The organism is Bacillus sp. NMCC46 (assembly GCF_002998465.1).
In the GTDB taxonomy this organism is placed as follows: Bacteria; Bacillota; Bacilli; order Bacillales; family Bacillaceae; genus Bacillus.
Genome location: NZ_PVQZ01000005.1, coordinates 230,687 through 288,357, shown reverse-complemented (window position 1 = coordinate 288,357; position 57,671 = coordinate 230,687). Strand labels below are relative to the sequence as shown.

Genomic DNA, 57,671 nt, shown 5'->3' with positions numbered 1-57,671 from the left:
GGGGCGCAATTTTACAGAGGATGTGACCGAGGGTGATTTGTGGTACTTCCCTTCTGGCTTGCCGCACTCTATCCAAGCACTTGAACCGGGAGCTGAATTCTTGCTTGTGTTTGATGATGGGTCCTTCTCTGAAAATAGTACGTTCCAATTGACTGATTGGCTTGCCCATACGCCAGAGGAAGTTGTACTCCAAAACTTTGGAATGACAAAGGAGCAATTTGAGAAACTGCCAGAGAAAGAGAAGTATATTTTCCAAAAAGGAATTCCTGGTTCCCTTGAGTGTGACAAGGTGAAAACAGAGCAAGGAGAAGTCCCGAATTCCTTTAAATATGAGCTGTTAAAACAAGAGCCGATTACGTCAAGCGGTGGACAAGTGTGGATTGCGGATTCTACCAATTTCAAAGCTTCTAAAACGATTGCCTCTGCTCTTGTGAAAGTTGATCCAGGTGCCATTCGTGAGCTGCACTGGCATCCAAATACAGATGAATGGCAATATTTCATTTCTGGAAAAGCTCGAATGACGGTATTTGCTTCTGATGGACATGCGAGAACCTTCAACTATCAGGCGGGAGACGTTGGCTATGTGCCATTTGCGATGGGGCATTATGTAGAAAATACAGGCGACGAACCGCTTTATTTCTTAGAAATCTTCAAGAGCGACCATTATGCAGATATCTCACTCAATCAGTGGCTTGCAGTCACACCGAAACAGCTTGTTCTTGATCATTTAGATCAAGGTGAAGAATTCTTGAAATTGCTTGATACTGAAAAACACCCTGTCATCGCTGCACCTAAAAAAGAGGATTAATTCCACCTTCCTGCAAAAAGGCTGTCCTTTTTGCAGGTATCTTCATGTAAAGGAGTGTTGTTTATCCATGCAGCAATCTGTTCACGCTTTATGGCAAGGAGTGAAGTGGCTGATGGCGATATCGGTTGTCTGTTACATATTTTTGTTGTTTTGTGTGCTGTTCTTTCATTTGACGGGTGCTTTTTATCAATCAATTTTATCGCTGCTACTGTTTATGGGCATCTATGTTGTACTCGGGATATCTTTTGAACATCTGGAGCACGTGCTCATGCAGTTTGTTCGAAAGTGCCGGTCTAAAAAACGATCCATCGTTTTCTATGCCATTTTATTTCACCTTTTGTTTATTTGGGGTGCTGTTTATTTATCAGACGAATTGGTTGACGGCATTTGGCTGTCTACTTCTGAGGAAATTCTTTTTGCCCTTAGTCTTTGGTTGTTTCATTTTTTGTTTGATTATGCGACGTTTCCGTTTGAGAAAGAAGCTTCGTGACTCTCTATCGTCTTTCTGGAGAGAGCGCTTCTTTGATCTGCTTCATATGATGGATGTCGTGATCAATCAGTCCTTGAAAATAACTTGATAACGTCAGCTCGGATTGACCGATAAAAAAACATGTATTCCAGCGAGATGCTTCGATTTTCTTTATTTCTTGAAGCAATTCTGTTCTGACAGTAATAAATCGTCCAATCGTCTCGCTTCTCTCTTCGTGCCTCGCCCTTTTGGCTGACTGTCGATTCATTTCATGCACATCAGGTGCCTGCGGTAACGCTTGATTGTTCCAAAATTCCTTTAGACGATCGTGTAAAATAAATTCATCCCATGGAACGAAATGTGCGATGATCTCAGCAATGCTCCACTTTCCATCAGCGATGGCGCTGCGCCATTCTTCGTCTGTTATTTCCGCTAGTGACTGTACCCATTCAAGGGTGTGTTCATAATGATCAGTAATGGATTCTTTGTTTAACGTCAAATGGTTTTCCCCCATTCTCATGCTTTTATGTTGATTGTATCAATTTTGAGAAAGATAAAAAAACACCACTTATGATGAAAAGTGGTGTTTCTTGTGTTTTCTCCGTGCATAGAGGATCGCACCAATCAAACTGATCAATGAAATCAATGCGAGAATTCTGATATAAGGCGGATAGTAGGTTAGCACAATCTCGTTTTTTCCTTTTTCTATTGGAAAACCAATAAAAGTGTAGTTGGCTTTTTCAATATCGGTTTTGTGTCCGTTCACCGTGAGCTCCCAGCCTTTTTCATATGGAACAGGCAGAATCATATAATTATCGCCGCGCTTGTTATCATATGAAATCGTAAAGCGGTTATTTTTAAGCTTTACTTTTTGGCTGCCATCATCCTGTTTTTCTTTTTCATATGCTTTTTCTAGGACGCGGTAAGGTTCTTGATACAGCTTCATTTGATTGAGCTCATATGTCCCTTTTGGTACTCGAATGGAGAGGATCTTTTCCGCAGGGACTCGAATCGTCACTTCATTTACGCCTGTTTTGTAGATGGATGTATTGCTTTTTCGTGAGGTGACGTAGTCGTCAACGGATAACTGAAACCCTGCGTTACGGTCGGTCCGCTTCACATAAAAGCTCACATACACATCCCCTGAACGGGCCATATCATCTGGCAGTGTGATATTCAGGCCGCCCTTTTCTCCATATACATCAAGCACACCATTTTCGTATACAGCTTGTTCAGTATGAACATTGGTATCTTTGACTCGATCTGCTGCGCGCTCGATTTCAGCGTTTCCTTTTTTGTCTAAAATGACGCCTTGCAGCATCGCATGCTCTTTATCAAGTGCTGAGGCATTCTTTAAGGATCTTTCTGAATAAACGGTGCTCGTTGTTCTTGCAAATGGCAGCGGCCGTGTATTTTCATATACCTCATAATGCTCGCTTTCTAATATTGGTTTAAAATAAGCTGGCGGTGAGTAAGGCATCATGTTGTTTCTCATATAATACTTTCCGTAGGTCAGGCTGTATAAATTCGCCCTGTCCCCCATTGTTGCATAACGGCTGACACTTTCCCTTCCCATATCGATTTGCAGGTCATTCCAGTAGAAATTGAGCAAATGCTGATTCAATATACTTGAATACACACTCATGCCTTGAAAGCCTTCAAATAACGGGGTATTGTTTCGCACGCCGTTCATCCAATCAATACGGGCGAGCGGATCTTTTGAGCGGCTTTGAATCTGCTGGATCAGCTTCATTTGCTCAGGCCCAGCATATGCTTCACTTTTCATATAAGTATCTGATACTTCTTTAATATTGCTTCTTTCAGATAAGTAGCCCTGCTGATACACACCTGCTGTCAGTAAGCTAAAGACAATGAGCACAGCTGAAAAGAGACGAAGGTGCTGGCGTTTTTCCGCATGAATCCATAGGAAGAACAAGCTGATGACAAGCAGTTCTATGCCTGTAAATACAACGATATCCATGTTTCCCTTTGCTCGTTCTGAAAGGGCGACAGCGAGAAGGAACACGATCCAGGCGCCTAAGACCGCACGTTTTTTCCACTTCCACTCGATTCGCGAGAAATGCTTGATGGTGATGGCAACGACCGCTCCAACTGTAAAGGCAAGAATGTATTCAAATCTGTACTGCGGTGCTGAAAAACCATTAAACACGCTCGCCATCTTTGGGCTAAAGTGAAAAACAATGAGTAGCATACTGATGGATGTGAACATGAAAAACCATCTGTTTCGGTAAAGCGGAACGAGGAACATACAAATCAGAAAAATCACGGGTAATAAATACACCCTGCTTGCAAACAGCAGATGATCATGCAGCTCGAACCAAGGAATGGCCTGTTCATACGGTGGTCTTACATTATTGAGAAAGCCATAAACAGACGGGATAAAAAAGGCGGCACTGATCCCAAAGGATAACAGCGTAGAGATCGCAAGCGTCCAGAACACCTTCCACCCGCGCTCCTCACTTCGCAGCTTGATCATATATCTGAAAACAAGATAGATCGCTAAAAAGATAAAATGAATATAAGCAAAGTAAAAGTTGTTGATGAGCATCAGGCTGCACGCCAAAATAAACCAAGCCGGCTTACCCGTTTTGAATATCCGTTCAACCCCAAGCACAAGCAGCGGAAGCCACATCATGCTGTCGGTAAAAAACTCCCAAAATGTTTGATGCCGAAAATACACAATAGACAGTCCGTAAATTGCGGCACCTGTCAATGCACTTAGTCTATTTTGAACCATTGAAAGAAGCACACGGTAAGCGATGATTAGAATGAGCGTCAGCTTGATCACGCTCAGCCAAATCACAGCATGTGCCCAGAAATGAATGTCCGTTGACTGTATGAAATGAAGCGTATTCATCAGCCAGACGACAGCGACTGTCACCATAAAGACCGCCGACGTTGTGAAATAATACCCTAATTGCGTGTATGTACCGCCGCCTAGACCGAATTGATAGGAATAAAAGAAATTCCCTTTGACATATTCGTCGTAAAGCAGCTTTTTAAATGGGAGCATTTGCGAGATGCCGTCCCCATCTCCTGTCATGTACCGGCCTTGCGTATATTCATATAAGAAAAAGGAGTGGCCTAATAAAGCAAGAATGAGGCACATTCCAATGATTATCCATCTACGTTTCATCATCTAAATCCTTTCCACAAAAGATCCACTGTTCTTTGAAACAAAACAACCCAGCAAGCGATTCGTGCTTGCCGGTTATTTGACTCCACGTTATTTAAATAACTGTGTTAACACTCGGTCTTGTTCCTTTGAGCTTGTCTCTTGCTGCATGACATTTGATTCTTGGATCAAATAATGCGGCCTCTTTTTCGTTTCATAATAGATACGGCCAATATATTCTCCAATCACACCTAGACTCAAAAGCTGGACACCTCCGAGGAAAAGCACAGCCGATATTAAAGTGAAATAACCCGGTACCATCACGCCCGTTCTGACAATTTGAATAAAGGTGGCCACGATGTAAATCAAAGAGAGGAATAAGATCAGTATGCCAGTATAAAAACAAATACGCAGCGGGCGGTTGTTAAAAGAAATGACGCCATCTATGCCATAGTTAAATAACTTCTTCAGTGACCATTTTGTATCACCATGCTGTCTTTCTACATTTTCATAATAGATGACCTTTTCTTCAAACCCAATCCAGCAAAAAAGCCCTTTTGAAAAACGATTTCCCTCTTTCAGCTGAAGCAATGCATCGATTGCTTGGCGTGAAATTAAACGGAAATCCCCGACGCCATCACGCAAGTCCACTTCTACTACCTTGTTCATCACTTTATAGTACATGGATGCTAAGTAAGAGCGAAGCTTGCTGTCTCCTTTACGGTTCCGTTTGGCAATGACTTGATGATAGCCTTCTTCATATCCTCTGACAAAATCCTGAATCAAATACGTCGGGTGCTGCAGGTCGGCGTCCATGATGATCGCAGCTACTCCCTTCGCATATTCAAGTCCTGCCAGAATAGCGGCTTCCTTCCCAAAGTTACGCGAGAAGGAAATGTATTTGACCTTTGCACTTTTGCGAGAGAGCTCTCTCATGTATTGAAGTGTGTTGTCCTTGCTTCCATCATTCACAAAGATGATTTCAAAGTTATAATGAAAATCGCGAAACTCTTCCTCGAGTGCCTCAAAGATTCGTCTGATGTTTTCACCTTCATTGTAAGAAGGAATTATAACAGAGAGCAATTCTCGTTCCATATCGCACCTTCTCTTCACTTTTTTCACATAGTCTGTTATGTTCATTATTCCTTTTTTGTCAGAAAACGAAACCCTTTTTTATTATCCATAAATTACATGTCTCTTTAATCGTTCCATTATATCAAAGTTTTATTTCCAGTGATTTTCAGTAAGATGAATTTAATGTAATTTTAAGTTTAACCATTGTAAAAAGCCTGTAATTTCGATCACAGACTGGGTATTGTATCATAAAATTGTTTGCTTATTTATATATTTTCCTATTTATTGAAAAAGATGAGCGGGCACTTCTTTTAATGAAGCAGCCCTTTGTTCTGCCCTTGCAGATGCTCGTTTGCCTTTGATTGTTTATTTTGAAATAAATGCAGCTGCGCACCGTAGCTCTCAATCCATTCTTGGACAATCCGTTCTGTTGTTTCCTGTCCTTTATACTTGCGGCCAGCCTTTGCATAGGTCGTTTCAAAATCACTCCAAAGCAGCTCTACCCATGTACGTGCTTCTTCATATGTCAGCATATTGTTTTTTTCCATGAGTTGTTCTGTTAGTCGCTCAAAGTATTGTTCCATGTCGGTTCCTCCTTCATCTAGCAGAAAGTGCCTTTTTAAAAAAACCTCTTTTTTCATATACTACCCTTACGTCTTCAAAAGACGCAAATGATTTGTATTGTTTGGAGGGAATCGATATGCGTAATAAAGCAAAAGGCTTTCCAAATCAAGTGAATCACAAATTTGAAGGCGAACCAGGCGCCACAGATGCTTATGCGTCTAAAAGGCCGAATGGTGAGACGAATACACGTCCACAGGAACGTATGAGGGCATCAGGGAAACGCTAATTTTTCCAAAGGGAGTGCTTGAGATATGAGTTCAAATGGGAAATCGTATATGGAAGACTTTGTTCAATTAAGGACAACCGCTTACCCTCAACCATGGGCGAATGCAAAGCATTCTGCCTCTCAGGTCAACGGAGAAACGCAGCAAACGCAGCACGACATCGTACTTCAGAACAACGTCCGTAAACAGCGTTCGAAGTAAAGAAAAGGACTGATCTCTAGGATCAGTCCTTTGTCTTCTTTTCAGCGTGATAGAAAACCTTTGCAGCCCTAGGAAGGACGAGCACCGGCGCGCAGACCTGACACCGAATGCGAGGGTTTGCCTACACGCTGGATCAGTCCTTTTGCGTAAGCATTGAAATCGGCAGGGCATCTTCCTTATTTGGAGCCGATACTCTGTATCCCCATGCAAATACACCATTTAGATATTCTACGTAAAATTGCTCGTCTGTATCTTTGATTTGATATGTCGTTTTGGTTTGAATGAGAGCTGGATCTAATAAGTAGGCTTTCGCCATATCGATTTTCCGTTCTAAGACGGCATATTCATTTACAATGCCAAGCTGTTCAGCCTTTCGTGCTTTTTCAGAAAGAGAGGCAATCTCCTGCTTCAATTCGTATTCCGTCATCTCACTATAGCGTTTTTCCATCTGTCATTCCCCTTTGTCTAAAACGTGATCAATTGTATCAAGATCAAAGCCTTTTCTGAATAAAAATTGCTTCACTTTCATCTTCTTTTCAAATGATCCGTCATATCCTACCTTGCGTTTTGCCTTCTCCAGCATATAGAGGAGGGCTTCTTCTTCCTTTTCCTCTTCTTGTCCATCATAGGCTTCTTGAAGGGCTTTATCAATGATCCCAAACGAAAATCCCTTTCGCTGCAGCTGAAGCTTGATACGCTGCTCGATCTCTTTTGCAGAACGATTTTTTTCTTTTCTCACAAGCTTGAGAACCTGCTTCACAGCTTCCTCCAGCTGTAAGTCATCAGGATATTGCGATAGCGCTTGTTCAATGGTGTCATCGTCTATGCCTTTAAGCTTTAACTCTTTTTTCAGGACGGACGGCCCTTTGCTGTTCGTTTTACGGTGGGTGCTTACATAGGCTTCCGCAAATTCGAGATCATTTACATACTTGTAATGCTTTAATTTGTGTATAATTTCACTAATAGCAGGCGCTGGAATTTCTTTTTTCGTCAAATAATCGGTCACTTCTTTCACCGATCTCATTCGGTAGGATAAATAATCGACGGCCTGCTGAAATCCTTTTTTCACAGCATCACCGAATTGAATTTCAATGATATCTGCTTCGTCCAGCTCTTTCCCTTTTTTCAAATCGTGCTGGACGAGCACATCTAGATCAACGCTAAAGGCGTACTTTTCATCAAGAAAGATGTTCACCCGCTCCGTATTGTTTTTCTGAGCGGAGATTTTTGTAATATAGGGCATCCTGTGATCACTCCTTTTTTAAAACAATCAGGATGTTTCTTATGATTCAAAATCGTGAAAAATATAGGTATATATATGAGAGGAGAGATGTCAATTGAATATCGCCATCACCGGAGGAACCGGTTTTATCGGCCAGCACGTCACTAAAGTGCTCGCTGCTGAAGGACATCATCTATATATTTTAACAAGAAATCCAAAGGAATCCGAACAAAATCATTTACACTATGTGCAGTGGCTGACAGAAGGTGCTGCGCCTGAGCATGAACTGCCTGCCATTGATGTCTGGATTAACCTTGCTGGAAAATCCATTTTCACACGCTGGACAGACAAGACAAAAGAAGGCATCCTCTCTAGCCGTATTCAATCCACACAAGAAGTGAGGCGCATTATAGAAGCGCAGGAATCGAAACCATCTGTGCTCATTCAAGCTAGTGCTGTCGGAATTTATGGCACGTCTCAAACAGGAGATTTTACGGAGGAATCACCTCCTGCGGATACTGATTTCTTAAGTCATACCTCAAAGCTTTGGGAAGCTGAGGGGCAAAAGATTGAAGCACTCGGCATTCGTACCGTCTACACACGGTTTGGTGTCGTGTTAGGAGAAAAAGGTACACTGCCACTGATGACTCTGCCATATAAGCTGTTTGCCGGCGGGACGATCGGCTCTGGTTCGCAATGGGTTTCATGGGTTCATGTCGAAGATGCGGCACACCTCATTGCTTATGCGATACACCATGACGACTTCTCAGGTCCACTCAATGTCACATCACCGAATCCTGTGCAAATGAAGCAGCTCGGACAAACGATTGCGTCTGCCCTTCACCGCCCTCACTGGCTGAAGGTCCCATCCTTTGTCATTCAAACGGCACTTGGTGAAATGTCATTACTTGTTTTAGAAGGCCAGCGTGCGCTGCCGAAAAAGGCGCTGCTTTCTTCTTATGACTTTTTGCATCCTGAACTAAAAGAAGCGATTTTGCATTCAGAGGAATAAATTTTGTCAAAAACACCCATCCTATTAGAAATGAGATGAGGGGGCGATTTTGATGAAGAAAAAAGAACACCAGCCAACTTCAAAGCTGAAGAAAACCCAGGAAGTCCTGTATCAGCAGGAATTCAAAAAAGCAGAAAGAGCAGCAGCAGAAAAAAGAAACAAATAAGATGGATATTCCACTCCAACAAGCACATAACTAAAGTGATCTTGTAAAGGAGGGAAAGGCTTTGAAAAAAGACCAACACCAAAAATCCAACCACGAGCTTGCAGCACAAGAGACGGATGGCGAATATGTTGAATTTTCCAAAGAACTTGCAGATCCGAATGACGTAAAAGCAATGGCACGTATGAAAGCAGCCGACCAGCGCGCCAAAAAACAATAAGTAAAAAAGCAGACACTTTAGCGGTCTGCTTTTCTTTTATTGAATTTCAGTTAAAAGACTTGATGCTTTCTGACGTGATTTTTCCTCAGGCACCTCTTCTGGATAACCAATGTGAAGGATCGCAGCAAAACGCTCGTTTTCCTTTAAGCCCATGTCTTGTTGAAAGCCTTTGTCATATAAAATGCGGCCGCTCTTCCAGACCATACCGATCCCTTGATCCCACGCAAGCAGCTGGAAGTTTTGAATAAGCGCACTCACGGCGGCAAAATCATCATTTCTCACCACAGGGTTCTCGTCTTCTTTTAGCACGACAAGTAAAAGCGCTGGGACCTTAGAAAAGTAATCTCTATATTGATTGATCTTTTCTTCCTTTGCATCTGGGTTGTTGCGCTGAAAGAACGCAATGAAGCGATCAACAAAAGTTGCTTTGGCCTCATCCGTCACCGCATATAGAAAGCGCCATGGCTCCGTGATTTTATGGTTCGGTGCATAGACTGCATCCTCTAATAACGGCTGAAGCTGCTCAATGGTCACCGGCGTCTCTTTGAATTTTCGAATGGATCGTCTATATCTGACAGCGTCTCGAACCGTTAACGCTTCTGTTTGTTGTTTGATTTCTGGCATATCTGTCATCCTTTCAATCAATCTTAATTGAAATTGATTCTCATTCACATTATAAACATCATTTAGGGCAATTTGCAAATGGTGTTTCCCTTCCTGTCTGCTAAAAAGTTGTTTGACTTTTTCAAGTAATGTTACAATCATATTACGTTTTAAACAAATTTTGATAAAAAAACCATGATGATGAAATGGTTTCAGGTATTCCCATTTTGTCTGATTCGGTTATTTTGTCAAAAGGCTTTCAACCCATGATTGGAAGGGAGGCTTCTGGATGGAATGAAAATCAATATCGGGCAAATCATCAAGCTCTACCGTTATAAACAAAATATGACCCAATCTGAATTGGCAGAAGGAATTTGTTCTGTCTCTCATTTAAGTAAAATCGAAAATGGCTCAAAGGAGGCCAATCAAGATACCATCAATTTACTGCTTGAACGGCTGGGCATCAGTCAAGAAACGCTGTCACAAAAGGCGCGTCACCTGCTGTCACTCTTGGATGAGTTTCAAATGAATATGTATTTCTATGCACTCGATCAAGCTGAACAAAATGCAGAAATGATCATTCAGCACGAAGAACAGTTCTTTTCGCTGGATTTAGGCATTCAGTATCATCTGTCCTTATTTCAATTTTATTTATTAACGGACAAACAGCCGCTTGCCTTAAAAACACACCGCGTGCTTAAAAAGTTTGAAAAAACCTTTATTGAAACAGAAAAAGAAATTTTCGAATATTTAGATGGCATTCATCTAATAAAAAATGGTCAGCTTGAAGAAGGCTTAAAAAAACTTGAGAGCTGCTTTTCTTACGCGTCTGTTGAACAAAGTGACCTATATTATCACTATGCAAAAGCACTCGGAAATATGGGACATCTTGGTGATGCGCTTGAAGCGACACATCAAGCGATGGATTTATATAGACAAAAGAACAATTTCAAGCGGATTATTCACTGTACACTCATTCATGGCGTGATCTCACTGGAACTAAAAGCCTTTCAAACGGCGAAGAAATATTTAAAAGAAGTGATTATGCACACGTCCCTTCACCCTGATGCCTATATTAAAATGACGGCTTATTTTTATTATGGGGTGCTCTTAAAACGTGAAGGCGATTTCTCTTCAGCTGTGCCTTATTTACTAGATTCACTCAATTACTTTAATCAAGGACAGATAGAAGACCGTTACTGTGAAACATTGTATGAAATTGCGACATTATATGCTGAATATGACCGCAAAAAGGCACTTCCCTACATACACGAGCTCTTAAAACAGCCTCGTATTCAGCCAAATTGTTTATATATGATCAAGATCTATAAATTGATGATTGAGGAAAACCCTCTTGATTTGAAAACCTATTTGATCGAAGCAGCCCTTCCTTACTTTAAACAAAATGAGCTGCACAGTGAGTACTTGTTTGCTCTTAGAACCTTGCTTTCCTATGCGGCTTCTGAGCTTGACGAACGTGCATATATGTCCTATACGAGAACGCTGCTTGATCACTTAGCATCATATGTTCCCTATTACAAAAAAGCATGACCTTCTGCCGATCGAAGGTCATGCTTTTCCTATTCATTAAATGGTCTTCTGTTGATCTGTACCAGGACGAGTGACTTGTTTGACAGAATGAATGTACCGTTTTCTCGCAAAATAATCATACGCATGCTGTCCAAAGCCTAACCAAATGCTGAGCACGATGAATGGGATCGTTCCCCATAATGCAGGGATATTGCAGGCAATTCGCAGCCACGTATAGATCCCCGAATTTTTTTGGTTTTTGGCTAAGGAAATAGACACGATTCGTTTTTCTGCCTTCTCTTCACTTATTTTGTTCAGCTTGAGCAGCTGCGAATGCCTAAAGGATTCAAAATGAATACGGTTCTTCCAATCGAGAGCTTTCAACAAGTCAATCGCTTTTGCACATGAAGGACTTTGCCCGTCATAAAACACAAGCAGCCTCAGTGATTTGATGGAACGCTGTTCTCTTTTTTTCGATTCAGCGAGCTTCTTTTTTTCTTGATCGAGATAAATGATTTTTTTCATAGATTGATCGCCAGCCCTTTTCCGTCATTTGTTTTTTAGTTCGTTCAAAGGAGATTACAACTAGATTACTATAGTTGCTGGGCCTCTTGTATTGGGAAAAAGCAAACCAACGTGCGTTATATGAGCCTTTAGATAAGGGCAAAATTGAGGTTTTCATGGCACATATGAGGTTTTTCAACTAAAAATGGTTGGGAAAATCGTGATGCTTTGCGGTTTTCTGCGGTTTTTTGTAGAATTCTGCGGTTTTTCTACATCTTTATGCGGTGTTTTGTAGGTGAGACGCAAAAACAAGATAAAAAAAGACTACTTCCCGTTGCGGCGAAGTAGTCTTTTGGTTTATATTTTTTCCAAAACTTCTACTATTTCTTTCTCAATATCTTTCCATAAGTAACGATCTGTCGTATAGTGATGTGCGGCTTCTTTCGCAAATACTTGAAAAGCTTCTTCAAAATCAGGTGCATCCTTGTCTGGTTTTTTCTCATCAACAAAGCGCTGTGCTTCTGTTGAGCGTGGCCCCCATTTTCCTACTTCATTCCCGTCCTGATCAATGATCACGATAATCGGAATCGATCTTGCGGTCCCGTTCGTTAAATACTGATCCATCAGGTCTAGATGCTCGTCCCGAATGAAATAGCGCGCATCAATGAGTGCTTCACTCGCGATACGCATGAAAATTGGTACATTGACCATCGCATCCCCGCACCAATCCGCTGTGATAACAAGCGCTCTGAGCTTTTTCTTTTGCAGCTTTTGAAGCAGCTCTTTTTCTTTTTGATGAATTGCGTACTGATTGTACACCGTGAGCAGATTTTCTCGGTTTTTCTCCATGTTGTGTACATATGTACGTTCAGTTAATCCCTTTGTAAACCATTCATTTAATGTCATATTTACATCCCCCTTACCCTTCAACTTTACCACTTTTGCTATTCTTTTGTCTAAAAAAACCTTCACCTAGTGAAAGGTAAAGGTTTTTGATCTATGGACGCCGGTTGCGATTTGGGTCCATCCCAATCAGCTTGGTGACAAGCACCATTGTGACAGGTAATGATGTATTCTTTTTATACGCTAAATATTTTCCGCGCCACTCGGGTTTATATTTCTGTTTAAACGACCTTAATCCGCTGAAGCTGTACATAAATCTGACGTTGTTGAAAATGACACTCGCCAAACGCTCCGTGAGGAAGGACTGATGAAACGTCCCTACATTTGATAAAGGCGCCATTCCCATGTTAAAGGATTTGTAGCCTTTTTCTTTCGCCCATTGAAAAAGGTGGATAAACAGCGCATCCATCATCCCGTTCGGTGCATCATGCATATGACGCATTAAGTCGATAGAAATCTCCCCTTCTTGATACATCGGCATTAGTGACACAAAAGAAATGATCTCCCCTTGTTCATCCTTCAGAATCGCAACCGGTGCTTTTTGAAGATAATCTTCTTGAAAATAGCCGAGCGAAAATCCTTTTTCTTTTTTCTTTCCGAGCCAGCTGTCAGAAATCTGTTTTAAGGTTGAAATGAACTCATCTGAAAAAGGCGGTTCCAGCATTTCAAACGTATAGCCTTCTCGTTCAAACTTATTGGCCACAGCCCGTAAATTTGATTTTTTCTTACCGGAGAGAGAGAACGTTTCTAAATCGACCATGGCTTCTTCTCCAAGCTTAAAGAAATGAAAGCCTAAGTCATGATAAAGTGCCATTCCTTCCCGTTCTACTTGATAAAAAGCGACGCGATAGCCTGCTTTTTCGGTCTGCTGTAAAAACTCTTCAAGCACAAGTGGATAGGACGCTTTACGTCCAGAGGGATCTCCGAGCACAATGACGCAGCGGCCAATTCGTCCAAATTGAAGCATCGCCTCTCCATCACTTGAGAAAAATAATTTTTTATCGCCTAAAAAGCCAAGATGACTGAGGGCATTTCCGCCCTTTTCCTCTAAAAACGTTTTTAATTTTTCCTCATCTGCTATTTCTCCAATAGGAAATGCTTTTTTATTAAAAATCAATTTACTAATGAAAAAGAAAAGTGGTACACCGATGAGAGCAATCATGCTCGTCATCGTGATATGCCGTTCATTATGCACCAGGTAATCCTTACTCAAGAAATGCCCAATTTTTGTCCAAATAAAGTTGCCGATGACATTATAGTTAAACAGCACGAGTAAATATCCAGCGGCGGCCGCCACAAACTGATACAAGGAATAAGGTGCCTGCTGCTTCACAAATTGATTTCGAAGAGAGAAAAATACAGCCATGATGACTGGCAGAATAAAGATGAGACTCAGGTTAAATCCTTTTAACAAAGTAAACACAAAGCCGCCTGCTAGGGCGATCATCGTCAGCACATACGATCTTTTTGTTCGTTTATACACTTCAATGGACAATATCATCAGAATAATTCCGAACATTAAAGAAAGACCATTAAATCCTGATAACAGAAAGCGTGGAATGCTGGTAATCACGCCTAATCGATCGACAGGAAGCACAACAGACGCCATGATGAGCAAGCCGCTTCCAAAGGTTAAAATCGATAAAGATCCGTACAATAAACGGATTAATAAAGCACGGTGCAACACAATTAAGACGTTCGTTGTTTCTATGGCAGGTGCCATTCTCGGATTGCCTTCAAGACGTCTAAGCGTCGTTCCCGTTAAATCGTAAGCAGCTAGACAAAGGCCAAGGATAAACGGGAAGATCGAGTACACGAAGCGGTACAAAACGAGCGCCGTCAGCACCATCTCTTTATCAAACCCAATGTACTGCATGCTGAGTAAAAAGATGAGATCAAACGAACCAAATCCGCCCGGAACCATACTGATTAAACCGCCGATTGACGCAATCGCAAATACGCCTAATACAATCCGGACATCGACGTTCATCCCCATAGAGACGACAGCCATGTACATGACAAGACCAGCTGCCAGCCATTCTAAAAACGATGCACCGATATAAGCGTAAATCGGATGCTTCAGTCCATTTTCACCGCTCTCAATCGAGCTTTTTCGAATTGATGCCATGATGATATATATCGGTACAATACAGGCAAAGATGATAACAAAGGCCCATAGCCACGGCTCTTGGCTGATAATACTTTCTACAGGAAGCACCCTCACCAAGATCAGATCACTGAAAATAGATAAGCCCAAAAGGACCGAGGAAGTCAAAAGGGCAATGCCTTTCAGCAGTTTTTTCGTATCGGTTATGTACTCCTTGTATAGAAGCGTTCTAAGCCCTGCTCCTGATAGACCGCCGAACCCAAGGACACTGTTAAAGGAGTTCGCAATCCAGGAAATGCGAATCGTTTTCCAGCCGCTGATGGGCATATTAAGGCTTCTTCGTAAAATAAAATCATATAAGGACATCGATAACACTGCGACAAGTCCAAGAAAGACAAGAATAAACAAGTCCATTCGATTCAAGCTGTCAATAATATAAAACGTCTTTTTAATGGAAAGGCCGCTCAGCTCCTGCTTGGCGACAAAAATTAAGACAAGGATGATCACGATCGGAAAAAGCATTTTTAAGATCGTCATACCCGTTTTTTTGTTCCACATGTTTTCCCCAACTTTCTAGGTTGCTTCATTTATTTAGACTGAACATTATTATACAACAAATACCACTTGATTCATGCAGTTTAACATTCAAAAGCTTGACGAACCTTTCAATTAGAAGTAAAAATCAGTAGTATAGAGAAAAGAGCCGCTTAAAGGAAGTGAACAAGCGTGGAATATAATATTCATGACACCACTGTATTAAAAGAAGAGATTCTATCTCCAGAGGAAAAAAAGACATGGGTGCTTTATATGAAAGTACTCACAGCTGCAGGTCTTGGAGATGTTTCAGAATGGATGAAGCTCGATATGAGTATGCCTCAAATGAAGGTGCTCATGCTGCTCAATAACCATGGCTCTCTCAAAGTATCCGAAATCGCTGAAAAAATGGGCGCTTCTCTATCCAATATGACAGGTCTGCTTGACCGGTTAGAACAGTCTCACTTTGTCGAGCGAAAACACTCTGAGCGTGACCGGAGAATCATTGTCGTAGAACTAACGGAGGAAGCGAAAAATATTTTCAGAAGCATTTATCAAAAAGGACACGAAAAAATCAAAAATTCCCTGCAACGGCTCAATGACGAGGAAAAAGAAAAAGTCAACGAAGGGCTGGCTATTTTAGAAAAAGCACTGCGTCCTGAACGCGGCTAAACATGAAAAGGAAAAAAGACGGTCACTTGAGGTCCGTCTTTTTTATTTCTTCTTCTACTAGTTTATCTGAGAGGATAAACGTTTTTTGAATAACTCCCCTGTCATCCCATAAAAGGTAGTTGGTGGAGGGCATGATTTAAGTTGTAAGGTCTGTAAAAGTACTGATGAGATACAGAAGAAGTATTCCAAACATTTAAGAGTAAGTTAGATCGTTATAAGAAGTCATATAAAAACGAATAAAAGAATTGAGTTTTCCAGGCAGAAGAAATGTTATTCATCTTGCTAATTCCCTATTTATTAGTGAGGTGTATTTATGGCAGAAAGAGATCATTATAAAAATTTGTTGATAAAACTCTGTGAAGATCAGGGAATATCAACTCGTAAACCTAAATTTGAACAAGTTGAAAGTTTGATTCTTATTAATCTTAAGAATCAATTAAAAGAAGGAGTTGACTTGGAATGTTTTAAGGTTTTAAACCTGATCCATCAAACAGTCTCACCCTTTGGAATAAAATTTGACCAACAGCTTACTTTGTATCCTGGTGGAAATCGTTTGGACAGAGTGACAGTTTCTTTTGATAAAGATGATTACGAGCTGACCGGTGACACGAAATGATTTTTGAAGGTGGTGTGTGCAATAGTTTTGATTTTTAAGGAAGTTCAAAAAATAAACTTCCGGGCAATACCAGGAATGGGGTCCCGCCAACCAAATGACATAAAACCCACGCTAAGGGGTACCGCCAGAATTTCGGAAAAAAACATGCTAAGAGTATGCAAGATTTTATACAACTTTTAAGATAATCCAGTAACAAACAAGGACCCTAAAACGGCGCCAGATAGGAATGTATAAAAAAATGCATAGATTTATAGAACAAAAAAAGGGGGTCCCTTGTGAGAGTAGGGTTCCTCCTCTATATTTGCTACCGTTAAATGAGACGTTATGTTAATTAGGTTTGTATAAAGTATTCATGTTTTCCTTAGAATAAGATCAAATAATAATTTAAATTAATATATAGCCATATAAATTATTACCATTTGAAGAATCGCAAATAAATATATTGCATAGAAAGCTTGAATTGAAATTTTATTCATATAATAGGCAATAATCATACATACTGGAGAAATAAAAAGTCCGTTATATTTTTTTACAATTAAATCAGACTCATTCCATCCATTAAAATGTATCGGAATTTCGTTATAACTAAACGGATAATTTAAGATAGAAATTAAAAATGTTAATACAATAACTGCTAAAAGAACTTTATTGTTAAATAACCAATACATATCTCTCCTTACCCACCAAAAAATCATTATAATTAATTATAGAATGTTAATATATCATTTGTAAAATATGTATTTTAATTTATAACCCTCAAAGTAATTAATGACAAAAATGCACTTCCAATAACATGTAAATAAGCTGTCCATATGGACGGCTTATTGTATGTTTTTGCTTAACGTGGTTTTTTTCCGAAATGCTGGCGGTACCCTATCACTATTAAGTAAGGTGTCATCTAAATCAAATAGCATTGCTTTATAATCTCTTAATTAACTTCACAGCCTTTCTTATATAAATAATCCCTAGTTCGCACCTTCAAACTTTCAATTTACTAAAAAATGTAATATTTAACTATCGCACCCAATAATTGAAGATAAGCAAACTGAGTTGTCAATTGGCAACCAATTCTTAAAATCAAATTCATTTCTTTGTCAATCATTATGTAAAATCTATTACAACGGGGTTGGAGCATTAATTAGTTGGTCAAAATTTATTTCTAAAAGTTGTCCTGCGTGAACCAAACCACTCCCAAAACCGTACATAAGAACTCGATCTCCATTTTTGACTTTTCCTTCACGGATTCCAAGGTCAAGAGCTAAAGGAATTGTAGCAGCAGAGGTATTTCCATAATTGACTAAGCTATAAAGTGTCTTTTCCAATGAGTATTCTAATTTTTCACAAATTGGTTCTATCAATCTTAAGTTAGCACTATGGGGTATAAACCAATCAACTTGATCTAAACTCGTTTGTGTTTTTTCTAAAATCTTTCGTATGCTGTCTGGAATATTTCTTACAACCCATCGAAAAACTTCTCTACCATTTTGTACAAGACATTGAGTATCGATTAACTCAATATCATTGACCTTTTTTGATAGTCCAGAACGATATACATGTTGCGCTCCTCTTCCATCACTTCCTAGATGGAATCCAATGAAGTCGTTGGATTGTTCATCTCTTTCAACTAATACTGCACCAGCACCATCACCAAATAGAATGCATGTACTTCTATCGGCATAATCCGTAATTTTTGAGATTGTGTCTGCTCCAATAACTAATACCTTTTTGTGGAGTCCAGAAGAAATTAAACCGTTTGCTGTATGCAATGCATAAACAAATCCTGCACACGCTGCACTTAAATCTATAGCACCTGCTTGGTTTATATTTAATTGATCCTGTATTATGCTGGAAACAGATGGGAATGGGAAATCTGGTGTACTAGTTGCTACAATAATCATATCTACATCTTCAACTTTTTTATTATATCTGTGCATTAAATCTTTTACAGCAGATACACATAAATCACTGGTAAATTCATCAGAACGAGTTATTCTACGTTCATGAATTCCTGTTCTTTGGATAATCCAATCATTACTTGTTTCGACCATTTGCTCAAGCTCAAAATTTGTTAATTTCTTTTCAGGTACATAGGTACCAATAGCTGTAATTCTTGCTTTTGACATCATTTGTTTCTCCCCCTTTACTATAATTACACTAAGTTTTATAATCTAATATTAGTACCAGATACTAATATTGTCAAAAATTAAAAATGAAAATACTGATAATTGAAAATCCGCTTGTGAAAATATAAAAAGGGAGAGGGAGTCATGTTCAATACTCAACAAATTAAAGAAATTATTCCACATCGTTATCCGTTTTTATTAGTTGATTGTATTCTTGAAATAGAGGAGGGAAAACGCGTAGTTTGAATTAAAAATGTTACTACTAATGAAGAGTGCTTTAATGGTCACTTTCCAGAATATCCAGTATTGCCAGGTGTTCTAATTGTAGAAGCGTTGGCACAAGTAAGTGCAGTTATTATGTTAATGAAAGATGAAAATCGAGGGAAAATTGGATTATTAAGCTGTTACTATAACGTATCTCCAAAAGAACATATTTCGCTATATAAAACAATGCCGCCATGCAAATAAACATGGCGCCAACAATTTTTCTACCAGACATATGATGTCTCCTTTAATTCCATTGATTTCTTTTGATTAATTCCGTGATATGGGCAAGGTGATGCTTTGAATGCCAGACGTACATTCCTGTTGCATCATATAAGGACACCGTTTGTTGATCGGCTGGGTGATAATAAAACGCATTGAAGTCTTCCTCTGACATTCCCCGAAGTAAAGTAACCCACCTGCGATGCAGACTGCTGATCAAGGGAAGTGACAGGCTGATGGGCGCCTTGCTGTCTGGAAGCTCGGCAAATCCCTCCTGATCGTATGGACGTATATCCGGTGTCTCTTCTGTGAGCGCAAGTTTGAATCGTAAATAAGCATTCAGGTGGCTGTCTGCTACGTGATGAATGAGCTGACGGACGGTCCATCCTCCAGGCCGATAGGGTGTATCCAGCTGACCATCTGTCAACTGATAGGTCACCGCTTCATACTCTTGTGGAATCGCAGCCAACTGATCAATCCATGCCTCAAGCTGTTCTTTCGTTTTTTCTTCAACCGGTTCATATAAGCCAATCGGATATTGTAATGACGTCATACGCTCTCCCCTCTCTTAAAATCCTTCCAGCACAAATTTGCCAATCATTTTTCCTTGCTCAAGCGTTTGATGTGCCTGTTTCAAATGAGCAGCATTGATCGGACTGAGAACCTTTGTTAAGGTATGCGTCAATGTCCCCTGTTCAAATAACTCAGCCGCCTCTTTCAAAAGCTCATGCTGTTTGATCATGTCCGCTGTTTTGTACATAGGGCGTGTGAACATGAACTCCCATACAAATGCAGCACTTTTATTTTTGAGTAATTGAATGTCTAGGTTGTGCTGGTTCTCGACAATGGTACAGATCGTGCCTTGGGGTTTTATGGCTTCTGCCATGCCTTTGAAATGTCCATCTGTGTCATTTAAGCATAAAATAAAATCCACTTCGCCTATTCCTTTTTCCTGAAGCTGCACGAGAAGCGGCTCATGATGATCAATGATATGATCGGCACCTAATGACAGACACCACTCTTTTGTTTCAGGTCTTGATGCGGTGGCGATCACAGTGGCATTCGCTAATTTGGCTAGTTGAATGGCGATAGAACCTACCCCGCCTGCACCACCGATGATTAGCAGTGTTGCCCCTTCTGCATTTCGCTTCATATACATCCGGTCAAATAACGCTTCATATGCCGTAATGGTCGTCAGAGGCATCGCGGCTGCTTCTGCAAAGGAGAGATTGGCAGGCTTTTTCGCCACAATCCGTTCATCCACAAGCTGATACTCACTATTTGAGCCTTGACGCGTGATATCTCCCGCATAGTATACGTGGTCACCTGGCTGAAATAATGTACACGCTTCACCGACTTCAACAACCGTGCCGCTTGCATCGTAGCCAAGAATTTTCAGTTCTTCTTCCTTCTGATCCTTCGGTGATCTCACCTTTGTATCAACTGGATTCACTGAGACTGCCTCTACCTTCACCAGTATATCCCTGCCCATTGCTTTAGGCTTTTCTACTTCCTGATCCATCAGGCTTTGCTCATGCTCAATCGGTAAGTACTCCAATAGTCCAACGGCTTTCACTCGCTCGCACTCCCTTTCTCCATGCTTCTTTTACACATTTTATCATAATTTTCTGATGTTTTTGGATAGGTTGCACATTTAGGATCTCTTCAAAGCCTTTCGCTCCCTCGCTATATAAGAAGGACGTCCCTTTTGCAATGAAGGAACATAGAAGAACCAGCTTTTGGATTTAAAGAATAGCTGGAAGTAATAAAACTGAATGTGCTGCAGGAAAAAAATCATCAATAGAAAAATAGCTAGTGAAAGAGTTTGGAGATCAGCCGCTCCCTGTAGCCATTCATTGATAAAGAAAACAACAAAACCGATCATCATCAGCTGTTCCAGCCTCTGCATGAGCTGGACAAAGACGTGCCCTCGTTTGGGGAGATCGCCTGACTGGCACTTCCTGATCTTTCTCGATTTGTAAAACCAAATGATACATTCTACTAAGTTATGAGTCATAAAAAGAGCGATGAGGGCGATCAATAAAGGTGATGGGGTATAAAGGACTTGTGCAGCAAACGGAAACACTAAAAAATAACATGCAATACATGCGTGTCTGACTGATAAGAGAAATAGTTCTTTTTCTATGTATGGTTTCATCTGTTTCACCTCCATATGTACTACGTCTTATTTGCCAAAAAGTTTCCTTTTTCAATAGAAAAAGGATGCCTCCAAAAGGCACCCTTCATGAATCAAACTTAAAATGCAGCGCTTAGTACGACAGGTCCTTGCGGAAGCTGGTTATCCTTTTTTGGTTCAAGGGTGACTGCCACGGAAGCTGAAAAAGGAAGTGTGCTCCTCATGAGAATGTACTTACTTTACGAAAAAAACGGTCATTTGGATCACTAATATCCAAAAAGTCAAGAATCCATGTGTTTCCATTCTCTGTTCAGTAGATTTTAGCAAACTCTCATCTCCCTCACAATTTAATTGAAGTAGAACTCATTTTTTCAACATGTCATAATAGAAGGTAACGAAACGAATTGGAGTGTCCTTCAATGATCTTGACGATCGTTCTTTTTTTATTAGCAGGAATAGCAGAAATTGGCGGCGGCTACCTTGTGTGGCTTTGGCTGCGTGAAGCCAAACCCGTCAGCTACGGGATTGCTGGGAGCCTCATCCTCGTCGCTTATGGGATCATCCCTACCTTCCAGCAGTTCCCGACCTTTGGACGAGTTTATGCGGCCTATGGCGGTGTGTTTGTGGTTCTTGCTGTGTTTTGGGGCTGGTGGGTCGATCGAAAAACGCCTGATTTTTACGACTGGATCGGTGCTTTGATCTGTTTAGCCGGAGTCAGTGTGATGTTATTTGCGCCCCGCCATTCATAGCCTCATATAAAAAGTGCTGCCACATATGGGCAGCACTTTTATGAGATTATTTTTTAACGAGCTCCAGCCGTTTGTAATTCTTTGTTCTTCTCTTTAAAGCGTTCGTTATGAGAAGAAACATACGCCACTTTTTCGGCTTCTGGTTCGATGTAAAGCTTCGCGCTATTGAGCGCATTGACTCCGTCAACAAATGTCCCAGCTATTAAGCGGACCTTGCTTTTATGTGTACATAAATCACCTACCGCATAGACGCCTGGTAAATTGGTTTCCATTTTTTCATTGACCTCGATCAGTCCCCATTCACCCTGCTTGAGTCCCCATTCTGATAGAACACTTAAATCGCCTTTCATGCCGTGATTGACGATGACAGCGTCAGTTTCCATTCGCTCGATTTCACCTGTCTCTATGTTTTGGATGGTGACAGCATCAATTTTATCGGCTTGACCATGAAGTTCTGTCAGTTCATGCGGGGTTAAAATTCGTGTGCAAGATGCCTTCATGTTGGCGACGTTTTTCTCATGTCCGCCAAACATGTCACGGCGATGCACGACGGTGACACTTTCCGCAATTGGAACGAGGGCATTTGCCCAGTCAACCGCTGAGTCGCCGCCTCCAGAGATAACAACCCGTTTTCCTGCAAATGTCTTAAGCTCCTGCACTGTGTAATAAAGGTTTGTCACTTCATAGCGGTCTGCATGCTCGATTTCAAGTTTCCGCTGGACAGGGATGCCGTGGCCCATCGCTAAAATGAGGGTCTTCGTCAAATGGCGATCACCATTTTCAGCCGTCAGCAAAATGTTCTGATGTTCATCTCGCTCGAATGACGTGATTTTTTGATTCAGGGCGATCTCTGGTTCAAATGTTTTCGCCTGCGTTTCCAGCTGCTGAATCAGCTGTTCGCCTCTTGTTGGCGGCAAACCGCCTACATCCCAAATGACCTTTTCAGGATACAGTAGGATTTTTCCGCCAAGGCTTTCGTTATACTCAAGTACCTTCGTCTTTAAATCCCGCATCCCACTATAAAAGGCGGTGTACATGCCTGCTGGACCGCCGCCAATAATGGTGACGTCAAACAATTCAAGCTGCTCTGTCATTTGAGTCCCTCCAGTTTTTCATCGATTGATCTATTTATAAGTGATATTGATTCTCATTATCATATGTACCTATTGTAGTCTACTCTGGTGAAGGGAATCAATAGCTTTCTGCAAAAAAGAACAGGACGAGCGTTTTCTCGTCCTGTCATCCATCACACAATCGTTAATCCAAGGTCTTTTAATTCCAGCGAAACAAGTCTTGCAATCGCATCTGCTCCTTCTTTTGTAAAGTGCGTGCGATCCTCTATGCCTGTTGACAGCATAAAGTAAGAGGTCGTTTTCTCTATGCCGGAAATTTGATAAAACTGAAGGCTTGCCGTATTCAAATCAACGAGAAGGACTTCTTCTTCATCAGCTAGTTCTTTCATAGCGGCACAGTAATCTGGGAAATCATTGATATATTCTCCGTCTTTTTCATGAAAGCGGCCGACTGGCGTTAATAAAAGCGGTGTTGCTCCTTTCGCTCTTGCTCCATGAATATATTGAGACAAATAGCTTTTATACGTCGTGAAAGGATCTGTATGCCGCTCGGGCTTCTCCGTTGAAGCATCATTGTGCCCCATTTGGGTGAACAGCCAGTCCCCAGGCTGAATGTCAGCCAATATTTTATCAAGCCGTCCTTCTTCAATGAATGTTTTTGAGCTTCTTCCACCGATTGCGCGGTTGTCGACGCTCACGCCTTGCGCTGTATAGCGATGTAAAAACTCTCCCCATCCTCCTTGAACAGGACGGTCTGGGTAAGATGAAACGGTTGAATCACCAGCTAAATAGATGGTTGTCATGTTCATACGCCCCCTTTTTCAAATAGCCACCTCTTCTAAGCGATGCGGACATCCTAGTGGCTGCTGAAAAGATATGAAACAATTAGCATCGCTACTTCATTGATTCTCTTTTTGATGATGAAAACCCTGCTTACCGGTCGATGTGAATACGTTAAATATGCGGCGGAAGTTCTACTTTTGTCTCAACAGCTTGCTTTAACGCCTGAAGCATGTAACCAATTCCCTTATATGGAGTCAGCGGATAAATCGCTGTCTGATGAGGAAGTAATAAAGGATCGATCACCTTTCGATATTTCTTTCCACCTAGTATCACTAGTTCATCATATGCAGTGAGATGTTTTTCATGAAATTGCTCACTTAGTCCTTCACATGTTATCTGATCAGCATGCGGTGTACCAAAAGCCACATCATAATTTTCATGAATGATCTCATCTGCCTTTAAGAATCCATGCTTCGCTGATAAAATCAGCCAGTCTGAAAAGAACGTTTGGGCATAGCTTTTCGTACGCTGATGCAGCGGACTTAAATAAACGAGGTTCGCCGGCTGGCTTCCTGCTTCTGGATGGACGTCCCAAATTTTCTTCGCCCCACATGGAATGATACAAACTCGCTTCACTTGATTTTCTCCTTCCTTCGTCGATACATCCGATACAACATACAGCCTAGCGCTGTGCCAAGTGTATTTAAGAGAATATCATCAATATCGCTGCTTCTTGTAATCATACCAGATTGCGAGAATACCCATTGAAGCACTTCAATCATGGTTGACAAGAAAAAGCCAGCAAGAATCGCCTTTTGCCAGCGCATGGTTCGGAATGCTTGATATAGAAAAAAACCAAGTGGCACAAATAACAAAATGTTCCCTGCCAGATTTAAAAAAACAAGATTGGGATAGCCGTGATGGTAGGCGTGAAGATTTTGATAAATGGACTGCAAAGGCATGAGGTTGACACTCACCTGATCCCTTGGTGCGGAAAAACGATTTGGAAAGACCGTCAAATATAATAAAACATTCGTATAAATAAATAGACAGGCAAGAACTAATTCTGTACGTAAATAGATAAATCGTTTTTGCTTTTTCGCCTGTCTGTATCTCATATGTAGATAGAGCGGGACGAGCAGGAGAAAATAAGCAATGGAAACTATAGCACTGGATGTCATACGGAGAGCTGCCCCTTTCTCACATGATGCTTGACCATATTTACAGCTTATTCAGGCCTGCCCGCATCTATTCATCACTTATTCTCATATTCAATGACGAGAATACCATATTGACAAATCGTCATTTTTCCGCTAAACTGACTGACATTCAGTCATTTAAGGTCGGTGAAGATGTGTCGAAACGAGAAAAGATTATGCTTGCTGCCATTGACGCGTTTAAAGAAAAAGGAATTGAAAAGACGACCATTTCGGATATTGTGAAAGCAGCAGGAGTGGCGCAAGGGACGTATTATTTATATTTTCCTTCAAAGCTGTCTGTCATGCCTGCTATCGCAGAATATCTGATCTCACAGATGGTCCCCGCTATTGAAAAAGAATTAACACAGCATGCGGATGTCCTCGATCAAGCAGATGCGCTTGTTGAATTCATCTTCTCTTTTACAAGACAATACCGTGACGTCCTTGCTCTGACCTACTCAGGTTTAGCTGCCACGGAGCATTTAAAGGAATGGGAAGATATTTATGAGCCGATTTACAAATGGGTCGCTGCTTTTTTAGAAAAAGCTAAGCAGGACAAAAGAGTCCGTTCGAATTTGAACTGTCAATATGCAGCTAAATTCATTATCGGTTTACTGGAATCGTCTGCTGAGCAAATGTACTTATTTACAGAAACAGATACAGAAGAGGTTCTGATTCAAAAGCGAGAGGTGAAGCAATTTCTCCTTTACGCACTTGGCATAGAGACACCTTAACTTAGTACAGCACTTGCTGTACGCTCTTTTTTGGTTTCAAAATGACGAATCGTCAGTTTTTAGTTTTAGGAGGAAATACGATGAAAAAAAGCTGGATGTATGTCGCACTCACTTGTTTATTCGAATTACTTTGGGTGTTTGGTTTAAATAAAGCTGATGCTGTGTGGGAGTGGGCGATCATTATCTGCCTGATCCCGGTTGATTTTTATTTTTTAATGAAAGCCTGCGAGAAGCTGCCGACAGGCACCGTGTACGCCGTGTTTGCCGGAGTTGGAACGATTGGTACGTCTTTGATGGATTATGCGCTGTTTGGCGGTTCGTTTTCATTAGAAAAGCTCTTATTTATGGGCATTTTAATTCTCGGCATTATTGGACTGAAAGTGTCTGATGGGGATGCACATGAGCAGAAAGGAGAAGCGGTATAAATGGGCTGGTTTTTTGTGCTGTTAGCCTCTGCCTTTGAAATTGGCGGAACCATTGGTCTCAATATGTTCAGTAAGAAAAAGCAAATCACGACAGGCATTTTATTTGTTGGCGGATTTGCCTTATCCTTTTTGTTTTTATACGCCTCGTTCTCTTCCGTACAAGTATCCGTTGCCTATACGGTCTGGATTGGACTTGGAACGGCGGGCTCTGTCTTGTTTAATATGATTCTATTTAAAGAGCCGAAAAACATGATTCGTATCCTCAGCTTGCTGCTGATTGTGATTGGCGTCGTTGGGCTGAAGTTGTTTGCGTAATTGAATAACAAAAAAGGAAGGGAGTCAAAGCCCCTTCCTTTTTTGTTTCTCGTTTAATGGGTATCTTGCTGCTCGAGCAAGAGATCCATTGCGTAAATCGATTCGACTTTTTCATCTAATAAAAAGTACACAATCAAAGGCTCTCCAAAAACGGCTGTTTGCTGCGTGAACAAGACACAGGTGAATTTTTCGATACCAATTGGTAGCTTTCTTTTTAATATAGGATGAAGAATAGGCGAAGTCCGAATTGTATCTACATCAACATCCCAACGTTCGTTTTTTAAAGTTGGATAATGCTCTGATAACAATTGGTGTAACATGTCGGTCGTCAACGCTGCTCTTCGATTGTACCCATCATCTATTATGTTGGTGTTATACATCCGACGGTTGCTCACCCTTTGAAGCATTGATTCGTATTCCTTTTAAGACAAATCGTTTCTGACCATCAAGAGTACAAGTGATCAATGTCAGTTCATTTTTTCCGCGATCCTTTAGTACATCAATATCCGTCGGTTCAATCGTAGCTGAGCTGACAATTTTATATTCGTATGTTTCCGCTTGATAATGTAAGACGACTTTTTCTCCTTTCGGCACCTCTGGCAGCTGCCTGAAAAGCCGATCGCCTCTATACCCTCTATGGCCTGCAATCGTGAAATTCCCTTCACCTGGCATTTGATGAGATTTGATCTGAGTCAGTGCAATACCTAAATTTTCTTTTGATGTAACAGGAAGCACTTTTTCGTTTAAATCAATTGACGGGATCTCTAGCTCCATTACATCTCGAAGGTCTTCTTCTGACACAGTTAGATGTGGAATAGAAGAAAGGGCATCACTGTCATTTTCTTCTATCATCTTTAATGCCTGTTCCATTGCCGCTGTCTCTTGAGAAGTTCGCCACTCATATATAAAAGGAACGGAGATGAGCATCAGCCCTGTGAACACCAAAAAGCTGCCTAATAAGGTTCTTTTTTTCATCAATACACTCGTTCCTTCCTTTTACTGAATGGTTCTTCTTCTGACAACAAGAAGAACAGTTCCAGAAGCTACTAGTAAAATCCCTGCATACATCAAATAACGCAGCCATTCTTCTCCAGTCTTTGGCAGCTCACCGTTTGAGTCATGAGGCGGATGTTGATCACCTTTAGGTGAGGCTGGAGGATTCGTGTGGTCCTCTTCATTCTCTACTGGTGCATTTTTCACAATCATTGTCTTGATCTCCACTTCGCCCATTTGAATTGTAAAGATGAGCGGCTTCTTTAAAGCTACATAACCATCTGGAGCTCTCGTCTCTGTCAGTATATACTCACCAGGTTTAAGCCCTTTTACAATGGCTTCTCCGTCTTTTCCTGTTGTCACAGATTTTATGGTTTTCCCGGCTTTTGTACGAATGTCAAAGGCTGCACCTTTTAAGGTTCTATCTGTCTGCTGGTCTACCTTTATGATACGCAGACTTCCTAAGATCAAGTGATTCTTCGCTGTTAATTGAAGTGGCTTCTGCTGATTTTTCTCAATTGTAAACGGGATCGGCTGATCATCCAATTGATAGCCGTGAGGTGCTTTCGTTTCAACGAATTGATATTCTCCCGGTTTTAGATGGTTGATGTGGAGCTTTCCTTTTTGGTCCGTTACAAGTGATGTCTTCAACGTTTTCCCTTCTTTACTCAGAAGAGCAAACTCTGCATTTTCCAGCGTATATCCCTCATCATCCACTTTGGTCAGTTCCACTGCCCCCGGCGTCAGTTTGTTGATCATTTCTACTTTTGCTGGTTTGTCTTGACCTAAACGAATCGTAAATGAGACAGGTGTCTGATCCAATTCATAGCCGGCAATGCTTGCTGTTTCGACAAATTGATAGGTTCCTGGTTTCAGTTGATCGACTGTCAGTTGACCGTTTTTGTCTGTCTTTAAGTCTTTCTGAATACGCTGATCATGCTCATCAATCAGGTCAAAGGTCACCCCAGCGAGCAACTGTCCATCCTCCCCTTTTTTCTGAAGCTTCACAGCACTTGTCGTCCGAATATTTTCTTTTGTCACTTTCACCAGTTGATTTGGGTTGAAATCAATCTTAAAGTCTACTGGTTCTGCATCTAGTTTATGTCCAAAAGGTGCTTTCGTTTCAACCAATTGGTAAGCGCCTGGTTTCAAATCGTTTACAGTGATGATGCCTTTCTCGTTGGTTGTTAAACCTGACATCAATTCTTTACCATCGTCATTGAAAAGTGTAAATTCTGCGCCTTTCAATCTTTCTTTTTCTTCCCCTATTTTTGTTAGTTCTACAGAACCTTTCTTGAGCTGATTGATTGCCTCCACTTGAATCAACTTTTTTTGACCTAATTCAACTTGAAAGACAAGTGGTTTCGCATTCAATTCATAGCCTTCAAGACTCTTTCTTTCAACAAATTGATAGGTTCCAGGTTTTAGACCTGTGAAGGTGATTTTTCCATCCTGATTGGTTGTAATCCCTTCTCCTCCTGCCACTATCTTTCCTTTAGCATCAGATAGATCAAAGACAACCCCTTCTAAAGATTTCCCATCTTCGCCTTTTTTGTGCAACAGCACTCCGCCTGTTGTGCGGCTATTTTCTTTTGTGACACTGACCAGCTTCTGTGGGTTAAATGGAATAGCAAAAGTGACAGGTGTTTCGTCAAGCTCATGACCGAATGGAGCCTTCGTTTCAACAAACTGATAGGTTCCAGGTTTAAGATCGCTGATTGTGATCTGCCCGTTCTGATCTGAGACGAGACCCGTTTCAATCTTTTTTCCATTTGCATCTAAAAGCTTGAATTCTGCTCCTTTAAGCACATCATTCTTTTCACCGAGCTTCGTGAGCTGGACAGCTCCAGTTTTAAGATCATTGATTACTTTTATCTCTGCCTGAGTTTTTTGTGCGATTTCGATGGTAAAAGGATAAGGTTTATTTTTCTTTTGGTAACCATCAATACTCTCTGTCTCCACGAGCTGATATTTGCCCGGTTTGAGGTTGTCGATCAAAAGCTTCCCATCTTCATCTGTTGTCAAATCTTTACGCACGACTTCGTCATTTTGATCCATGACTTCAAATCGAACACCTTGAAGCTTCTTGCCATCTTCTCCTTCTTTCATCACTTCTAATGCACTTGTTTCATATAGGTTCTTTTTCGAAATGATGACCGGTTCCTTTGGATCGAGTGGTATTTCAAATTTGATTGGCGTTTCATCTAATACATAACCATCAGGTGCTTTTGTTTCAATGAGCTGATACGTACCCGGTCTTAGTTCGTTTATCGTGATCTTGCCATTTTCTCCTGTGACAAGCGAATCTTTTAGCTCATGCCCATCTTGATCTAAGAGCTTGAATTGTGCACCTTCTAGTCTCTCTCCGCCTTCGCCTATTTTGCTCAATTCTGCAGAGCCTTTTATCATGTCATTTACTGCGGTTACAGTCGTTGTTTCTGTTTGATTCTCTTTAATTGTGAACGGCCATTTTTGCTGATTTAATTGATAGCCTTTCGGTGCGTTTGTCTCAACGAAATAATAGGAACCTGGCTCAAGATGTTTGAAAAGAATTTCTCCTTTTTCGTCCGTTTTCAAATGGGTTTGGACGGTATCTCCAGATTCATTTTTTAGTTCAAATTCTGCATTCTCTAATGCTGCACCCGTCTCTTTGTCTTTTTTTGTTAACTTGACATGCTGGCGGATTTCTTGGTTCTGCACCGTCATGCTATTTCCTGTTTTCGCTTGATCTCCTGATTCGTAAGGCTGATCAATCGTTACATGGATCGGTTCCTTGTTCTTCATATAACCATCAGGTGCTTTCACTTCTGTCACTATATAGTCACCATACAAGAGACGATCAAATCGAAGAGCTCCTTCTTCATCTGTTGCCTTTGTTCCAATGACGATACCGCTCGCAGCATCTGTCAGAGAAAAGCTTGCTCCTTTTAGCACTTTTCCACTACTCGCATCTACCTTTTTAATGGTTAAAGCGCCAATCGCTCCCGTGCCATCTCCCATGCCAGCGGTGCGTTTTACCACAATTGAGGCTTCGGATTCCTTTTTTATTTCTTTTACATTTTCACCTCTAAACGTTACTTCGTTATGAAGTGTACTTCCCACCTTATCTAAAATGAGAGATTGATATTCTAAAATATATGGTCTGGTGATTTCTTCTTTAAATTTGATTTGAAAAGAGTCTGGATCGAATTCAAGGTCTAGCTCATAATCCTTCCCTTTTTCCAGCTCTTCCTTTTTGGTCACTTGCCCCTTTTCATCTATTGTCGTCGAATAGAGATGAAATGAGTTTTCTATTATGGCTTGGTTACTGCTCGGATGGTCTATAATCGTCGCATCTTGGACTGTTGATTGACCAAAGTTGATATTCAGTTTCCAATCAATAACTTTCCCTTGCTGATTTCCTGATTTGCTCGTGTATTTCCCTCCATTTGGAATGGACACTACAGCGTTCACATCTGATTCTTTCGTCTTTCCATCATAAAGGGCCGCTTTATTTTCGTAGGTTTTCTGTACTAAATCCATTCCTTCAACACTTGTTTGATACGTGATTTTGTATGGGGAATCAATGGCATTTTTGAAAATGACTTCGAAGCCTGATTCTCCCTTTTCATTTTCAAGGAATTTGATGTCATAATGTTCTTTCGCTAATACCTCTTTTTCTTCTGCTCCATTTTCCCCGCCATGTAAATCAAGCGAGTAGATGGTGATTGAATCTTTAAGCAAACGCTGATTTCCTTGAATGAAATCCTCGATTTTCGCCTCTTCTAAATGTTTCAAGTTATAGTTCACACCGATATTCCAGGTGATCTCTTTTTTCTTTGCATCATATGTTCCGTTCTTGAACCCATTTGACTGCGTGTATGTGTCAGGCGTGAAGACAGACTGATTTTCCTTCGTCAAATCCTTGCCATCTTCATTTACCCATTCAAGCTTTACATGATTACGCAGATTCTTTTGATCTTTATCTGCTCTTTTTTCATAATCAAAAGACGTTGTATATGTGACTGTATGTTCTGTCTTTATTTCTTTCGTAAATTGAATATCAAATCCATTTGCATGTTCAACTATTTGATAATCTGTGCCTTCTTCAAGCAATGTATTTCCTGTCGTCACTTTTAAACTATCTTTTTGCAGCGTCAATCCTTCGTTTGTAAACGTATCTTTTAATATCAGGTTGTTCATGGTTTGTTGATCTTTGTTGAAGGTGATACGCCATGGAATGGTCTTGTTCTTGTAATTCGGTGTTCCATGATTTTTCGTTAGGATTTGCTGGTCAATTCTTTGCTTCCCTTGTTTGCTCTCTTTGCCAGCTGTTACAGTATTGATAATCTCTTCAGCTTCAAAAATCCGCTCGGTTGCTTTTGTTTGATATGTGATGAGATAAGCCGATTGAATATCTTGATTGAATTGCAAGGTAAACCCGTTTTGTTCATCCTTTTTTTGAGGTTGAACCACATAATTTCCAAACGCTTTTGTTCCTGATTCTTTGCCATTCTGATCAATTGTGACTTCCTTGACTTGAAATGAATCGGATATCAGCGCCTGTGTGCCATTAAAGAAGTCTTCTAACAAAGCATCCTTTTTAGCCATCTTTTTTTCGTTATAGTTATAACGAATTTCCCACGTAATTGTTTGTGTGACTGGGTCGTAGTGGGCGGCTTTTTTATTTAAAGGACTGCCTCTAGTCACATTCACTGTTCCTTCTGCTGAACTAATCACTTTATCAGCAGAGACAAGGGACGCTTTATTACGAAACGCAGACTGATCTTGATTCGTAATGTCCGTTTCATACATTAAACGGTAAGCTAGATGCACGTCATCTTTAAATTCAATCGTGAAATCTTGACCATCTGCTGTTTGGCCGATGGTGTAGTGGTTTTCGTCAAGCTGCTGACCAATCGATGTTTCACCATTTAGCTTTGTATCAACACGATAAAGCTTGATTGAATCTTTCTTTAACGCTTGACCTTCTTGAATCGGATCTAAAAGACTCGCTTGTTTCACATCGTCTAAGTCCATATTAAAATCGACTATCCATTGAATGGTTTCAGCATTGTAAAATCGATTTGGTTCTCCCTTTTTAGAGACGTTTGGACCATTTGGAATGTATTGAATCGGGATCGATATCGTATCTTTGCCTTCAATTGGAGTAATGACCACTTCTTTTTCTTCAGTAATGACAGTTTTTTTATCTAATTGCGTCCACACTTGAAGTGTTCCATGGATATTTGAATATTGTTTGATAAAGTTAGTGAATTCGATGGAGGCATTTCCACTTTCATCTACAGAAAAATAACCAATGGTTGCTTGATTAAATTTCATCTCGAGACGATCGATTTTTTCGTAAATCACTAATTCCTCTGGAACCTTGAAATGGAATTCATCCCCGCCATTATAGCTATGCCCATTCGGGATGGCCCACTTATAGTTAATGGAAATCAGCGAGTTGATATCAGGCCTATCAACTGAATTTCCTTCCTGATCTTCAAATATCAATTTCGCATCAGTGAGGAGATTTTCTTGTATCAGCATTTGTTTTGAAACACTTTGCAGCCCTACACGCTTAGATACGTTCACTTTGTTTTTTAGTAATTCATCCTCATCGCTTTGTTTCGTTTGAGCGGCTTCTTGATTGTTAGAAGCTTTGTCTTTCTCAGATGAGGCTGAGTCATCTTTTGGAAGACTTTCTTCACGCTTGTTTTGCTTTGTTTTCTCTTCTTGCTCAGCTATACTGGTGACATCGATGTCTATTGATCCTTCTAAATTTGGATCGATCTCAACATCTTCTTTAAATTCCACCGTCACTTCATTTTGTTTTGAAACAGTATACTCGCCAACAACTATGTCACCCACAGTAATTGGTTCCTTCTGCTCCTTCTCTACCTGGATGGCTGAAGGAAGAGAGAGTACATACGGATATTGCTTTTTTAGATCAATTCCTTTTATAGACCAATGCACAGTGGCCTTTCTTACTTGCTGATCTTCCATGTTTGATAACTTGTTGCCTTCGCTATCAGCAAACTCAATATCCCCATAAATGTTTTCTTGAATGTCTTTTGCTTGTGCCCCTGCCAAAGGCAAAACTCCTAATATACTAGACTGAATGACTAACACGGTAATAAGTGCCAGCGCCAATATTCTTTTCAATACATCCACCCTTTTCTAAAATTAATTTTCAACAACGATAAAAAAATCATTTGTATACTGTCTGATCAATCACTCCGCTTCTGATCAAATATTTTCTAAAAATTGCACCTTAAGACCCTATGAATAAAATGAGTTGATCAATTATGAGTAGTGGGTTTACTAACGGGATAGGGGTCTATAGAAATGGGGAATAGTGAGAGGGATCATGAAAGAATAAATGTGAATTTTTATTGATACTGGTATGAACAACAAATGATGTGTACATGCATATATAAGCATGTATTCACATAAGGTTCGTTCATATGAAACAAGCTTGTATCATATGGTATGTATGGTGAGTCAGTTCAGCATCATATAGATCGCATTCCTTTCTACTCCCTTTCATATGGTAATCAAAAAGCTGCTCCGTTTTATTCTTACATTTACCGTTTCAGCAGCAAAAAAATAAACAAAATATCTAAAATGATCCATTTTTATAGGATTCATGGCATACTTATCACCTTTTAAAAGAAAAATATGGAGAATCAGCGAATAACATTTGTTTTCGTCTAATTTTTTTCTTCTTTATCATCAAAAGTGAAGACAAAACGATTTAGCCTAAACATTACAATCATTTCATGCCTATTTTGAGAATCTCATGTTCTTTATCGGAACTTCATAATATATAGAGGCAAGCCAAGGGAAGGAGTTAGTTGTTTGATGGAGCTCATTGATAATAAATCAAAGAGATGGATAAAAATTTTAAAACTGCTTGTATCCAAAAATAAGTGGTGGAGCCTTCAAGAAATATCGAATGAACATATCGGTTCGGTTCGTGCCATTCAAAGCGATTTAGAACAAATGAAATCGTTCAAAACAGAGAATGGAGAGCCGTTAATCCACATAAAGCCAAGACAAGGCATATCCATTTGTTATACACAGACGATACGAGTGGATTATTATATCAAGGAAATATTAAAAGATACGATTGAAATTCGATTGATTGACGGCATTTTTTTCGAACAAAACAGGTCTTTCTATGAATGGATGGACACGCTTAATATTAGTAGATCCACATTGTATAACACCATTCATAAAATCAATTCGATCCTTACATCCTATGACATCGAGTTACGCCCGGATAGTATGCAGTTCCATGGGAATGAGAAGGAGATTCGTCAATTCTTTGTTGAGTTTTTGTTTGAAGTGTATGGAAGCCGGCTTTGGCCATTCGATGATATTCAAAAGCAAGACGCAGTTGATTTATTACAAGAGCTATTTCAGGTGCTCGAAGTCAATGTACCAGATGTGGCTATAGATAAATACTGCCTGTGGCTCGGTGTTTCCATTCACCGAGTGAGGAAAAATTTTACCATACGACGCAATTATACGTACTCGATGAATGAAGAAAAACAGACCTCTACAGCCAAAGGTATCTATAATCAAATCAAAAACTGGGAAGAGCACATTTGCCAAATGACAAAGGACATTTTTGGTATTACGCTGGATCATCACGAATTTGTCTTTTTACTATTGATCGAACCAGCTATTGGCCACTTTAAATCAATTGAATCTGTCGAAGAAAAGTTGACGTTCTTTCAATCGCATACACCACGCCTCTTTGAAGCCATTCATTCATTTATCAATCAATTGGAGTTGATTTATCATCAAGAGGTGGCTAATCGCAAGGTGATGACACTGGTTCTTCTCCAATATTATGTGTATTCTAAGGAAATTACCGTGAGAGATGGATTCCTTTTCAAAAAGAAATCGAGTTATTTATCAGAGGTGAAAGAGCAGCTTCCTTACTTCTATTCGAGGATTACTCATATCATCCAAGAGTTAAAAACAGACGATATACTCGCTTCTTTTGTGAAAAATGAACGGGAATTGATCCGTATCATTACGTCTACCTGGAGAGGGCTTGTTCAATTGGAAATGGAGCGGAGAAACGTGTTGAACATATTTGTTATTTCAACATTAGGCTATTATCATAGTTTGTTTATAACAGATTTAATTAAATTAAGCGTGCCTCCTCTCATTCACACTTTTACAAGTCCAGAAAATACATTAAATGATGTAACGATGGATCAACTTGGGATTGATATGATTGTGACTGATACTGAGCTTCCGGTTCAATTCGGGCGGTCTACGCTGCTGATCAGCTCTTTTCCAACAAAGAAAGAATTGGACAACTTGCACCTAAGATTGGTTGATATGATCGACTAATGTTCATCAAAAAAAGCTGCTTGAGAGCTTCTCAAGCAGCTTTTTGCTTCTGTATTAATGAAGCACGATTTGTTCATTCATCAAATCAATGGCGTAAAGTGATTGCTCATATTCATCTAATAGAAGGTATACTTTGAGCGGTGCAGCAGTTTGATCTGTCTGCTGCGTGAATAGGACACAAGTGAATTTTTCGATCCCCTCTGGCAGCTTGCTTTTCAGAAAAGGATGAAGAATAGGAGAGATTCGAAGGGTATCAACATCTTTCAGCCAAAGCTCATCTTGTAACGCAGGATAATGGTCAACCAAAAACTGACGAAACACTTCCAATGTACTCAAGGCAGATATCCTCACTTTCTTCTATCATGGCTTCAAGCTTACCTAAAAACAAACGTGTTCAAGTCATCCTATGATGTCAGTCCACCAAATGTCGTATACTACTAGAGACACGATTTCATTTTTCTTCAAAAAGCATTGTAGATCAACTTTACTGTCAGGAGTGTTTACTATGTATGACGTCTACTATATTCCAACCGATGGACCTATGATCATATTCTTATCTGTTTCTTTCGTGATGAAACGACAACTTCCTGCTACAAAATTCCAAATTTCTTCAAAAAATTGGTGCAATGAGACAAAAAAGAACAGCTCCTCACTGTTCCTTAAGAAATTATGAGAGGTCTTTCAAAGAAAACACTTCGCCGCTCTCTGCATCAACACCATCATGGCAATCGAGCTTTCCGCATAGAACATATTGTTTTTGCACTTCGTCATAGACGTAGATAGGTGTAAGTTCAAGACGTTCTCTCAATTTTTCAAAGGCTTCTTTCTGAGATACAGAAATTTCACTTGCTGCTTGAGAAGGATTGAGTATCCCGCACACTTGAAACATTTCTTTTTTATCTATGTAATTAACGGCTTCAAACAAGCTGGCGTCAATGAAGACCTTGATCTTGTCCATAAACCCACTGCCTTCTTGCCCGTTCGTTTTTAATATCGCATGGATGTATCCATGATCACGTTGGAGTGTTTTCAGAACCCACTTCCCTGTATCCTTTGGATATTTTTGCGCCAAGAATCTTCGGATTGCTTTGATACACTCAGCTTGCTCTTCTTTTGATATCGGGATGGTATCCGGTGAAGGCTCCAATGAGAAAGCTTGTTCAGCTGAAATGTCCTCATGGATATTCATTTCCTTTTTTTCAAAGGCATTGTTTAACGGTTCATTCCACTCAATGATCTCATTCATGTGTATACAATGCGTTTCTCCACGCCCAAGTTCAAACGGAAGCGTTCCTGTTCCATCGTTCTTGACATAGATTTCTTCTAATGCATAAATTGCTCGAATTCGATTGTGCTCGAAGGAAGGCCATTGAAACTGTTGCACTTGCTGCTCGGCTAAGTTCTCCAGCTTATCAATAGAAAGCACATATTCCTCAGTTCTCAGTAATGTTTTGGCTAAAAATGGGCCGTGGTGTGTAAAGTACATGAGCTGTCCATGTTCATCCCATTTCACCTCAATTCTGCCTGAAGGCGTCACTTTCACGCCATCTATTGCTTCTTCGAAAAAAAGTCCCCCTTTTTCCTTCTGATGCATGTGAAAATGCTCACCATAGATCAACCCTGTTTCTTGTTCGATCCATTGAATGACATGAGCTGGATATGGTCTCTTAAATGTGACACCATGCTGCGCATAGGTTTTGTCCATGACAAAAATAACTGTTTCCACCTGTCCTTTATTCAAATTCACTTCAATAATGGCTGTGCCGTCTGGGTTGACATCGTCGTCCTCAGGTTCAGCTTCATGAGAGGGGAACCATTCCATATTGAATGTATAAATCGTTTCATTAAACATATTGACGTAACGATGAAAGCTGTGTCTTTTTAGATGATAAAGATCTAAGCCAAATTTCGCCTTTGTCTGATCAATCAATTGTTGTATGTTTGCATTCAATGGATTCACCTCAAAATGGTTAAATTTTATGGAAGAACAAAAATAACGATAAAGATGAAGATGACGATCACAGTCAAGAATCCTAAAGCGATTCCCATTATGTTTGACTCTTTTGTATAGCCTGTTAATTCGACTTCAGTAGATCGGTCGATTTTTCTAAAGCGAAAAAGCATGCTAATATTGATAAGAGCTAGAGCCATAATCAATAAGAAAAGTAGAAATATAGGTTGGATATCAAAGAATGGGTTCGATACATCTTGGAAGCTAAAGACTGAAAGAACATAAGCCCACTCAATATCAGTTTCCAAACATTATCCATCTTCTGTTCTTTCTCCCACTCTTTCCCCAATTTTTCTTTTTCATAAATAGCTATCTGCTCGAAAATTGGAATGAAAGACTTTGTTGATCCTTTTTTAATAAAACCATAAATGCTTTGAAGGAGCATTAAAATTCCTAAACAAAGAAAGAAATGTGTAAATCGAATTTCAACAATTTGGATCAACATAAAAAAAGCGACGATTATGATAGCGGCTATTAAATTAGAGACAGCTATTTGTTTCGTCCTCATCTTTTTCAGTGCAGCTTGTTCCATGCAATACTCCTCTCCGTTTTAAATGTTTCTGTTGAACGCTCTATCTTTATTACGATTTCACTGAAAAAATGTTTCATATTTTCCCTTTCTACTGTCAATTCGGCTTTTTTCGCAAATGAAAAGACGCCCATCATTCAATGAACGTCTTATCTTTCTTCATGAAATCAGCACATCATATTTGAGCAGCTGTTCTGTTTTTTATTTGTTGAGCTGCCAGATGTTGAAAGTCATCAATAGACAGCTGTCTAGATGTCTTTTCTCCATGCTGTCTGATGTTCAGTGTTTTTTCTTGCATTTCTGTATCGCCAATGACAGCGATATAAGGGATTTTTTGTATTTGTGCTTCTCTCATTTTATAGCCGAGTTTTTCATCCCGTTCATCTATTGTCACTCTTATTCCGATACTTCTTAATTGCTGCTGCACCTCCAGGCAGTGATCAAGGTGAACCATTGAGACAGGGATGATTTGTACTTGCACTGGTGCCAGCCATAACGGGAAGGCGCCTGCAAAATGCTCAATGAGAATGCCAAGGAAACGATCAAGAGAACCGAAAATGGCACTGTGAATCACAACTGGCCGTACCTTTTCATTCTTTTCATTGATATATGTTAAATCAAATTTCTCAGGCATTTGAAAATCTAGCTGAATTGTGGCGCACTGATGGCTCCGCTGCAAGGCATCTTTTATATGAAAATCGATTTTCGGGCCATAAAATGCCCCATCTCCTTCATTTAGCTGATAATCGACTTTTAGCCGATCAAGCACATTCTTTAGCGCTGATTCAGAGATATCCCAAATGGGATCATCGCCTAACGCTTTTTCAGGACGAGTGGATAGTTCCACAGAGTACTCAAACCCAAATGTCCGATACACATGATCAACTAATTGGAAAATCCGCTTGATTTCAGCTTCAATTTGATCTTCTCTCAAAAAAATATGGGCATCATCTTGGCAAAATGTCCTGACCCTGAACAATCCATTTAATGCTCCGCTAAATTCATGACGATGCACCTGACCAAATTCAGCCATCCTGATCGGAAGGTCTCTGTATGAATATAAGCTATTTTTAAACATGAGCATATGTCCTGGACAATTCATCGGCTTTAAAGCAAAGCTTGTATGGTCTACTTCTGAGAAATACATATTTTCATGATAATGATCCCAGTGTCCCGACTTTTCCCAAAGCTCTTGGTTCATCATAAACGGTGTGCTCACTTCTTCATATTGCGCTTTGCCTCGCACTTCTCTAGAAAAAGCCATTAATTCATTTTTGACAAGCTGACCTTTTGGTAAATAAAACGGCATACCTGGCGCTTCTTCTGAAAACATAAATAGTGATAATTGTTTCCCTAATTTTCGGTGATCACGCTTGTTTGCTTCTTCCATGAAATGAAGATATTCAGCTAGTTGTTTTGAATGTTGAAACGCTACACCATACACTCGCTGCAATACATCTTGATGACTGTCTCCCCGCCAATAAGCCCCTGCAACACGTGTTAGTTTAAATGACTTTAAGTACCCAGTAGAAGGTAAATGTGGTCCACGGCACAAGTCAATAAATTCTCCTTGCTGATAAACTGTGATGGCTTCTTGAGAGGGTAGACCTTTTAAAATATCCAGCTTATATGGATCATGTGCAAACAACGATTCAGCTTCTTTGTAAGATACCTCTTTTCTTTGGATGAGATGATTCTCGTTTATGATGTTTTCCATTTCTTTTTCAATTACAGCCAAATCCTCTACACTTAATGTTTGATTGAGCTTCATATCATAGTAAAATCCATTTTCGATAACAGGTCCGATTCCAAGTGTGACATTGTCGTATAACCTTTTCACCGCTTGGGCTAATATGTGTGCAGATGTATGGCGCAGCACTTCAAGCCCTTCTTTTGAATCGAGTGTGACAATAGACAGCCCAGCATCGCTGTCCAGCTGGTGACTTACATCGACCAATTGATCATTGATCTTTCCTGCCACTGCTTTTTTCCTTAAACTCGGGCTAATATGGGAGGCAACATCTGCGACAGTCGTACCTGCAGAAAACTCCTTTATCTTTCCATCTGGAAATTGAATCTTCACCAATTTTTCTCTCATGACTGACACACCTTTCTTTTTTTGAAATAAAAAAACACACCCATCCCTCATAAAGGGACGAATGTGTAATCCGTGGTTCCACCCAAATTCCCATAATGCGTATTCGCTTTATGGCTCTGGTGCCGTAACGCGGCATAGTCGGTATTGGATACTTCAATTTTCCCCAATACAGCTCAAAGGTGGTAAGACAACTTTTCTGCGTTAGGAAGATTTCAGCGTGACTTCCCTCTCTGGTAACCGATAAAAGCTGCTCATGTCCTTTTCAAAGCAATGATGATATATGAGTGAAGAAAAAAACACACCCATCCCTCATAGAGGGACGAATGTGAGATCCGTGGTTCCACCCAAATTCCCATAATGCATATTCGCTTTATGGCTCTGGCGCCGTAACGTGGCGTAGACGGTATTGGATACTTCAATTTTCCCCAATACAGCTCAAAGGTGGTAAGACCATTTCCTGCGTTAGGAAGATTTCAGCGTAACTTCCCTCTCTGGTACCCAGCAAAAATGGCTCATGTCCTTTTCTTCGCTTTTAATTTCTCCATATCTTACATGATGATGATAGAACATGTAAAGCTTTATTTTGTGCAGAGCAATTGAAATTCATTCTTTAAATGATATGTTGCGTGTATTTTTGACATTAATTAAATTTTGTCTGTTAGCATCCTATTTTGCTATAGGAATAATTAAGCCAGAAATAATTTACTTAGATTTCTTAATCCTGATAGTAAGAGTATAACTGTGAAATTTCTATATCTATTCCACCTTTAACAAGTCTTTGTCTCCTACTGTTAAATAGTTTATCTAATATTTCTCTCTTATCCTCAAATCGTCCATAATGGATTTTTTTATGACAGACTAAACAAATTGAAACAATATTAGCATGGATGTCTAAACTATGATCAAATTGATCTTGATATTGCATTGGTATCAAATGGTGAGCCTCTACATAATTCTCTCCATTAAATTTAGAAATAAAATGTTTGTGTTGATTGTCAAACTCACATAAATAGTTTGCATGAGCTACAGCTCCACTTGCATATTCAGGATTTCTACGCCATACCTTTTTATTATTCACTAACCCATGTTTAGGCTTATCTTTCGGCTTATCCTCAATATCAACACTACTTACTTCAGCGAGATTTTCTATTAGGTATTTATCAAATTCCTGCTCCTCTTTAAATAGTTCTGCTTGCAACTCAGAATCATAATAATACTCAATGTATTTTTTCAAATGATTTAAAGCTACACTATACATCCTATGTCCTTTTTCATTCTTCTTTTTAAACTCAGAATTACTAAGAATTGCATCAATAAAGGCAGTATCAGTTAAAGTAAATAAATTAATACTCTGTAATCCATAATCTCTTAATTCTAATGATATTGTACCAATAGCTTTAGAGTATCTTCCTATAGAGTATGGTTTTATATTTGCATAAGTTCTTAACCATTCAGCAAAAGTATCTTGATTCATCAATGGTTCTATTCACTCTCTCTGTATATTGTTTTCTTTATAAATGATATTATTTTTAGAGTTAGTCAGCAGAAATTATATGATCTATTGAATTTTGTATTATAAAGAAATTTCAATTCATATTCTTATTCACAGATTCCCCTTCACAATCGTTCTCCTCGCTTTCTTGATAATTCTGCTAGTCGCTTTTGTATCAGATTCCTTTGACCACTGTTCGCAAAGGTTCATGACCCAATTTGGTTGTGTTTTACTAGCGTCATTGAGCCAGTTTCCTACAGAATCTTGAACATATGTTGATGGATCGGATTTGAGTAAATTTAGAATAGGCAGCGCCCTCTCTGGCTCTTGTTTTAATAACTCAATATGCTTTGTCCATACCCCTCTAGGACGGATCGCCTCTACAGAGAACCGGCGAAGATTTTCATCCCCGCTTTTTGCCCATTCTGTTAAATATTCAATACTTTGATCAAGCTGATGACTGAGGCTTTCTCTCACGGACATCCACGCAATTTCTCGAACACCAAAATGATGATCAGCTGCAAATGGCTGAATGTACGCAAGTTTCTCTTCCAGAGTTGATAAACGTTGTTTGTTCATATAAGCACCCCAACAGCGAACGCTATCAGATACGTGGTGAGCAAATGCCTGTAGTACTTCCGCTTGTTTTTCCTCATTCTCTTTGTGTAGCACTTCATCTAACAATTGACCGATGAGACGAATTGCTTTCATTCCTGATTCAGCTTTTTGTTTAGTGATCTCAGATGAAATATCGTCTATATAATGGTCTAAACCAACGGACGGCAAAACATGCTGTATTAGCGTCATATGATTGACAGCCAGCCATTCAGTTAAATTCACACTTTCGATCTCTCCCTGATTCAAAAGGGTCCAGACGTCACGAGGGATATCAGTCCCCTTTCGAGCGCCTTTTCGATTGATGATATCCTCACTTATTTGCATTCTATTTTCTCTCCTCGTCTAGCAGTTCTTTTGTTAGACATTCATCGTTTTTAAAAGAAATTTGTTGATGCCTTCATCCTTTGGATATTGACTCCTATTGTAGCAAATAAACAACTTCACTGGTTCATTCTTCAAATCAAAAAGGAACTACCCGAAATAAGTAGTTCCTTCTATACAAAATTGAATTTAAGTTAGCTTCCTTGTTCAATCACCTTCAAACTCTTATGCTGAGAAAAACGGTCAAACGCCACCATCAGAATGGTCATGAGTAAAGCGAGGAAAACCGTGCCAGCACTGATCCAGCTTAGGTTTAATATAGATGTTTCGCTTAACAAAATCCCTCCTACACCAGAGCCTAAGGCAAATCCGAATTGAATAAATGATGTATTGACACTTAATGCGATATCAGGAGATTTTGGTACAAGTGTGACAAGATATAGCTGCTGAGCTGGTGATGTGCTCCATGTAGCGATCATCCATATCATGATGACAGCCACCATGACCACGAGATTCCCTGTGACAAATGCTAGCAACATGAGCATGATGATTTGCAGAATGATTCCAGAGAAAATCGTGAATATTGGGCCCTTTTTATCTGCTGCAATCCCTCCAATGCTGGAGCCCAAAAAGCTGCATATTCCAGCTAGTAATAAAATGCCACTGATTTCTGTGATACTAAGGTTTGCTGATGCTTGCAGGAAGGGCGTTAAATAGGTAAATAACGTGGAATATCCACCTACATAGAATAGCGTCACTGACACCGCAAGTAATATTCGCTTATCTTTTAAAATCGATAATTGCATACCAAGTGTCACCGGTTCTTGTTCTTTCATAGAGGGAATTCGCCTATACACAACAATCAGCGGAATAAGCGTGATCAATCCAATGGTTGCGAATAATGCTTTCCATCCGATCATACTGCTTAGAAATGTCCCGATGGGAACGCCCAAAACCAAGGAGCTGCTTAATCCCATTAAAATGATGCCAATGGCTGTTCCTCTTTTTTCACGTTCTACAAGACGAGTCGCAACAGCCATTGCCACTACAATAGCCGTCCCCCCACTGATTCCTTGTAAAATCCTTGTCATCATCACCATTTCAAACGAATGGCTGACACTTGTGATGAAATTACTTAAAATAAAAATGATCAGCATCCATGATAATATTTTTCTGCGGTCCATATTGATGGTCAGTGCAATGACAATCGGTGCGCCGATGGCTGCTGAGAGCGCTAAAGACGTGACCAATAATCCAGCAGCAGACGTCGTGACATGTAAATCATCTGCGACCATCTGGATAATGCCTGTAATGATATATTCAATCGTTCCAATTAAAAAGGCTGCTAAAGCAAGTAAATAGACAACGGTTTTGTTTTTCATCGTGACGTTTCTCCTTTGGGCAATGTTTACGATTTGATTTCATCTATAATAGGAATTTGAATTTCAATGAGTCTGCCTTCTTCATTTTTAGACAATGGGTAATAAATCTCTCGGCCCGGCTGGTCTTCTTTCACGCGATATCCGTTATTTTCGATCCATGTTGCCAGGTCAATACAAGCAGTTTGTGCGGATGGAGAATGTGAATGAAATAACAGCGTCGCCATTGTTTCTTCAGCAGGCAACGTACGTATCGTGATTCCTTGAGGAAGAGTGTCCCTTAACGCTTTGACGGAATACCCCACCTCAAATTCGAACTCACTTTCTTTTTCGAATGATTCCCTCCATAGCACCATTTGTGGTCCCGAGATCGATTCTTGCTGATTTTTAAGTAATAAATGATGAAACGTTTGAAAGAATGAAGGAATTTCGTCAACAGTTCCGTTGGATTGAAAAGACATGATGCTTTTGCTTTCAACAGATTTGATGATGACCTCCTGTTCTTTTTCAACACACCCCTCTCGTTTAATGAGGTGCATCCGCTCCTTAATACGCGCTAATTTCTGTTGTTCTCTCTCGATCAATTGCTGAATCTCACTTTCTTTCAGCAGAAACATGCCCTGAATCTGCTCTACCGAAATATCTTCCCGAAGAAGCTGAGCCATTTGCTTTAACGTAAAGCCTAATTCCTTATAGAGAAAAATTCGATTGACCTCTAGCAGCTGTTCAGCTGAGTAATAACGGTATCCTGAACCTTGATCAATCTGCTTAGGCTTTAATAAATCAATTTGGTCATAATATCTTAAGGTTTTAACAGGCACTTTACTTAACATAGAAAAATCGCCGATCTTGAACATCCTGCATCTCCTCCGTTTTGTTGATCTGATCAAAGTATAAACCTTTCAGTTAAGGGGAAAGTCAACATGAAGTTGAATAAATTTTTCAAAAGCGCGAAAAAACCTAGATTTCTCTAACATCTAGGTTTTGCTCATGATCCTAAAATTTTTCTAACAATCCCATCTCTTCAACAATCTTTATATCATTCATAAATCGTTGCAATCTTACTTTGTTCTCTATTTTCTGTAAATCTGAAGAATAACCTAAGCATATATTAAAAATACGATCTAACCTTTCGCCGACTCCGCTATAAAAATAATTTGTCAGTACTCCACTATTTTCACTTGCAAGAACCACAACTGTAGCCATCTCTAGTGCATATTCAATATCTTCTTTAGAAATCGCTCGATCCTTTTTCTTAGCATTCATGAATTCATGACTATGAATAGAACGAATCCTACCTTCAAGTAAATTGAGTATAGACTTTTTATAGATGACATACACACTGTGAATATCACTTTTATCAGGACAATAGGGATCTTGTAAAATGGATTTTATACGCATCAAGAGCATTTAATAAAATGTTATCAATTTCTTCTATTTTCATAGGTGGAAAAGTGTTGGCTGCATCTGTTTTACTTTTCATTTGATCACTCCAAACAATCCAATCTTTCCAGGCACTTTACAATAGCTCCGCTTTTAAAGAATTTGAATATGGCACCCTCGCTAAACCGTTCGGCTCTCACAACCCCCATCATGAGAGCAAGCACACACTGCGCATTTAAATTTGAAGTGTCCACATTCTCGATATCGTTCGGTCCACCTTCAATCCCATTTTCTTTGAGGATCTCTCTGTAGCGGGTAAGCTCCAGCTCTTGATGTTGTTTTGCAAAGGTATAAACATCTTCGATCAAGTGACGAACCGTTTCGGAATAATTCACAAAGGGCATCTGAATCGGATGTTCAGCTGTGCCATCATTTTCTTGATCGATGACCCATTCTCCAATAGGATCTTCCTGAAGCAGCGGTATGTATTTTGTTAGATTATCGAATTGGCTCATTCTCATCCTCCTCTATTTCATTTATATGGTTCACTTTGTTTCTCGCGAATTCATCAAGTATTCTACTATTGAAATTTTTTAGCCACGCTGGTCTCCCTTAAACCTTTTATTTATCCCATACCCTCATCTGCTTTATGACCAATGCTGCCGTTTGACTCGGATGGCTAAGTGGGAAATGATGACCATATGGAACAAAATCAACTTTACCAAGATGCGATGGGGCAGAATAGCCTTTGTCATAGACCCCCCAAATCATATGAAGATGATCCTTTGTGACCTCATTGAAATCATCTTGATCGAATTTCTGTAGTAAGCTGTTAAGCTGAACCGTCGTATTTAATATTCTAGGAGATGTAAAACTATTTCTGACTTTTTCAATATAATGTCCAGGGATGCTCTCCGTATTTTCAAACAAACCATTACTTAATACATAACGCCCTATCATATTAGTCGTTGCCCATTTCAATGTCCATTTGTTCATAAATTGAGGAACATTTCGCGATGCAGTTTTTTTCTTATCAACAGGTGGCTGAAGTAAAGTGATTGAATACTTCTTATCGATGTACTCTTGTACCAATGCTTCCAGAAGAATATACGCACCGAATGAATGGCCGATTAGATGTGCACCATTCGTCGATTTCTCCAATACCTTTTTCACGACATTCAAATAGATATCTAGAAGATGTTTCTCTCTTTTAAAAGGAGATCGTCCCAAACCTGGAAGATCCAAGATCCATACAGGTTGACCCGTTTTTTCATGTAGCTCTTGTGCTAGAGGGAATAAATCCTCTCCATCACTCAATAAACCATGTAATAAAATAAAAGGTTTACCCTCTCCTTGTAATTGATAAAGAGTCGTGTTATCACATAATGTTCGTTTAAATAAATGATGATCCTTACCATTTTGATTCATCATTCGATAATCCAGATCAGCTACTACAGCAGGGAAAAATTTCATGACACTCGTCTTCTTAAACCAATCTTCTCCCATTATTTTTTTCGCTGCAACATTTGAAAATGTTCGTTTTGTCATAAAGTTCAGTCCATCAGAAGGAATGTTTGTTATTTTACTTACGCCACTATTCATTATAGCTTTCATCAGTGGCATTGGGACAGAGATTTTTGGTGCCCTCATATTCATACTTTCTGACATCATACTTAATAATTCAGCAAAGTTCTGATCGTTCTGTTTGTCTTCAACAAGTGTATATGTTTGAATAGCCGACTGCTCCAATCTGAAAACCTGCACAATAAACCTCGCAAACTCATCGTTTGAAATAAGTGGCAACCTATAGTCCTTACCTCCAGGAATCACCGGCATGAGCCCTCTTCGCATACTCTTCACAAGCAAACCTAATCCTGCTATCTGCTCTGTACTCCCCGTTTTACTACTGCCGACTACAGTTGGCGGATTAATGACAGAAAGCGGATAACCTACTGCTAATGCCTGTTGACGAATATAAAGATCTGCTAAAAATTTTGTTCTCTCATAAGGACTTTTTATTTTCAAATAACTGTTTCCTTCTTTAAACACATCAATTTCAATCTTGCTATTTTGATCATCAAAGGGACTCATATAACCGACAACATGAATAAATTGCTGCAAGCCCTTCAATTGATGAATACTTTTAGCTAAGTCACTAATATGTTTGGCGCCATTTAAAAAGACGGAAGCTGCCTTTTTACTTGTCGCTTGAATATCCATGGGGCCTCCTGCGTGAATCATCACATCCGTTCTCAATACCCTCTCCTTATCATCAGCACTTAGCCCTAAATCTATTTTCGTCAAATCACCTTCAACAAAGTGCATCACTGCTTCTTTTAAAATGCCTCTTTCTTGAAAAATGCGTGTTGCTTTACTTTTCGACCTCACTAAAAGAAGAATGTTCACATCCTCTTTGGCTAATTCTTCGACTAATTGCTTTCCAATAAAGCCCGTTCCACCAATTAATAATACTGTTCTCATATAAAAATCTCCCTTTTAGTACTAATCAGTACTAATTTAATGTGAAAAAAAAGCTTCTTTATCGAAGCAAGTTAAAAATATGATCTGCTGTTTTCGTAATGACAGTTGCATCCTTCAATGTTTCTGAAATAAATAACGCGCCTTCAAGATTGGTAATAAACAGTGATGCAACCTCATCAATATGAATCGTCTTTCTAAATTCTCCATTCTCTACCCCTTGTTTCAGTAATAGAGAAACTTTCTTTTGTAATCCTGTAAAAAACAGACCTATTTTTTCTTTTATTTGTGTGGCCTGTGTAGGACTTTGAATATAAAGAGTAATAAATGGACAGCTCCCCTTATATTCTCTCGATTGAACTCCTTGTGATAATTGCTTTAAAAACAGTTGGATACGTTCTTCAACTAAAAATTGGTTCTGAGATAGTACGTCATCAATTGCAGATTGATACATTTCAATCCAATAATCAACGACTCCTTCTAATAAATCCTCCTTATTAGAAAAGTGATAATACACGTTAGACTTTGACACTTTGCTTACACGTACTAATTCATCCATGCTTGTATAAGCAAATCCTTTTTCTAAAAATAAAGTTGCAGCAACTTCAAGCACACGTTTTTGATTCATTAATTTTACTTTTTTCATAATTAGAACTATATAGTACTATTTTAAATATTACAAGTGTTTATATTCATTTAGAAAAAAGTCTGATTAAAGAAATGCCCCCAAAACAAAAAAGCTCGAAAATCTAATATTGATTTTCGAGCCTTGATTAAAGTCTATTTTTTCACGAGCGATACAACTGTCTCCACATGCGCCGTTTGCGGAAACATATCCACTGGCTGCATGTATTCGATTTTGTAGTCTTTTGACATGTATTCGAGGTCTTTTGCTAATGTCGATGGGTTGCAAGAGACGTAGACAAGGCGTTTTGGTTTGACTTGTTTGACAGTGTCTAAGAAGGTGCGCTCGCAGCCTGTTCTTGGCGGGTCCACGACGATGACGTCAGGACGGAAGCCTTCTTTGACCCATTTTGGCAGCCAGTGTTCAGCTGTTCCTGTCACATAGGTCGCGTTTTTCATGCCGTGTTTTTTGGCATTTTTCTTGGCATCATCAATCGATTCTTTGATGACATCCATTCCTCGTACTTCTTTGGCGCCATCTGAAAGCCACATACCAATCGTTCCAACGCCGCAATACGCATCGACAACCTTTTCTTTGCCAGTCAGTTTGGCCGCTTTTTTCGCTTCGTCGTAAAGCTTTAGCGTTTGCTTCGGATTCAATTGGAAGAAAGCACGTGCACTCAGTTCAAAGGAGACGTCCCCTAAAAATTCTTGAATGACCATGTTGCCAGCTAGGTGAGATGTCTTATGGCCAAAGATGACCGACGTTTTTTCACCGTTGACATTGTGCATAATGGACGTCACTTCTGGCAGACGTTTTTGAATGGCTTCGGCGATTTCTTTTTTCTTTGGAAATTCAGGTTTCGATGTGACAAGGACGACTTGTACTTCCCCTGTTTCAAAGCCGACACGCACGACAATTGAGCGTACGTCGCCTTTTCTTGTCCGTTCATTGTAGACCGATACACCGAATTTCTCTAAGATTTTGCGGACAACGCCCGTTGTTTTGTTCGTATTTGGATGCTGCACGATACATTCCTTGATCGGTACAAGCTTATGAGAGTTCAGTCCGTAAAGTCCAGCAATGATGTCACCGCTGTGAGAACGCCCTACTTGGAACTGGCTTTTGTTCCGGTAGTGCCACGGATCTTCCATGCCGATCGTTGGTCTAATATCTAGCGTTTCGACCGATAGCTTCGTGTGTCGTTCCATTGATTGAATGACAATATCTCGTTTTTCCTTTAGCTGCTGCTCGTATGCCAAATGCTGAAGCTGACAGCCTCCGCACTGCTCGTATACTGGGCATGGCGGTTTCACTCGATGCTCGGAGCGCTTTCGGACTTTTCTAACCGTACCTTCTGCATATTTTGCTTGGACATTCGTTGCTTCCACAACCACTTCTTCGCCTGGAAGCGCACCCGGGACAAAGACCACTTGCTTTTTAAAATAACCGACCCCTTCCCCATTAATGCCAAGGCGTTTAATGGTAAGCGGGAACTGCTGTCCCTTTTGTAAAAGGGCACCTTGCTGTTTTTCCTTCACTTCATTCTCTCCGTTCTATCTGAACCCTTGATAGGTTGTCTTCATTTTATTCCATCTCATTAGTATATCATGACTTGGACAAAGAGAGAAAATCCCTTTCATTTATTTATCTGTCTCAATGCTTCTCCATAAATATAAAGAAGAGTAGCTTAAATACGGGGTCCACTCCTTGCTTAATTCTGCCATTTCTTCTTTTGTCGGCTTTTCAGGCAGGTCAAAGTGCCGCTTGATGGCGTTTTGAATACCGATATCTGCCATCGGAAAGAGATTTGGTCTTCCAAGTCCATTCATGAGCACATTTTGAACTGTCCAAGGTCCAATCCCTCTAATCGGAAGCAGACGTTCTTCCACCTCCAGATCAGTTAAATCGTGTAATTCTTCTAAACAAAGAGAGCCGCTCACAATTCGCTTCGATACATCGATGACATATTCCGCTTTCCGCTGACTAAATTGGAGCTTTCTCAAATCCTCTGTTTCAAGTGAGGCGATGGCTTCCGGTAAAGGATCAAACCACACACCTTCTATTTGCTCACCGTACGTATGAACAAACCGTTTCGTGAGCTCATAAGCAAACGCCAGATTGAGCTGCTGATGAATGATGCATTTCATCAAACAATGATATAAATGAAAATCCAGCATGAGCGGTGTCCCGACATGACGCTCAAATATGGACGCTAAATTCGTTTGAGAAAAATGCTCATGCACAGCGTGTAATTGATGCTTCATGCCAAATATCCGCTTCACCTCAGATATGAGAGGTTCCTCAGGACCTTTTCCTTGCACCCGAAACGTGGGCGCTTCTTTTGTTCCGGTGGCTTGAACGACGACAACGTATGGTTTTTGTTCTAACCTAATTGGTACTTTGATTTCTCGTTTATTCAAATCGACTGCTTTTAATGGATCACTTGATAAGCGTCTGAGCACTTGATCGAAATGATACGGCGGCTCCACCATCAGCTCTTTTTCCCACATGTTTTCCTCTTCCTTTCTGCAAACACGCAGATGCGATTGTTTCACTTTGCATGAATGATTCTCCATATTGAATACTTTTAAACATAAAGAGTACAAGAATTTATCAGTTATATCTTCCTTATTTACGGTCATTTTCCTTTTGGATGAAGGAACATTTTTAGTCGAATTCAGCTAAAATTCGACAGCACCCTTCAATATTTTAGGATTATTTACCTTAAATTAGAAATAGAACCTCTGGGTGATATCTTCTATTCCGAAAACATTTGTATAATTATGACATATCAAGGAGGTGAACAAAGGAATTAGCTGATTAGGCAATCATTTGTTTTATCTTGCAGGACCATATTTTACCTCATTGATAACCGGCTTCACCTAGTTTCACTTTTTACGAAAAGGAACACCAAAATTTAAAAACAAAGGAGATCCGACCAATGAAAAAAACCATTCTTTCTGTTGCCCTTGCCACTGCTGTTTCTTCGACACTACCAGTATTCGCTGATGCTGCTGAACAAAAAACTACTCCAGTTTCAACTACTGTTCAGCAAACTGTTTTAAACAAAGCTGCTGAAAGTAAAGCATCTACAACCGCAGGAAACGTTAATATTAACTTTGACGTACTTGGTATAGCTAATGCATTAATCAATGCTGCAAATGCTAACACAAACCGTGAAGGCTTTGTCAAAGGACTAATGGAGTCTGCTTTCTATGCTGCGGGCTCAAAATACAATGTCATGGTATTTAACTTAAGCCAAGGTTATGAGACTCGTTTCAACGGAGTCAAAACGTTTGCTACTGTGAAATACGGAAGCATTACTTACGGAGTTTGGGTATTTGAAAATGGATCTTTCACAAACAAAGGTGACGGCGGCTACATCAACTGGGCGTTTAGAGGCTGGTTCGACCGTAACGGTGGTTTCGTCAACTTCCGTCGTCCTTAATTCTCGGTTTTATCCATCAATCATACACGCACATTGGACCGATCTCAGTAATGAGATCGGCTTTTTTATGCAGAACACGTATAAGTTCATCGGTGCTGCTTCATGATATAATGCAAGTCTGGAGGGGTGCACATGCTGAAAAAAATTGCAGTGACAAAAAACGGCGACTTGATTGAACATGCAACATTACAGCAGCTTTCAAGCCCCGATATCGCCTGGTACTGGATTGATTTTCATGCGCCAACGGAAAAGGAAGCAGCGCTTTTGAAGGAATACTTTCAGTTCCATCCGCTTGCGATTGAGGATTGCTTCCATTATTTACAGCGGCCGAAGCTTGATTTTTATGAAGGGTATTTATTTTTCGTGCTTCATGCCCTGAATCAAAAGACGCTTCGATCTGAGGAAATCGATCTGTTTGTTGGTGACAATTATATCGTGACCTTTCATTTGAAGGAGGCGCCATACATTGACCGTGTCATTCGAAAGCTCAAAGAATCTGATAAAGCCAGAAACAGTGGACCTGAGCATATCGCCTATATGCTGATTGATCAGCTTGTCGATGATTATTTCCCTATTATTTATCAAATTGAGGACAGGCTGAATGAAATTGAGGATGAAGAAGGTCATAAAACATATGGAACGCTGATGAACGAAGTATTCGGAATTCGATCCGATTTGCTCAAACTGCGAAGAACGATTATTCCGATGAGGGACCTTTTATATCGTATTGTCAACACAAATACAATGAGAAGCGATACGAACCGGCAAGCATATTTCAATGATATTTATGATCACCTTTTGAAACTAACCGAGATCGTCGAGTCAAACCGTGATATGACGGCCGATTTACGAGACAGCTATCAGACGCTGAATTCCAATCGAATGAATGCAATCATGATGACATTGACCATTGTGTCGACCATTTTTATTCCACTGACCTTTATTGTTGGGGTGTACGGGATGAACTTTGACAACATGCCTGAATTACACTGGAAGTATGGCTATTTTTGGGTGCTGATTTTCATGGGTCTGCTCGTCTCGGGTATGCTTTTGTGGTTTAAGCATAAAGGGTGGTTCCGCATTTTCAAATAATTTGTTGAGAGAATAGCTTGGGGGCGGTTAAGGTGGAAAACTGGATTCCATTGACTCATCAAGAACTAAGGCTGGTATGGAAGACGTTCTATCGAGATTTCAAATTTAATCCAAGCATCTCTCGTTTTCCCTCATTCCACGTACCATCTCCTTATATTACATATAATATCTCTGTTTATTTTGAGGACCCTTCCCTTCTACATGCGGAGGAAGACCTTGAAGAGAAAGCGTTACTTGCTTTTCAGGAGCATATGAGAACAGACGAATATATGCTGGCACTCGATTGGCAGCACGAATGCTACTGGATCACACCATACGGGTCATTTGAAAAAGATGAAATTGGGGAATAGAGAGTCCCTGTGCTTCCTAACGGGGATTATGATTTCTTTTTATCAAAAGAGATGCATTGGGGCTTGCTAGGACATCCTTGGGAGCAAACAATCACGATTTTCGGTGAGGGCTTGATTGACTCTTTTACGCGTCATCACCCGATTTTGTTTCAGCGTAAAATAAGAGAAGGATAAAGAAAAAGCTCGCAGGTCTTCTGCAAGCTTTTTTCTATAGCTGAGGCAGATGCCATACTTTTTCAAGCATGAGATCGTCTAGGCTTTTAAAGGAATATCCTTGTTTTTTCAGAGCCGTGATGGCATCATCCAGTGCCTCGGCATTGTCCCTTGAGACGGTATGAAGTAAGTAAATGGCACCTGGGTGCGCCTGCTTCATCATTTGATCGTAGGCATACTGTTTTCCTTTTTGATGATGAATATGCCAGTCCACAAACGCCACTGACCAGAAAACGGTTTGGTAGCCGAGCTCTTTTGTTTCCTTCAGCACCCTTTCACTGAATACACCGCGCGGCGGACGAAGATAGAGGTTGTCTTGTTTTCCAGTGATTTTGTACACGGCTTCATTGACACGGTCCAGCTCTTCTTTGATTTCTTTCGTACTCTTTGTTGTTAAATCTGGATGGTGATAGGAGTGGTTGCCAATGATATGACCTTCCTCTGCCATACGTTTGACGAGCTCAGGCTGATCCTTTACAAAGTGCCCTGTCACAAAAAAGGTGCCTGGTACTTGATGTTTTTTCAGCACATCTAAGATCTTCGGCGTGTACCCATTTTCATAGCCATTGTCGAAGGTAAAATAAATCTCTTTCTTTTTCGTGTTTCCTAAATAAAAGGCATCATACTTTTTTAAAAGGACGTTCAATTCTTTACCCGCATCTGCTGGCTTGTGTTCTTTGCTTTTCGCAAATCCCCAATGGACGGGCTTATTAGACACGGCTTCCGCTTCTGAGAGAGGCATGGATACAAAAAGCGCACATAAACAGATGAGCATGTATTTTTTCATTTACGTCACTTCCCGGTTTTTCTTCTATTGTGCAGAATAAGACCGAGACTCATACACTGATTCACCTGCCAATTTAAAGAAAAAAGCCCGCACTGCGCGAGCTATTCTTCCTTCCAATCGTTTTTAAACCGTTCATATTTCGCTTCTAGGTCGTCAATCATCTGGATCAGTCTGTCTATATCCTCAACATCTGTTGATTCAGGATCTAATGAATCAATCACATTCATAAACATATCTAATCGGTTCTTTAAATAATCAACCTGCTGCTCTTTGCTGTCTGCTGCCTTGCCCATAGATACACTCCCTTTAGCATTTGTTTCTAGCTTATCTTTTTTTCCCTTGTAAATCAATGAAACCCCACTTGCGTATAACGGTGATGGGGCTTAAAATTAACTGTTGGCGGGTCCACGTTTGCCCGAATGAAAAGGAGATAGATACCATGAACCAAAAAACAGCACTTCGTCCGATTACACCTGCATATGACCCTTGGGAAGCCTATCTCGATGTGCAGGATTACGGAGAAATGAAGCTGACAAATATTGAATTTACGACAACGACGTTGTGTAACATGAGATGTGAGCACTGTGCGGTCGGCTATACCTTACAGCCTAAGGACCCGAATGCACTGCCGCTTGATTTACTGCTTCGCCGTTTAGATGAAGTTCCGCTTCTGCGCTCAATCAGTATTACAGGCGGAGAGCCTATGCTTTCTCTCAAATCTGTGCGGGAATATGTCGTCCCTTTATTAAAGTATGCCCATGAACGCGGCGTCCGTACACAGATCAATTCAAACTTAACACTTGATTTGGCGCGATATGAGGAAATTATTCCATACTTAGATGTCCTTCACATCTCACATAACTGGGGAACTGTCGAAGAGTTTGCAACGGTCGGTTTTGCGATGATGGACAGAAAACCAACCTTTGAGCAGCGCGAGAAATTATTTAACCGCATGATTGAAAATAGCCGGGCACTTGTCAAAGCGGGTGTTACCGTATCTGCTGAAACCATGCTCAATAAGCGCACGCTTCCATATATTGAACACATCCACCGGCAAATCGTGGAGGAAATGAAATGCCAGCGCCACGAAGTTCACCCAATGTACCCAAGTGATTTTGCCAGCGCCCTTGAATCATTGACGCTTCCGCAAATGCGTGATGCGATTCATCAGCTGCTTGATATTCGTGATCAAGACACATGGATGCTGTTTGGCACCCTGCCATTTTATTCTTGCAGCACAGATGAAGAAGATCAGCGCCTCCTCAAGCGATTGCGTCAGGAGAAACATGTCACGGTACGAAATGACCCTGACGGCCGCTCACGTTTGAATGTGAATATTTTTGATGGGAATATTATTGTGACAGACTTTGGCGATACACCGGCGCTTGGAAACATTGCTACTGATACATTGCAATCTGCTTATTCACGCTGGATGGACACAAAATTAGCAAAAGAGCTGAATTGCCATTGTCCAAGCGTACAATGCCTCGGTCCGAATGTTCTTGTGAAAAACAGCTATTATCAAGATGTTGATTTTACTTCTCGTACAGCCAGGGGGTAACCGATAGATGGACGATACTTTTCTGACAATAGTCAAGAACAAATACATTGAAATTCTCCTTGTTGGACTCGTTCTTTGGCTTGCCGTCTTTATGATTAACAAAGCGCTTCAAATTTTCTTTAAACGAACGGAGTTTATAGAGGACAAGAAGAAAAAAACGATCGAGAGCTTGGTCAAATCTGTTACGAAATACACCGCTTCGATTTGCTTTGTAATGTATGTCATTTCTCTCTTCTTTCATGATTTTGGGAAAATTCTTGCAGGTGCTGGTGTTGCTGGGATCGTCATCGGTTTTGGCGCCCAGACGCTGATTCGCGATATTTTAGCAGGCATTTTTCTGATCTATGAACGTCAGATTCATAAAGGGGATTATGTGACAGTGAATAACCTCTTTAATGGAACGATTGAAGAGATTGGTCTCCGCTCTCTGCAAATTAGAGAATGGAGCGGCAAGCTGTTAACCATTTCTAACGGAGACATCCGGCAAATTCAAAACTATAACATGCACTACATGCGGATTACGGAGTCTGTATTAATTAGTGCGAATCAAAACCCAGATACAGCCTTTCAAGCACTCGAAACGGCCTGTGACAATTTAAATCAGATGCATCATGATTTTCTCAAAAAAGATGAATTTCAACATGCCATTGAACCGTTTCAAGTCCATGGCATTATGGGCCTGAACAAGCTGAACCGCGGGATTGAGATCACAGTGAAAGGAATGGTCGAAGACGAAAAATACTTCGATGCTGCCCTCGCTGTCCGAAAAGAAATGATCAAACAACTTCATCAGCATGATGTCAAATTGCTTGAAGATCTCGTTTATCCCCAGCCTGCAAAATAACCTCATTTATGATGGGGTTATTTTTTTGATTGTTTTTTGTTAACTAGTTAATTATAATTGATTATAGTTAACTGGTTAACATAAAGAGAGGATGTTGATTCATGACAAAAAAAGAAGCGATATCATTTATTAAAGAGATGTATGAAGAGGTATTAATCAAATTCAATATAGAAAAAGTGGAGGCTTATTTTTCACCTGATTATCAGCAAGTGACTGATGGAAAGGTTTCGACACTTGATGAGTTTAAAAAGCATCTATCCACATTAAAAGGATTGACAAAACAGCTTGAAATCCTCGCTTTTCATGATGTGTTATTTGATGAAGATACGCAGCAAGGGTGTTTTCGTTACACTGTACATGTGGAACTCGCAAGCGGGGACCGGGGTTTAATTGATGTCATGGCTCTTTTCACGTTATTAGATGGCAGGATCATTCGGTGCGACGA

At 40.1% G+C, this 57,671-nt stretch carries 58 protein-coding genes, 2 pseudogenes and 2 other annotated features (2 of these 62 running past the window's edge); of the genes and pseudogenes, 22 read left to right on the top strand and 38 right to left on the bottom strand.

Going from position 1 to position 57,671, the window contains the following annotated elements; translation table 11 throughout:
• Together C6Y01_RS15350 and C6Y01_RS15345 are read left to right on the top strand one after the other, a co-directional pair.
• A protein-coding gene (locus tag C6Y01_RS15350; protein ID WP_106038451.1) for an oxalate decarboxylase family bicupin crosses the window boundary here: on the top strand, positions 1-808 show its 3' portion. Its footprint begins 356 nt before the window's first position; only the last 808 of its 1,164 coding nucleotides appear in the window; the start codon falls outside the window, past its left edge; the stop codon is at positions 806-808.
• 67 nt (positions 809-875) lie between these two features.
• Positions 876-1,298 (top strand): regulatory YrvL family protein, encoded by a 423-nt coding sequence (locus C6Y01_RS15345; protein ID WP_060595810.1) that lies wholly within the window; start codon positions 876-878, stop codon positions 1,296-1,298.
• A 4-nt stretch (positions 1,299-1,302) separates the two neighbouring features.
• On the opposite strand, the gene C6Y01_RS15340 is transcribed toward C6Y01_RS15345, so the two are convergent.
• From C6Y01_RS15340 to C6Y01_RS15325, 4 genes are all read right to left on the bottom strand, one after another.
• Positions 1,303-1,797 (bottom strand): DinB family protein, encoded by a 495-nt coding sequence (locus C6Y01_RS15340; RefSeq protein ID WP_106038450.1) that lies wholly within the window; start codon positions 1,795-1,797, stop codon positions 1,303-1,305.
• A 48-nt stretch (positions 1,798-1,845) separates the two neighbouring features.
• The gene (locus C6Y01_RS15335) at positions 1,846-4,437 is read right to left on the bottom strand and encodes a YfhO family protein (protein ID WP_106038449.1); all 2,592 of its coding nucleotides are present in this window, start codon (positions 4,435-4,437) and stop codon (positions 1,846-1,848) included.
• An 87-nt stretch (positions 4,438-4,524) separates the two neighbouring features.
• Positions 4,525-5,508 carry a glycosyltransferase family 2 protein gene (locus C6Y01_RS15330; RefSeq protein WP_034665005.1) on the bottom strand — a complete coding sequence of 328 codons (984 nt, stop codon included), beginning with the start codon at positions 5,506-5,508 and terminating at the stop codon, positions 4,525-4,527.
• Positions 5,509-5,798: 290 nt separating this feature from the next.
• Positions 5,799-6,071, bottom strand: a complete 273-nt coding sequence (locus tag C6Y01_RS15325; protein WP_034665009.1) for a YfhJ family protein — start codon at positions 6,069-6,071, stop codon at positions 5,799-5,801.
• A gap of 116 nt (positions 6,072-6,187) precedes the next feature.
• Between C6Y01_RS15325 and C6Y01_RS15320 the strand changes: the two genes are divergently transcribed.
• Both C6Y01_RS15320 and C6Y01_RS15315 read left to right on the top strand, forming a co-directional pair.
• On the top strand, positions 6,188-6,337 hold the full coding sequence (locus tag C6Y01_RS15320) for a small, acid-soluble spore protein K (RefSeq protein ID WP_003217849.1): 150 nt from the start codon (positions 6,188-6,190) through the stop codon (positions 6,335-6,337).
• A 25-nt stretch (positions 6,338-6,362) separates the two neighbouring features.
• Positions 6,363-6,536 carry a YpzG family protein gene (locus C6Y01_RS15315; RefSeq protein WP_003217811.1) on the top strand — a complete coding sequence of 58 codons (174 nt, stop codon included), beginning with the start codon at positions 6,363-6,365 and terminating at the stop codon, positions 6,534-6,536.
• 133 nt (positions 6,537-6,669) lie between these two features.
• Here the strand turns inward: C6Y01_RS15315 and C6Y01_RS15310 are convergent, their stop codons facing one another.
• Complete coding sequence (locus tag C6Y01_RS15310; protein ID WP_034665012.1) at positions 6,670-6,984, bottom strand: YfhH family protein; 315 nt, start codon at positions 6,982-6,984, stop codon at positions 6,670-6,672.
• 3 nt (positions 6,985-6,987) lie between these two features.
• Positions 6,988-7,779, bottom strand: a complete 792-nt coding sequence (gene recX / locus C6Y01_RS15305; RefSeq protein WP_034665014.1) for a recombination regulator RecX — start codon at positions 7,777-7,779, stop codon at positions 6,988-6,990.
• 94 nt (positions 7,780-7,873) lie between these two features.
• Here recX and C6Y01_RS15300 point away from each other — a divergent pair, with 94 nt between their 5' ends.
• The 3 genes from C6Y01_RS15300 (at position 7,874) to C6Y01_RS15290 (ending at position 9,153) form a co-directional block, all read left to right on the top strand.
• Positions 7,874-8,770, top strand: a complete 897-nt coding sequence (locus C6Y01_RS15300) for a TIGR01777 family oxidoreductase (protein ID WP_106038448.1) — start codon at positions 7,874-7,876, stop codon at positions 8,768-8,770.
• 52 nt (positions 8,771-8,822) lie between these two features.
• Positions 8,823-8,936 carry a YfhE family protein gene (locus tag C6Y01_RS15295; RefSeq protein ID WP_080869592.1) on the top strand — a complete coding sequence of 38 codons (114 nt, stop codon included), beginning with the start codon at positions 8,823-8,825 and terminating at the stop codon, positions 8,934-8,936.
• 61 nt (positions 8,937-8,997) lie between these two features.
• Entirely contained in the window at positions 8,998-9,153 is a 156-nt protein-coding gene (locus C6Y01_RS15290) for a YfhD family protein (RefSeq protein WP_034665021.1), read from the top strand.
• A 36-nt stretch (positions 9,154-9,189) separates the two neighbouring features.
• On the opposite strand, the gene C6Y01_RS15285 is transcribed toward C6Y01_RS15290, so the two are convergent.
• Positions 9,190-9,777: a nitroreductase family protein gene (locus tag C6Y01_RS15285; RefSeq protein ID WP_223249939.1), complete on the bottom strand. Its 588-nt coding sequence runs from the start codon at positions 9,775-9,777 to the stop codon at positions 9,190-9,192.
• A 273-nt stretch (positions 9,778-10,050) separates the two neighbouring features.
• On the opposite strand from C6Y01_RS15285, the gene C6Y01_RS15280 reads away from it, so the two are divergent.
• Positions 10,051-11,307 carry a helix-turn-helix domain-containing protein gene (locus tag C6Y01_RS15280; RefSeq protein ID WP_106038447.1) on the top strand — a complete coding sequence of 419 codons (1,257 nt, stop codon included), beginning with the start codon at positions 10,051-10,053 and terminating at the stop codon, positions 11,305-11,307.
• 36 nt (positions 11,308-11,343) lie between these two features.
• Here C6Y01_RS15280 and C6Y01_RS15275 read toward each other — a convergent pair whose 3' ends face one another.
• From C6Y01_RS15275 to mprF, 3 genes are all read right to left on the bottom strand, one after another.
• A complete protein-coding gene (locus tag C6Y01_RS15275) occupies positions 11,344-11,811 on the bottom strand; it encodes a thiol-disulfide oxidoreductase DCC family protein (RefSeq protein WP_034665027.1) in 468 nt (155 codons plus the stop codon).
• Between the two features lie 336 nt (positions 11,812-12,147).
• A complete protein-coding gene (locus tag C6Y01_RS15270; protein WP_034665029.1) occupies positions 12,148-12,696 on the bottom strand; it encodes a thioredoxin family protein in 549 nt (182 codons plus the stop codon).
• A 91-nt stretch (positions 12,697-12,787) separates the two neighbouring features.
• Positions 12,788-15,358: a bifunctional lysylphosphatidylglycerol flippase/synthetase MprF gene (gene mprF, locus C6Y01_RS15265; RefSeq protein WP_034665032.1), complete on the bottom strand. Its 2,571-nt coding sequence runs from the start codon at positions 15,356-15,358 to the stop codon at positions 12,788-12,790.
• A gap of 168 nt (positions 15,359-15,526) precedes the next feature.
• On the opposite strand from mprF, the gene C6Y01_RS15260 reads away from it, so the two are divergent.
• Complete coding sequence (locus C6Y01_RS15260) at positions 15,527-16,006, top strand: MarR family transcriptional regulator (protein WP_003217817.1); 480 nt, start codon at positions 15,527-15,529, stop codon at positions 16,004-16,006.
• A gap of 313 nt (positions 16,007-16,319) precedes the next feature.
• The gene (locus C6Y01_RS15255) at positions 16,320-16,622 is read left to right on the top strand and encodes a hypothetical protein (RefSeq protein ID WP_095286102.1); all 303 of its coding nucleotides are present in this window, start codon (positions 16,320-16,322) and stop codon (positions 16,620-16,622) included.
• A 389-nt stretch (positions 16,623-17,011) separates the two neighbouring features.
• Here the strand turns inward: C6Y01_RS15255 and C6Y01_RS19440 are convergent, their stop codons facing one another.
• Positions 17,012-17,290 (bottom strand): DUF1648 domain-containing protein, encoded by a 279-nt coding sequence (locus tag C6Y01_RS19440; protein ID WP_170938432.1) that lies wholly within the window; start codon positions 17,288-17,290, stop codon positions 17,012-17,014.
• A 447-nt stretch (positions 17,291-17,737) separates the two neighbouring features.
• Positions 17,738-18,748, bottom strand: coding sequence for a ketoacyl-ACP synthase III (locus tag C6Y01_RS15245; RefSeq protein ID WP_075611048.1), 1,011 nt, complete (start codon positions 18,746-18,748; stop codon positions 17,738-17,740).
• Between the two features lie 141 nt (positions 18,749-18,889).
• Between C6Y01_RS15245 and fabZ the strand changes: the two are divergent.
• Positions 18,890-19,180 (top strand): annotated as a pseudogene (gene fabZ / locus C6Y01_RS15240) (3-hydroxyacyl-ACP dehydratase FabZ); the annotation flags it as partial.
• A gap of 76 nt (positions 19,181-19,256) precedes the next feature.
• Here fabZ and C6Y01_RS15235 read toward each other — a convergent pair.
• From C6Y01_RS15235 to C6Y01_RS15225, 3 genes are all read right to left on the bottom strand, one after another.
• Positions 19,257-19,784: a YfiT family bacillithiol transferase gene (locus C6Y01_RS15235; RefSeq protein WP_095286100.1), complete on the bottom strand. Its 528-nt coding sequence runs from the start codon at positions 19,782-19,784 to the stop codon at positions 19,257-19,259.
• Positions 19,785-19,799: 15 nt separating this feature from the next.
• Positions 19,800-20,807 carry a zinc-binding alcohol dehydrogenase family protein gene (locus C6Y01_RS15230; RefSeq protein ID WP_106038446.1) on the bottom strand — a complete coding sequence of 336 codons (1,008 nt, stop codon included), beginning with the start codon at positions 20,805-20,807 and terminating at the stop codon, positions 19,800-19,802.
• Positions 20,808-20,885: 78 nt separating this feature from the next.
• Positions 20,886-21,389 carry a hypothetical protein gene (locus tag C6Y01_RS15225; RefSeq protein ID WP_106038445.1) on the bottom strand — a complete coding sequence of 168 codons (504 nt, stop codon included), beginning with the start codon at positions 21,387-21,389 and terminating at the stop codon, positions 20,886-20,888.
• A 398-nt stretch (positions 21,390-21,787) separates the two neighbouring features.
• Here C6Y01_RS15225 and C6Y01_RS15215 point away from each other — a divergent pair, with 398 nt between their 5' ends.
• Positions 21,788-22,117 (top strand): YnfA family protein, encoded by a 330-nt coding sequence (locus C6Y01_RS15215; protein ID WP_106038444.1) that lies wholly within the window; start codon positions 21,788-21,790, stop codon positions 22,115-22,117.
• Positions 22,118-22,170: 53 nt separating this feature from the next.
• On the opposite strand, the gene C6Y01_RS15210 is transcribed toward C6Y01_RS15215, so the two are convergent.
• The 4 genes from C6Y01_RS15210 to C6Y01_RS15195 all read right to left on the bottom strand — a co-directional run bounded on the left by C6Y01_RS15210 (position 22,171) and on the right by C6Y01_RS15195 (position 25,154).
• Positions 22,171-23,211 carry an NAD(P)/FAD-dependent oxidoreductase gene (locus C6Y01_RS15210; protein ID WP_106038443.1) on the bottom strand — a complete coding sequence of 347 codons (1,041 nt, stop codon included), beginning with the start codon at positions 23,209-23,211 and terminating at the stop codon, positions 22,171-22,173.
• 152 nt (positions 23,212-23,363) lie between these two features.
• Positions 23,364-23,993 (bottom strand): rhamnogalacturonan acetylesterase, encoded by a 630-nt coding sequence (locus C6Y01_RS15205; protein ID WP_039167979.1) that lies wholly within the window; start codon positions 23,991-23,993, stop codon positions 23,364-23,366.
• A gap of 151 nt (positions 23,994-24,144) precedes the next feature.
• Positions 24,145-24,609, bottom strand: a complete 465-nt coding sequence (locus tag C6Y01_RS15200) for a DUF6884 domain-containing protein (RefSeq protein ID WP_106038442.1) — start codon at positions 24,607-24,609, stop codon at positions 24,145-24,147.
• On the bottom strand, positions 24,606-25,154 hold the full coding sequence (locus C6Y01_RS15195) for a VanZ family protein (RefSeq protein WP_106038441.1): 549 nt from the start codon (positions 25,152-25,154) through the stop codon (positions 24,606-24,608). The genes C6Y01_RS15200 and C6Y01_RS15195 overlap by 4 nt, the downstream gene beginning before the upstream one ends.
• 173 nt (positions 25,155-25,327) lie before the next feature.
• On the opposite strand from C6Y01_RS15195, the gene C6Y01_RS15190 reads away from it, so the two are divergent.
• From C6Y01_RS15190 to C6Y01_RS15180, 3 genes are all read left to right on the top strand, one after another.
• Positions 25,328-25,906, top strand: coding sequence for a TetR/AcrR family transcriptional regulator (locus C6Y01_RS15190; protein WP_095286112.1), 579 nt, complete (start codon positions 25,328-25,330; stop codon positions 25,904-25,906).
• An 80-nt stretch (positions 25,907-25,986) separates the two neighbouring features.
• Positions 25,987-26,331, top strand: a complete 345-nt coding sequence (locus tag C6Y01_RS15185; RefSeq protein WP_017358819.1) for a DMT family transporter — start codon at positions 25,987-25,989, stop codon at positions 26,329-26,331.
• A complete protein-coding gene (locus tag C6Y01_RS15180; protein ID WP_034665057.1) occupies positions 26,332-26,646 on the top strand; it encodes a DMT family transporter in 315 nt (104 codons plus the stop codon).
• A 53-nt stretch (positions 26,647-26,699) separates the two neighbouring features.
• Here C6Y01_RS15180 and C6Y01_RS15175 read toward each other — a convergent pair whose 3' ends face one another.
• Genes C6Y01_RS15175 through C6Y01_RS15165 form a run of 3 tightly spaced genes read right to left on the bottom strand, consistent with a single transcriptional unit; the run spans position 26,700 to position 33,795 of the window.
• A complete protein-coding gene (locus tag C6Y01_RS15175) occupies positions 26,700-27,026 on the bottom strand; it encodes a hypothetical protein (protein ID WP_034665060.1) in 327 nt (108 codons plus the stop codon).
• Entirely contained in the window at positions 27,019-27,621 is a 603-nt protein-coding gene (locus tag C6Y01_RS15170) for a class D sortase (RefSeq protein ID WP_095286111.1), read from the bottom strand. Before C6Y01_RS15170 ends, C6Y01_RS15175 begins: the two co-directional genes overlap by 8 nt.
• A gap of 21 nt (positions 27,622-27,642) precedes the next feature.
• Positions 27,643-33,795 carry a SpaA isopeptide-forming pilin-related protein gene (locus tag C6Y01_RS15165; RefSeq protein ID WP_223249938.1) on the bottom strand — a complete coding sequence of 2,051 codons (6,153 nt, stop codon included), beginning with the start codon at positions 33,793-33,795 and terminating at the stop codon, positions 27,643-27,645.
• 690 nt (positions 33,796-34,485) lie between these two features.
• On the opposite strand from C6Y01_RS15165, the gene C6Y01_RS15160 reads away from it, so the two are divergent.
• Positions 34,486-35,994: an AcpB/EbpR/MafR family transcriptional regulator gene (locus tag C6Y01_RS15160; protein WP_106038439.1), complete on the top strand. Its 1,509-nt coding sequence runs from the start codon at positions 34,486-34,488 to the stop codon at positions 35,992-35,994.
• A gap of 54 nt (positions 35,995-36,048) precedes the next feature.
• Here the strand turns inward: C6Y01_RS15160 and C6Y01_RS15155 are convergent, their stop codons facing one another.
• From C6Y01_RS15155 to C6Y01_RS15090, 14 genes are all read right to left on the bottom strand, one after another.
• Complete coding sequence (locus C6Y01_RS15155; protein ID WP_003217864.1) at positions 36,049-36,330, bottom strand: hypothetical protein; 282 nt, start codon at positions 36,328-36,330, stop codon at positions 36,049-36,051.
• 331 nt (positions 36,331-36,661) lie between these two features.
• Positions 36,662-37,954, bottom strand: a complete 1,293-nt coding sequence (locus C6Y01_RS15150) for a hypothetical protein (protein WP_223249937.1) — start codon at positions 37,952-37,954, stop codon at positions 36,662-36,664.
• Between the two features lie 17 nt (positions 37,955-37,971).
• Entirely contained in the window at positions 37,972-38,253 is a 282-nt protein-coding gene (locus C6Y01_RS19175) for a hypothetical protein (RefSeq protein ID WP_223249936.1), read from the bottom strand.
• Positions 38,254-38,709: 456 nt separating this feature from the next.
• Positions 38,710-40,632 carry a threonine--tRNA ligase gene (gene thrS, locus C6Y01_RS15140; RefSeq protein ID WP_034665240.1) on the bottom strand — a complete coding sequence of 641 codons (1,923 nt, stop codon included), beginning with the start codon at positions 40,630-40,632 and terminating at the stop codon, positions 38,710-38,712.
• 50 nt (positions 40,633-40,682) lie between these two features.
• Positions 40,683-40,907, bottom strand: a binding site (T-box leader).
• 37 nt (positions 40,908-40,944) lie between these two features.
• Positions 40,945-41,168 (bottom strand) — a binding site (T-box leader).
• A 179-nt stretch (positions 41,169-41,347) separates the two neighbouring features.
• Complete coding sequence (locus C6Y01_RS15135; protein WP_142394367.1) at positions 41,348-42,109, bottom strand: HNH endonuclease; 762 nt, start codon at positions 42,107-42,109, stop codon at positions 41,348-41,350.
• A gap of 126 nt (positions 42,110-42,235) precedes the next feature.
• Positions 42,236-43,066, bottom strand: a complete 831-nt coding sequence (locus C6Y01_RS15130; RefSeq protein WP_106038436.1) for a DNA alkylation repair protein — start codon at positions 43,064-43,066, stop codon at positions 42,236-42,238.
• A gap of 191 nt (positions 43,067-43,257) precedes the next feature.
• A complete protein-coding gene (locus tag C6Y01_RS15125) occupies positions 43,258-44,445 on the bottom strand; it encodes an MFS transporter (RefSeq protein ID WP_106038435.1) in 1,188 nt (395 codons plus the stop codon).
• 26 nt (positions 44,446-44,471) lie between these two features.
• On the bottom strand, positions 44,472-45,299 hold the full coding sequence (locus C6Y01_RS15120) for a MerR family transcriptional regulator (RefSeq protein WP_106038434.1): 828 nt from the start codon (positions 45,297-45,299) through the stop codon (positions 44,472-44,474).
• 139 nt (positions 45,300-45,438) lie between these two features.
• Positions 45,439-45,783, bottom strand: coding sequence for a hypothetical protein (locus tag C6Y01_RS15115; protein WP_223249935.1), 345 nt, complete (start codon positions 45,781-45,783; stop codon positions 45,439-45,441).
• Positions 45,784-45,929: 146 nt separating this feature from the next.
• Positions 45,930-46,340: a DUF6508 domain-containing protein gene (locus tag C6Y01_RS15110; protein ID WP_034665085.1), complete on the bottom strand. Its 411-nt coding sequence runs from the start codon at positions 46,338-46,340 to the stop codon at positions 45,930-45,932.
• 106 nt (positions 46,341-46,446) lie between these two features.
• Positions 46,447-48,306: an alpha/beta fold hydrolase gene (locus C6Y01_RS15105; protein ID WP_106038433.1), complete on the bottom strand. Its 1,860-nt coding sequence runs from the start codon at positions 48,304-48,306 to the stop codon at positions 46,447-46,449.
• Positions 48,307-48,364: 58 nt separating this feature from the next.
• Positions 48,365-48,931, bottom strand: a complete 567-nt coding sequence (locus C6Y01_RS15100; RefSeq protein WP_034665091.1) for a TetR/AcrR family transcriptional regulator — start codon at positions 48,929-48,931, stop codon at positions 48,365-48,367.
• A 152-nt stretch (positions 48,932-49,083) separates the two neighbouring features.
• Entirely contained in the window at positions 49,084-50,469 is a 1,386-nt protein-coding gene (rlmD, locus tag C6Y01_RS15095) for a 23S rRNA (uracil(1939)-C(5))-methyltransferase RlmD (protein WP_034665094.1), read from the bottom strand.
• Positions 50,470-50,571: 102 nt separating this feature from the next.
• Positions 50,572-51,441, bottom strand: coding sequence for a DNA-3-methyladenine glycosylase family protein (locus C6Y01_RS15090; RefSeq protein WP_106038432.1), 870 nt, complete (start codon positions 51,439-51,441; stop codon positions 50,572-50,574).
• A gap of 431 nt (positions 51,442-51,872) precedes the next feature.
• Between C6Y01_RS15090 and C6Y01_RS15085 the strand changes: the two genes are divergently transcribed.
• The 3 genes and pseudogenes from C6Y01_RS15085 to C6Y01_RS15075 all read left to right on the top strand — a co-directional run bounded on the left by C6Y01_RS15085 (position 51,873) and on the right by C6Y01_RS15075 (position 53,995).
• On the top strand, positions 51,873-52,379 hold the full coding sequence (locus tag C6Y01_RS15085) for a hypothetical protein (protein ID WP_034665101.1): 507 nt from the start codon (positions 51,873-51,875) through the stop codon (positions 52,377-52,379).
• A 132-nt stretch (positions 52,380-52,511) separates the two neighbouring features.
• Complete coding sequence (corA, locus tag C6Y01_RS15080; RefSeq protein ID WP_034665104.1) at positions 52,512-53,471, top strand: magnesium/cobalt transporter CorA; 960 nt, start codon at positions 52,512-52,514, stop codon at positions 53,469-53,471.
• A gap of 32 nt (positions 53,472-53,503) precedes the next feature.
• Positions 53,504-53,995 (top strand): annotated as a pseudogene (locus tag C6Y01_RS15075) (DUF2716 domain-containing protein).
• 34 nt (positions 53,996-54,029) lie between these two features.
• On the opposite strand, the gene pdaA reads toward C6Y01_RS15075, so the two are convergent.
• Both pdaA and C6Y01_RS15065 read right to left on the bottom strand, forming a co-directional pair.
• The gene (gene pdaA / locus C6Y01_RS15070; protein WP_095286087.1) at positions 54,030-54,821 is read right to left on the bottom strand and encodes a delta-lactam-biosynthetic de-N-acetylase; all 792 of its coding nucleotides are present in this window, start codon (positions 54,819-54,821) and stop codon (positions 54,030-54,032) included.
• A gap of 101 nt (positions 54,822-54,922) precedes the next feature.
• Positions 54,923-55,114, bottom strand: coding sequence for an SE1561 family protein (locus C6Y01_RS15065; RefSeq protein ID WP_012009274.1), 192 nt, complete (start codon positions 55,112-55,114; stop codon positions 54,923-54,925).
• 146 nt (positions 55,115-55,260) lie between these two features.
• On the opposite strand from C6Y01_RS15065, the gene yfkAB reads away from it, so the two are divergent.
• The 3 genes from yfkAB to C6Y01_RS15050 all read left to right on the top strand — a co-directional run.
• Positions 55,261-56,382, top strand: a complete 1,122-nt coding sequence (yfkAB, locus tag C6Y01_RS15060; protein ID WP_034665111.1) for a radical SAM/CxCxxxxC motif protein YfkAB — start codon at positions 55,261-55,263, stop codon at positions 56,380-56,382.
• A 7-nt stretch (positions 56,383-56,389) separates the two neighbouring features.
• Positions 56,390-57,226: a mechanosensitive ion channel family protein gene (locus C6Y01_RS15055; RefSeq protein ID WP_060595782.1), complete on the top strand. Its 837-nt coding sequence runs from the start codon at positions 56,390-56,392 to the stop codon at positions 57,224-57,226.
• A 101-nt stretch (positions 57,227-57,327) separates the two neighbouring features.
• Positions 57,328-57,671, top strand: the 5' portion of a protein-coding gene (locus tag C6Y01_RS15050) for a nuclear transport factor 2 family protein (protein WP_106038431.1). The gene runs 58 nt beyond the window's last position; 344 of the gene's 402 nt are visible here — the first part of the coding sequence; it begins with the start codon at positions 57,328-57,330; its stop codon lies off the right edge, out of view.

What these genes read in the sequence shown, in the direction of transcription:
- C6Y01_RS15275 (WP_034665027.1), bottom strand. Translation starts at nt 11,811, where the DNA reads ATGAAAAAAATCATTTATCTCGATCAAGAAAAAAAGAAGCTCGCTGAA.
- C6Y01_RS15205 (WP_039167979.1), bottom strand. Translation starts at nt 23,993, where the DNA reads ATGACAACCATCTATTTAGCTGGTGATTCAACCGTTTCATCTTACCCA.
- C6Y01_RS15210 (WP_106038443.1), bottom strand. Translation starts at nt 23,211, where the DNA reads ATGACAGAGCAGCTTGAATTGTTTGACGTCACCATTATTGGCGGCGGT.
- C6Y01_RS15245 (WP_075611048.1), bottom strand. Translation starts at nt 18,748, where the DNA reads ATGATGTCAAAAGCAAGAATTACAGCTATTGGTACCTATGTACCTGAA.
- C6Y01_RS15130 (WP_106038436.1), bottom strand. Translation starts at nt 43,066, where the DNA reads ATGCAAATAAGTGAGGATATCATCAATCGAAAAGGCGCTCGAAAGGGG.
- C6Y01_RS15085 (WP_034665101.1), top strand. Translation starts at nt 51,873, where the DNA reads ATGAAAAAAACCATTCTTTCTGTTGCCCTTGCCACTGCTGTTTCTTCG.
- pdaA (WP_095286087.1), bottom strand. Translation starts at nt 54,821, where the DNA reads ATGAAAAAATACATGCTCATCTGTTTATGTGCGCTTTTTGTATCCATG.
- C6Y01_RS15105 (WP_106038433.1), bottom strand. Translation starts at nt 48,306, where the DNA reads ATGAGAACAGTATTATTAATTGGTGGAACGGGCTTTATTGGAAAGCAA.
- C6Y01_RS15270 (WP_034665029.1), bottom strand. Translation starts at nt 12,696, where the DNA reads ATGACATTAAATGAATGGTTTACAAAGGGATTAACTGAACGTACATAT.
- C6Y01_RS15215 (WP_106038444.1), top strand. Translation starts at nt 21,788, where the DNA reads ATGATCTTGACGATCGTTCTTTTTTTATTAGCAGGAATAGCAGAAATT.
- C6Y01_RS15310 (WP_034665012.1), bottom strand. Translation starts at nt 6,984, where the DNA reads ATGGAAAAACGCTATAGTGAGATGACGGAATACGAATTGAAGCAGGAG.
- recX (WP_034665014.1), bottom strand. Translation starts at nt 7,779, where the DNA reads ATGCCCTATATTACAAAAATCTCCGCTCAGAAAAACAATACGGAGCGG.
- C6Y01_RS15090 (WP_106038432.1), bottom strand. Translation starts at nt 51,441, where the DNA reads ATGTGGGAAAAAGAGCTGATGGTGGAGCCGCCGTATCATTTCGATCAA.
- mprF (WP_034665032.1), bottom strand. Translation starts at nt 15,358, where the DNA reads ATGTGGAACAAAAAAACGGGTATGACGATCTTAAAAATGCTTTTTCCG.
- C6Y01_RS15185 (WP_017358819.1), top strand. Translation starts at nt 25,987, where the DNA reads ATGAAAAAAAGCTGGATGTATGTCGCACTCACTTGTTTATTCGAATTA.
- C6Y01_RS15160 (WP_106038439.1), top strand. Translation starts at nt 34,486, where the DNA reads ATGGAGCTCATTGATAATAAATCAAAGAGATGGATAAAAATTTTAAAA.
- C6Y01_RS15280 (WP_106038447.1), top strand. Translation starts at nt 10,051, where the DNA reads ATGAAAATCAATATCGGGCAAATCATCAAGCTCTACCGTTATAAACAA.
- C6Y01_RS19440 (WP_170938432.1), bottom strand. Translation starts at nt 17,290, where the DNA reads ATGTATTGGTTATTTAACAATAAAGTTCTTTTAGCAGTTATTGTATTA.
- C6Y01_RS15320 (WP_003217849.1), top strand. Translation starts at nt 6,188, where the DNA reads ATGCGTAATAAAGCAAAAGGCTTTCCAAATCAAGTGAATCACAAATTT.
- yfkAB (WP_034665111.1), top strand. Translation starts at nt 55,261, where the DNA reads ATGAACCAAAAAACAGCACTTCGTCCGATTACACCTGCATATGACCCT.
- C6Y01_RS15335 (WP_106038449.1), bottom strand. Translation starts at nt 4,437, where the DNA reads ATGATGAAACGTAGATGGATAATCATTGGAATGTGCCTCATTCTTGCT.
- C6Y01_RS15255 (WP_095286102.1), top strand. Translation starts at nt 16,320, where the DNA reads ATGGCAGAAAGAGATCATTATAAAAATTTGTTGATAAAACTCTGTGAA.
- C6Y01_RS15170 (WP_095286111.1), bottom strand. Translation starts at nt 27,621, where the DNA reads ATGAAAAAAAGAACCTTATTAGGCAGCTTTTTGGTGTTCACAGGGCTG.
- C6Y01_RS15110 (WP_034665085.1), bottom strand. Translation starts at nt 46,340, where the DNA reads ATGAGCCAATTCGATAATCTAACAAAATACATACCGCTGCTTCAGGAA.
- C6Y01_RS15340 (WP_106038450.1), bottom strand. Translation starts at nt 1,797, where the DNA reads ATGAGAATGGGGGAAAACCATTTGACGTTAAACAAAGAATCCATTACT.
- C6Y01_RS15100 (WP_034665091.1), bottom strand. Translation starts at nt 48,931, where the DNA reads ATGAATCAAAAACGTGTGCTTGAAGTTGCTGCAACTTTATTTTTAGAA.
- C6Y01_RS15175 (WP_034665060.1), bottom strand. Translation starts at nt 27,026, where the DNA reads ATGTATAACACCAACATAATAGATGATGGGTACAATCGAAGAGCAGCG.
- C6Y01_RS15195 (WP_106038441.1), bottom strand. Translation starts at nt 25,154, where the DNA reads ATGACATCCAGTGCTATAGTTTCCATTGCTTATTTTCTCCTGCTCGTC.
- C6Y01_RS15055 (WP_060595782.1), top strand. Translation starts at nt 56,390, where the DNA reads ATGGACGATACTTTTCTGACAATAGTCAAGAACAAATACATTGAAATT.
- C6Y01_RS15345 (WP_060595810.1), top strand. Translation starts at nt 876, where the DNA reads ATGCAGCAATCTGTTCACGCTTTATGGCAAGGAGTGAAGTGGCTGATG.
- C6Y01_RS15065 (WP_012009274.1), bottom strand. Translation starts at nt 55,114, where the DNA reads ATGGGCAAGGCAGCAGACAGCAAAGAGCAGCAGGTTGATTATTTAAAG.
- C6Y01_RS15180 (WP_034665057.1), top strand. Translation starts at nt 26,332, where the DNA reads ATGGGCTGGTTTTTTGTGCTGTTAGCCTCTGCCTTTGAAATTGGCGGA.
- C6Y01_RS15120 (WP_106038434.1), bottom strand. Translation starts at nt 45,299, where the DNA reads ATGTTCAAGATCGGCGATTTTTCTATGTTAAGTAAAGTGCCTGTTAAA.
- corA (WP_034665104.1), top strand. Translation starts at nt 52,512, where the DNA reads ATGCTGAAAAAAATTGCAGTGACAAAAAACGGCGACTTGATTGAACAT.
- C6Y01_RS15235 (WP_095286100.1), bottom strand. Translation starts at nt 19,784, where the DNA reads ATGACGTCATTACAATATCCGATTGGCTTATATGAACCGGTTGAAGAA.
- C6Y01_RS15295 (WP_080869592.1), top strand. Translation starts at nt 8,823, where the DNA reads ATGAAGAAAAAAGAACACCAGCCAACTTCAAAGCTGAAGAAAACCCAG.
- C6Y01_RS15315 (WP_003217811.1), top strand. Translation starts at nt 6,363, where the DNA reads ATGAGTTCAAATGGGAAATCGTATATGGAAGACTTTGTTCAATTAAGG.
- C6Y01_RS15285 (WP_223249939.1), bottom strand. Translation starts at nt 9,777, where the DNA reads ATGCCAGAAATCAAACAACAAACAGAAGCGTTAACGGTTCGAGACGCT.
- C6Y01_RS15125 (WP_106038435.1), bottom strand. Translation starts at nt 44,445, where the DNA reads ATGAAAAACAAAACCGTTGTCTATTTACTTGCTTTAGCAGCCTTTTTA.
- C6Y01_RS15325 (WP_034665009.1), bottom strand. Translation starts at nt 6,071, where the DNA reads ATGGAACAATACTTTGAGCGACTAACAGAACAACTCATGGAAAAAAAC.
- C6Y01_RS15330 (WP_034665005.1), bottom strand. Translation starts at nt 5,508, where the DNA reads ATGGAACGAGAATTGCTCTCTGTTATAATTCCTTCTTACAATGAAGGT.
- thrS (WP_034665240.1), bottom strand. Translation starts at nt 40,632, where the DNA reads ATGAGAGAAAAATTGGTGAAGATTCAATTTCCAGATGGAAAGATAAAG.
- C6Y01_RS15225 (WP_106038445.1), bottom strand. Translation starts at nt 21,389, where the DNA reads ATGAAACCATACATAGAAAAAGAACTATTTCTCTTATCAGTCAGACAC.